Raw genomic sequence first — 57,671 nt, forward strand, 5'->3', positions numbered from 1 at the left:
ACGAGGGGGATCGAACCCCTGACCTCTTGACTGCCAGTCAAGCGCTCTCCCAGCTGAGCTACGCCCCCGTGGTGCGAGAGATACTATACGGGACGCGCGCGGCGAATGCAAGCGGAAATTTCAACTTTTTCTTATGCGCTGGGAAACGCCGTCGGAAAACGTCAAGAAGCAGATGACAATCCCGCTTGTCCTCACCTACTGCCGACGCCTGCGGTCATGTAGTTTGGAACTATAGAATGCGCTCTTATCGCGGTACATGAGCCTGTCCGCCTCGTCGAATTGCTCGAGGATGCTGCACGGTTTGCTTCTCCAGGAGCAACCGACGGCGATCTCGATGTCATCGTCGTGCATGAGCTCCAGCGATTGCTCGACCTGACTCCTGAATTCGTCTTCGTCGGATTCGGAGTCGATGACCACGAACTCGTCACCTCCGATGCGGAAGGTCGACCCTGAGAACGCCTCAGAGATATGGCGCGCGGTTCGGCAGATTAGATCGTCGCCCGCCGCATGGCCCTTCTGATCGTTCATGGCTTTGAGGCCGTTGATGTCGAAGTACGCGATGCCGAGTTGCTCGACGTCGGCATAGCTTTCGTCATCGAGCTCCTGGCTAAACTTAGTGCGGTTGTAGAGATGCGTCAACCCGTCCTCGTAGCTCATACGCGCAAGAGACTTCTCGACCATGATGCGCTCGGTGATATCGAAGACGATCTTTTGGATGATGTCGCCCCGCTCATCGGACGAGATAAACGTGTTGACGGAGTTTACGTATATGGAGTCGCCTCCCTGGCGCCTCACCTGGCAAACCGCGGACGCCTGGTCACCCGGGACACGGAGTCCCTCCATAAGGTCAGCGAGACGTTTTGCATCAGCCTCTACCATGAAGGGGCAATACCCCGCGCTCCAATCGATGTGCTGTACATCGTCAACAGAAATCCCCATGAGGTCGGCAGTGCCGCGATTGGAGAACAATAGCTCGTATGCTCCGTCGTGTTTGCGCGCGTATCGAATGATCGAACATGGGACCGTGTCATAGATGCTGTTGAGGACCATGGACTGGCTGTCGATCTCGCGCTGCTTCTCTTTGAGGCATTCTTGGAGGTAGTCGTAGGAATGCTTCGCCATGGCGGTCGGAAAGCCGACGTCGCCGGGGACCATCTCGACATACGGGTTCGAGAGGTGCAGGTGGTTGCATTTGAGCTCGCCGTCGATCTTGCGGAACACGGTCGTAATGCGCTGGTGAACGCGAAGGTAGATATTGGTCGATGGGTCGGTTGTCACCCAAAGTCGCCCTGAGCAGACGTAGATGCCATTAGCGACCTCGATGACGTCGTAATGCTCGTCGGTCAGGTTGCATTTAGGCACCTTCCCGGCGAATTGACGAAAGACGTTCAATACGTTCTCGAGGCCGGTGCAGTACTCCTCCTCCCCTGCTCCGACCCAGCTGAACGGATCGGCGAACGAGGCGGTCACGGCATCGACATCGTTCTCATCGTAATGCTTATGCAGCATGGCGCTCGTAAGGCGAGCCGCCGCTTCTTTGTCGCGCTGGATCTCAGATTCGCGGGATTCCATCGGGACCTTTCATTCACGTGTACACATACGTTTGTCGGTACCATCTACCATACCAAAGCGCACGCGCCTTTCGCAGCAAGTCGCTTGAGGGTGTCGAGAAATCCACGCGAAGATACGTTTTGTGACGGGGTCGTTGTTGCCCATGCCGACGCAGGGGAACGTCATGGGCAACAATGACGACCGGGCTAGACGACCATACGGCTGAGCGCGTCGATGACCTCATCGGTGAACTGGGTTGTGCCCACGGCGCCATCATATGAGCCGGTTAAGGCGCGGCGGACGTCCTGCGTGACCGAGGCCCCAGAGCTCAGCGTCACGCGCACGGCAGCACGGATACGCGCGGCAGCGGTGGTCTCGCCAAGGTGGTCGAGAAGCATGCACGCGGACAGAATCTCCGCCGTGGGGTTCGCCACGTCCTGCCCAGCGATATCGGGTGCGGAGCCGTGGGTCGCCTCGAAGATCGCGCATCCGTCGCCGATGTTGGCTCCCGGAGCCATGCCGAGGCCGCCGATCAGCCCTGCGGACAGGTCACTCACGATGTCGCCGTACAGATTAGGCAAGACGAGCACGTCGAAGTCTTCGGGATGCATGACGAGGCCCATGCACGCAGCATCCACGATCTTATCCTCGAAAGCGATGTCCGGGTACTCTGCGGCAACGTCGCGGGCGACGTGCAGATACAGGCCGTCGGTGCACTTCATGATATTCGCCTTGTGCACCGCTGTGACCTTCTTGCGGCCGTTCGCGCGAGCGTATTCGAACGCATAGCGCACGATTCGTTCCGAGGCTGCGCGGGAAATGGGTTTGATCGATATCGCCGTTTGGGGTCCGAGCTCCTTGCCGGTCTGCTTCTTCACGGTATCGGCGATGGCGCCCGCCCCCACGGAGTCGGCGTCGAACTCTATGCCCGCGTAGAGATCCTCGGAGTTCTCGCGGATGATGACGAGGTCCACGTTGTCGTAGCGCGATCCGTCTCCGGGCATGGAGGCGCAGGGGCGCACGCAGGCGTATAGGTTGAAAGCATGGCGAAGCGCGACGTTGACGCTGCGGAAGCCGCTTCCCACGGGCGTGGTGATCGGGCCTTTGAGGGCGACGCCGTAGGTGCGGATCGCGTCGATGACGTGGTCGGGCAGAGGGGCCCCGTATTGATCGATGACACCTGCACCGGCTTGGACTTCATGCCAGCTGATGTCAACACCGGCGGCGGCAACAACGCGCTGGGCGGCGCGCGTGATCTCTGGTCCGATACCGTCTCCTGGAATCAATACGACTTCGTGCGTCATGTCGACCTCCTCTGGCTCCAGTCTTTGTTGTTCATGCTGTTCTATGCGTGAGATAGCTATATGCATCTTATTTGAGCTGAACAAGGGGCTGCAAGCAACGTAACAGGTTGTTTGTTGTTTCTCTTGTGTTCGAGTGCGGAGTGCGGCCGTAATGTCTCATTGCGTTGAGGTGGTGGATCCGACGAAACGGTTGAATTCGGTATCTTGGGAGGTTGGATATGGACTAGGCGTTGGCACATCCACAAAACGTGGAGGCCTCTTCACATTTTCAAAATTGGGTCTTGCGCCGAATCTGATTTTGGGCCATTATATCTCTCGCACCACGGGGGCGTAGCTCAGCTGGGAGAGCGCTTGACTGGCAGTCAAGAGGTCAGGGGTTCGATTCCCCTCGTCTCCACCCTCGGATTTCTAAGAGCCTCTACTTCGGTAGGGGCTCTTTTCATTAGCGCCCTAGGGGGATCGAACCCCGTTCGGGTTGTTTGGGGACGGGTTCGTTTCAACCCATCAAAGAGATTGTGCTAAATCGCCACACGGGGTAGCAATGAGAAAGCGCCTTCAAATCGCATCTTTGGTTACAACAGCCCCCTACCCCGCCTCGTACGGGGTAACGCTGTTGCCCTTTACCAGAAACGCCTTCTTGGCATAGCGCATCATCGGCAGATCAACCAGGTTGTCGGTATAGTACTCGTCCGGGATGACGTCGTCGCCAAAGGCCTCTTTGAACGCCTTGACCTTGTTGTCGCCGAAGTTGAGGTGGATGAGCTCCAGCGTTTCGTAGTCAATCGTGGAGCATATGCAGCAGGAAATGCCGGTGCGCCTCATGAACTCATCCATCGTATAGTTGAACGAGGCCGTGATGATCACATCGTCAGGCCTGGGCGTGTACCAGGGCTTGATCTTGTGCATATGGCTGTCCCAAAACGCGTTCACGACGGTCGGGATGTCGTCAAACGATGTCAGGAACTGATGGATGTACTTGTTGATAGCCTTCTCGATATCCTCGCGGGAAGACTTCGACCGCTGGTAGCGAATCAGGTGATAGATCACAGGAAGGATGTAGCGGATGTTGCGGGGCGCAAACCTGAGCGAGAACAGGTAGAAATCAAGTGGGCTCTCGCCATCGTAGATGGTGTTGTCGAAATCGAGCACGCGCATGCGAAGCCTCGACCCCTCTCCTTGATATGCTGAGCCCCCGCCCCGTTATGATACGGCTCGGAGCGATGCGCGCCGCTGAGTGCGCATCGCTCCTGACACAGTGTTTACAATGCCCGCCGGTCCATCCTACCGATGGGCGCATCGCTTATCGACGCTCAGAGCGAACCGTCTCCGCGAGCTTGGCAACCACCTCGTCGATGGCGACGTCCTCGCGTTCGCCGGTGGCACGGCACTTCAGCTCGACGGTGCCGTTCTTGATGCCGCGCTTGCCCACGATGAGCTGATACGGGAAGCCCATGAGGTCGTTGTCGGCGAACTTGACGCCAGGTCGCTCAGCGCGGTCGTCGAACACGACCTCCACGCCTGCGGCGGCCAGCTCGTCGGCAAGGCGCGCGGCCTCGTCGAACGCCTCGCCCTTCTTGTCGAGCGCGATGACGCTGACCTCGAAGGGGGCGATGGAGGTCGGCCAGATGATGCCGTTCTCGTCGTTGTGCTGCTCGACGACGGCAGCGAGCGTGCGCGAGATGCCAACGCCGTAGCAGCCCATGAGGAACGGCTTCTCCTCGCCGTTCTCGTCGGCGAAGGTGGCCCCCATGGCCTCGGAGTACTTGGTGCCGAGCTGGAAGACCTGCGAGACCTCGATTCCGCGCGCACCGGCCAGCGGCTTGCCGCAATGGGGGCAGGGGTCGCCGGCGTGCACGGTGATGAGGTCCGCCCACTCGTCGACGGTGAAGTCGCGATCGGGGCAGGCGCCGGTGAAGTGGTAGTCGACCTCGTTGGCGCCGCAGGCCCACTTCTTGGACGTGCGGAGGTTCTCGTCGACCACCAGACGGATGCCCTCAGGCAGGTTGACCGGCCCGATGAAGCCCTTATGCAGGCCATGGGCCTCGAGCTCCTCGTCGGACATCATATGATAGGCGCCGAAGAGGTGCTCGGCCTTGCACTCGTTGAGCTCGTGATCGCCCGGGACGATGCACACGACGGGCGTCCCGTCCTCCGCGATGAGCGCGAGCGACTTGCGCGTGCCGTTCTCGGGGAAGCCGAAGAACGCGGCCACGGCCTCGATCGTGCCGAGGCCGGGCGTGTGGACCTTCTGGAGCGTACCGTCGCCGGGGCCCTCGGTGACCTCGACGGAGGTCGTTGCGGCCTCCTCGTCGGCGGCAAAGCCGCAGTCGTCGCAGTAGACGAGGGCTGCCTCGCCGGCGTCGGCAAGCGCCATGAACTCGACGGAGGTGTCGCCGCCGATCTGCCCGGAGTCTGCGACCACCGGCAGCGCTCGCAGGCCGCAGCGCTCGCAGATGTTCGCGTAGGCTTGCTTCATGTCGTCGTAGATCTCCTGCAGGGATTCCTGGGTGGCGGAGAACGAGTAGCCGTCCTTCATGATGAACTCGCGCCCGCGCATGAGGCCGAAGCGGGGCCTCATCTCATCGCGGAACTTGTCCTGGATCTGGTACAGGTTCACGGGAAGCTGCTTGTAGCTGCGCAGCTCGTTGGTGATGAGGTCGGTCACGGTCTCCTCGTGCGTGGGGCCGAGGGCGAACTCGCGGTCATGACGGTCGGTGACGCGCATGAGCTCGGGGCCGTAAGCGTTCCAACGGCCGGACTCGCGCCAGAGCTCGGCGTCGGTGAGGATCGGCATGAGGAGCTCCTGCGCGCCGGCCGCATCCATCTCGTCGCGCACGATGGCCTCGATCTTCTTGAGCGACCGCCATGCGAGCGGCAGATAGGAATAGAGGCCGGCTGCCTGCTTGCGGATCAAGCCGGCGCGCAGCAGCAGGCGATGGCTTGCGAGCTCGGCCTCGGCAGGATCCTCCTTGAGCGTGGGCGCATAGAGATTCGACATCTTCATGACGCGTTTGGTGGCAGACACGTTTAATCTCCTCACGATGGTCGTTATATACACACGGCATGCATCTTACCGCACGTGGCGGGCATGCGGCTATGCAATCGGGCACACTCCCCTTTTGCGCATATTACGGGCACTACAGTCGGTCGATCTCCGCCATGAGCTCGTCGACGATGCTCTCCTCGTCGATCTTGCGGATCACCTCGCCGTGGCGGAACAGCAAAGCGCTGCCCTTGCCGCAGGCGACGCCGACGTCCGCGTCGCCCGCCTCTCCCGGTCCGTTGACGACGCAGCCCATGACGGCGACGGAGATGGGCTTGGTCACGGTCTGCAGCCTGCGCTCCACCTCCTGGGCGATGGGAATCAGGTTCACCTGGGTGCGTCCGCAGGTGGGGCAGCTCACGAGCTCCGGTCCACGGCGACGGATGCCGAGGCATTCGAGGATTCCCCATGCCACCGGCGGCTCTTCGACGGGATCGGCTGTGAGGGATACGCGAAGGGTGTCGCCGATGCCCTCGGCAAGCAGGATGCCGAGCCCTACGGAGCTCTTGATGGTCCCTTGGCGAACCGTCCCCGCCTCGGTCACGCCGAGATGCAGCGGCACGTGGGGCAGCTCGCGTGAGAGGGCCCGATACGTCTCGATGGTCGTCGGAACGCTGTGCGCCTTGGCGGAGAGCACGATGTTCTCAAAACCGCGCTGCTCGAAATGCTCGACGAATCTCATGGAGGAGGCGACGAGCTTTTCCGGCTGGGTAAGGTCCTGGCGCTCGGCGATATCGCGCTCGAGCGAGCCGGCGTTCACGCCGATGCGGATGACGGTTCCAGCTTGACCCGCGGCGTCGATCACCGCGTCGACCTTTTCCCACGAACCGATGTTGCCGGGGTTGATGCGCAGCTTTGCGGCCCCGGCCTTGACGGCACCTATGGCCAGTCGGTAGTCGAAGTGGATATCGGCCACGATGGGCACGGGGCTTTCGGCGCAGACCTCGCGAAAGCTCTCGAGCGCATCTTCGCGCGGCACGGTCACGCGCACGATATCGCAGCCGGCGGCGGCAAGGGCGCGAACCTGATCGAGCGTTGCGGCGGCATCGGCGGTGTCGGTGCACGTCATGGATTGCACGACGACGGGAGCGCCCCCGCCGATCGGTACCGACCCGACCATGACCTGACGGGTGTTTTGGCGCGGTAGCTTGGTATCCATGGGTCTCCTTATCTCCTGCGTGCGGGCTAGGGCGAACGCGCGCCTCCCCTGTCGCTCATCACGAGAGCCTGCTAGAAGAAACGTGTGATGTCCTGTTGGAGCATGTAGACGAACAGGGCCATGAACAAGGCGACGCCCACATAGGACAGGATCGACCTGATGCGCAGCGGCACCTTGCGACGGGTGATGGCCTGCACGACCTCGATTACCAGTTTACCGCCATCGAGCGGGGGAATAGGCAGCAGGTTCATAAGGCCGACGGAAAGCGAGATCAGCGCGGCGAACGTCAGATAGATCGCCGGGCCGCTTGCGGCAGCCTGGGCGGACATGACCGAGATGCCCACGATTGACGTCGAGCCGCTGAGGACCTCCATGGTCTGCGTGGGCACGAGCAGGGAGATGACGCCGGAAACCGTCTGGTAGATGTAGTCCGCTGAGACGAAGAACGAGTCGACGGGATTGAGCGTGAAGTTCTCGTAGGGAACGTTGATGCCGATGAGGCCCTCTTCGTCGGGGGTGATCTCGACCGTGCGCTGGGAGCCGTCCCGCTCGACGTCCAAGGAGATGGTCGCGCCGGGATCGGTGTCTCCGGCGGCCTGAAGCGCGGTCACGAGCGCCGTCCACGAATCGGTCTGCTCTCCGTTGACCGAGATCACCACGTCGCCCGATTCGAGACCGGCCGCATCGGCGGGAGAGCCCTCCACGACCGATCCGATCCGGTTGACATCGACGGGAACGTCGAAGCCGATGATCGAGTACACGCTCATGAGCAGGAGAAACCCGAACACGACGTTGACGGCGATACCGGCTACGAGCATGAACGCGCGCTTGAGGAACCCGACGCCGGCATAGGTCCGCGACCGCTCGTGCTCAAAGAACGCGTCTTGTCCCATCGGGGGCTCCCACGCCTCGCCCTCCCCCGTCGCATGGGCGGCATCGAATGTCCGGCCGTCGTAGACGGTGTTCCCTGCGGCATCGCGCGGCAGGGCGGCGAAGGTGCCCGCCTCGTACTTATCGCGCTTGCGGTCGTCGTCGGCGAAGACGGGGGCAATGGACCCCCAACCCATGAGCTGGATGCAGGCCTCCTGAACGTCCTCCGCGTCGATTCCGAGCTCGAGGGCGAGCTCCTCCACGGTGACGGTTCCATGGCGGTGGATGGAGGCGAGCACGTCGGGGGTGCTCGGGATATCGAGGTCGTCCATGCCGCAAATGGCGGCGTATCCGCCAAGCAGGATGGGAGTGACGCCGATTTTGGTACCCGACCGCCTCAACGTGGTATGGAGGTTGAACCGGCAGGGCATGCCGAGAAAGAATTCGGTCACACGGATTCCGCAGGCGCGCGCAGCGAGGAAGTGACCGCCCTCATGGATGAAGATGAGGATGGAGATGGTGACCAGGCCCCAGAAGACCGTTGATACGACACTTATGAGCATATCCATATGAGACGCCTATCGACGCGTATGCCTTACGATCGCGCGGCACAAGCCTCCGCCGCACGGCGCCGTGCCCACCGATCGATGTCGGCAAGCTGCTCGAGCGATTGGACGGGCTGGACATCGTGGTCGTCCATGCAGGATTCCACGATGCGGTCGATATCGGTAAACGAGCACGTCCCGTCCAAAAACGCCGCAACGGCGACCTCGTTGGCCGCGTTGAGCACGCACGGCAGGGTGCCCCCCGTACGACCCGCGATCTCTGCGAGATGCAGGCACCGGAACGCACCCGTATCGGGCTCGCCGAAATCAAGGGAGCCGAGCGTGCGGAAATCGACGCGTGGCGCCGGCGTCGACCACCGATCGGGATAGGAGAACGCATACTGGATGGGGATGCGCATGTCCGAGGCGCCCAGGTGGGCGATAACCGATCCGTCTTCGTATTCCACCATGGAGTGGATCTTAGACTGGCGCTGGATGAGCACGCGGACAAAATCCATATCGACGCCGAATAGATGGCACGCTTCGATGCGCTCAAGGCCCTTGTTCATGAGGGTTGCCGAATCGATGGTGATCTTGGCCCCCATGTTCCAGGTGGGATGAGCGAGTGCGTCGGCGACGGTGACCTTCTCGAGCTGATCTCGGCTGTATCCGTAAAACGGGCCGCCGGAGCACGTCAACCAGATGGCATGGGCCTGATCCGCGCGCTCGCCGAGATAGCACTGGAAGATCGCGGAGTGCTCGGAGTCGACGGGTAGGAGCTGACCGGGTTGAGCCATCGGCATGAGCAGGTCGCCGCCGACGACCAGCGACTCCTTGTTGGCCAGGGCAAGCTGCTTTCCGGCCTGGAGAATGGCTGCGCTCGCCGCGAGGCCCGCGGCGCCGACGATCGAGACGAGCACGCAGTCGACGTCGTCGGATACGGCAAGGTCGACTGCGGCCTGCGCCCCGAAGGCGCATGCGCATCCGTCGGGAAGATCTTGCAGCGCAGGGTCGCCGTCGCGGCGCTCATCGGTCACAGCGACGCGTTTGACGTTGAATTCCCGTGCTGCGGCGACGAGTTCGGTCACCCGGCTATGGGCGGTGAGGGCGACGATCTGGAGCTTGTCGGCATGCTGGCGGCACACATCGAGCGCCTGCGTGCCTATGGATCCGGTGCAACCGAGGATTGCGATGCGCTTGCGGCCGTCTTCACCGCACGTTGCTGTAAAGCTCATAGGACGCCTCCGATGTGAAGCAGCAGGTACGCGGTGATGCATCCGAAGATCAGCGAGTCCGATCGGTCGAGCATGCCGCCGTGCCCGGGAATGAGGTTGCCGGAATCCTTGACGCCGACGCCCCGCTTGATACGGGATTCGATGAGATCGCCGAATACGCCGAGGACGGAAACGATGAGGGCGGTGACGATGGCGAACCACAGCTCGAGGTCGTACAAGCCGGTCGCCCATAGGATGAGCCAGATGATGACGGAACCGAACAGGCCGCCGACAAAGCCCTCCCAGCTCTTGTTGGGAGAGATCTTGGGAACCATCTTGTGCTTCCCGATACGGCTGCCCACGAGATAGGCGCATGAGTCGCTCACCCACAGCGAAGCGCAGACGCCGATCGAGAGCAAGGCGCCCTCGAAGCCCGGGAGCGCGTCGCGGGTGAGAACGATGGCGGACATCATGAACCCGGTATAGATGGGCCCGAACGCCGTCACGGCCACATCGGCGATGCGCGTGCGGGGCGAGTAGACGTACCAAAGGCCCATCGAGAGCACGAGGATGAAGATGAGGGCGGTGAGCCACAGCGGGTCGACGAGCGCGGACAGCGGGAACAGGAACGCGGCAGCAAGGCCTAAAAGCTCGTTGGGAACCTTACCGTCGAGCCGCATCATGCGGTAGAACTCGAAGCAGCACAGCCAGCTCATCGCGGCGACGAAGATGGCCGTCGGCATCGTGCCGAGCAGAAGGCAACCTATGAACAGGGCGGCATAGATGAGGCCGAAGCCCGTGCGGACCAGAAGGCCGTGCAGCCTGCCGCCCTTGGTCGTTTGAGAGACGGAGCCGCCCTTTGCGGACGGCTCGCGGTCGGTGTTGTCGTGGATCTGATCCAACGGTACTCCTCATGGGTCAGGACGCATCAGTTCGTCTTGGAGAGGCCTCCGAAACGCCTATCGCGTCCTTGGTACGCCAGGATCGCGCGAACGAGCTCCCAGCGGTCGAAATCGGGCCAATACGTATCGGTGATGTAGAACTCCGAGTAGGCGATCTGCCAAAGCAGGTAGTTGGAGACGCGCATCTCGCCAGACGTCCGGACCACCAGCTCGGGGTCGGGAAGGCCCGCGGTGTAGAGCTGGTTCGCCACGCAGGACTCATCGATGGCGTCGACGTCGAGATCGCCTTTTTGAACGAGCCGGGCGATGGAGCGCGCGGCGCGGGCGATCTCCGCCCGGCCACCGTAGTTCACCGCGAGCGCCAGCGTCATGCCGGTGTGGTCGCGGCATGCCTCAAGGCCGTACTCGAAGACCTTACGCGTCCGCTCGGGCAGCGCGGAGATGTCGCCCAGGAACATTACGCGGACGTTCTCGCGCTTGAGGAGCGGAAGCTCATCGATAAAGGTTTTGGCGAACAGGTGCATGAGCACGTTCACCTCGTGCTGGGGGCGGTTCCAGTTCTCGGTCGAGAACGCGTAGGCGCTCAGCACGTCGACACCCAGGCGCACGGCGGCGGTGATGACTTCGCGCAGGGAGACGATGCCCGCCTTGTGCCCCTCGGTGCGAGCGAGGCCGCGCGCGGTCGCCCAGCGGCCGTTGCCGTCCATGATGCAGGAGATATGGCGCGGGATGCGCGCCATATCCAGCTGGGCTATATCGAGATCCGCCGGAGCGTCGCTGAAGTACTCAGCGAACTTGGCTTCATCGTAGTGCACTTAGATCTCCATGACCTCTGCTTCTTTGGCCTTCAGCATCTCGTCGATCTTCTTGACGTAGTCATCGGTGTGCTTCTGGACCTTGGCCTGCTCGCGACGCACATCGTCTTCGGTGAGGTCCTCGTCGCGCTCAAGCTTGTTGTTGGCGTCGCGACGGATGTTGCGGATGGCGACCTTGGCCTGCTCGGCGAGCTCGCGGCACTCCTTGACCAGCTCGCGACGGCGCTCCTCGGTGGGAGCGGGGAACGGCAGGCGGACGATCATGCCGTCAGAGGAGGGCGTGATGCCCAGATCGGAGGCGGAGATGGCCTTGACGATGGCGTTGACGAGCGCCTTGTCCCAGGGCTCGACGACAAGCATGTGGGCCTCGGGCGTCTTGACGGCGGCGACCTGCGTGATCGGCGTAGCGACACCGTAATAGTCGACCGTGATGTCGGACAGGATGTTGGCGTTGGCGCGACCCGTGCGCACCTTGGCGAAGTTGTGCTTCAGGTTCTCGAGGGTCTTGTCCATGTTGTCGGTGATATCGGCCATGATTAATCCTCCTGAACGACGACGGTTCCAACAGGCTCGCCCTTGAGGGCGTTTTTGATATTATCCTCGCCCTCGATGTTGAGAACGATGATCGGCATGCGGTTGTCCTGGCACAGGGCGGCTGCGGTGGAGTCCATGACTTGCAGGCCGCGAACGAGCACCTCGTGGTAGGTAATCCGATCGAAGCGGACGGCGTCGGGGTTGGAGACGGGGTCCTTGTCGTAGACGCCGTCGACCTTGGTCGCCTTGAGCAGGCACTCGGCGCCGATCTCGCATGCACGCAGGGCGGCGGCGGTGTCGGTCGTGAAGTACGGGTTGCCCGAACCGGCGGCGAAGATGACGATGTCGCCCTTCTGGAGATGATTGATGGCGCGGCGGCGGATGTAGGGCTCGCACACCTCGTTCATCTGGATTGCGCTCATGACGCGGCACGGCGCGTCGAGGCGCTCGAACGCATCCTGCAGCGCAAGGGCGTTCATCACGGTCGCGAGCATGCCCATGTAGTCGGCCTGGGCGCGATCCATGCCGTTGGCGGAACCGGCGAGACCGCGGAAGATGTTGCCGCCGCCGACCACGATGCCGACCTGAACGCCGTCGTCGTGGAGCTGCTTGACCTGACGGGCAAGACGCTCGGTGACTTCGGGGTCGATGCCGTAGCGGCCCTCCCCCATCAGCGCTTCGCCGGAGAGCTTCAGCAGCACGCGTTTGTAGAGGTACTCAGACAAGATGTCCTCCTTCAATCGTCAGACTGCACCCATTCTAGCGAATAATGGGTGCCGCGCCCACAAAAAAGCAGGCCACAGGTCGAAACCCATAGCCTGCTTGGTCATCATGAAACGATGAACTAGTTAGCGGCTTCGCCGGAAACCAGACGGTCGAACGCGACGACGCGGACGTTGTCGCCGACCTCCTTGGAGACCTTCTCGGCGTACTGCTTGATGGACATGCTGGAATCCTTGATGAACTCCTGCTCGTTCAGGACGAAGCCCTTGAAGAACTTCTCGAGACGGCCCATGGCCATCTTCTCCTGAATGGCCTCGGGCTTGCCGGACTCGGCAGCCTGAGCCTTGTAGATGGAGACCTCGTGCTCGACGACCTCGGCGGGCACGTCCTCGCGAACGGCGCTGATCGGGGCCGTGGCGGCAACCTGCATGGCCACATCGTGGGCGAAGGACTTGAAGGCCTCGGTGGAAGCGGTCTCGGGCTTGTCGAAGGCGAACTCAACGAGAGCGCCGATCTTGCCGCCCATGTGGATGTAGCTGGCGACAGCGCCGTTGGCCGGCTTGCGGATGGCGAAGCGGGTGATCTTCATGTTCTCGCCGATGATGTGGATCATCTCGGTGAGGGCGTCCTGGACGGACTCACCGTTCATGTCGCACGCGAGCAGGGCGTCGACGTCGGCAGGCTCGGTGGTGCAGGCGACCTGGGCGACATTGGCGACGAAGCCGGTGAACTTGGGGTTGGAGGCGACGAAGTCGGTCTCGCAGGCGACCTCGGCGAGCGCACCCTCGGTGGCGTCGTCGGAGATGTATGCGGCGACAGCGCCCTCGTTGGTGTCGCGACCGGCCTTCTTGGCGGCAGCGGCAAGGCCATTCTTGCGCAGGATGTCAACGGCGGCATCCATATCGCCATCGGCCTCAACGAGAGCCTTCTTGCACTCCATCATCGGGGAGTCGGTCATCTCGCGGAGCTGCTTGACCATAGCGGCGGTGATCTGAGCCATGTCTGTTCCTTTCGAACTCAATGATGAACGAACGTTAGGCTATAGGGTTACTTACTCGGCAGCGGCCTCGGTCGCGGGCTCGGCAGCCTCAGCGGTGGCCTCGGGCTCGGCGGTGCCGGCCATCTCGGCCTCGGAGATCTGCTCCTTGCCGGTGCCAGCGAGGCAGGCGTCGGCGAAGAGCTCGCACATGAGGGAGACGGCGGAGATGGCGTCATCGTTGCAGGGGATGCCGTAATCGACCTCGTCCGGATCGGAGTTGGTGTCGATCAGGGCGACGACGGGGATGTGCAGGCGCTTGGCCTCCTTGATGGCGTTCTCCTCGCGCTTGGTGTCGATGACGAACAGAGCGGCGGGCAGGGACTTCATGTCACGGGCGCCACCCAGGTTGGTTTGGAGCTTGGTGAGCTCCTTACCGAGAACGGCCTGCTCCTTCTTGACGCGCAGGGCCATGGAACCGTCGGCGACCATGGCCTCGAGCTCCTCCATGCGGTTCATGCGGGAGCGGATGGTCACGAAGTTGGTGAGCATGCCGCCCAGCCAGCGCTGGTTGATGTAGGGCATGCCGGCGCGCTCGGCGGCGGACTTCACGGCCTCCTGGGCCTGCTTCTTGGTGCCGACGAACAGGACCTTGCCGCCGTGGGCGCAGGTGTTCTTCAGGAAGGTGTAGGCGCGGTCGGCCTCGACGATGGTCTGCTTGAGGTCGAGGATGTAGATGCCGTTGCGCTCGCCGAAGATGTAGGGGCGCATCTTGGGATTCCAGCGACGGGTCTGGTGACCGAAGTGGCAGCCGGCCTCGAGAAGGGTGCGGATATTGATCTTGGTAGCCATGGATAACCTCCTGTGGTTCGCCTCCGCGCAGGCATCCGACCTCGCTGGCCACCTGGGAAAATGCTACCGTGCCCCCAGGCACCACGGCTCAGCGAGTAGCCGCGCGTGTGTGATAGATACGTTGCCCAGTTGAGCAACCCGCAGAATAATAGCAGGGAACGGCTGCGGTGTGGAGGGGAAATTCTCCCCTGCCCCATTTTCCCACGCGACATGCACAACGGACGGTTTGACGGAGCGGGCGGCCTGCGGTCGTCTCCTTCATTTGAGTCAGCTTCGGGGGTGAGCCTGCTTGAGGGCGCCCTTGAGCCGTTCAGGGGTGAGGTGCGTGTACAGCTGCGTGGTCGACAGGCTCGCATGTCCGAGCAGCTCTTGGACGCTGCGTAGGTCCGCGCCGCCTTCCAGCAGGTCGGTCGCATAGGTGTGGCGCATGGCGTGCGGCGTGATGTCGGCGGGAAGGCCCGCGCGGCGCACGAGCGTCTCGAAGCGGTACCGCAGCGAGTCCGCGCTCATGGCCCGTCCGCGCGATGAGACGAACAGTGCGCGCTCCGTCTGCGGATCACCCGTCTTTGAGCGCTCGAGCAGTCGGGGGCGCGCATCGAGAAGGTAGCGGTCAAGCGCCTCCCATGCGCGGCGGTACAGCGGGACGATGCGCTCTTTCGAGCCCTTGCCGAACAGCCTGACCGTGGCGTCGCCTCTATTCAAGCTGTCGAGCGTGAGGCCCGCGAGCTCGGAGATGCGCGCGCCCGAGGCGTAGAGCACCTCGAGCATCGCCCTGTCGCGGATGCCTTCGGGCTTGGAGCCGTCGGGGATCGCGAGCAGCTCGTCTATCTGCTCGGAGGTCAGCGCATGCGGAAGGTTCTTGGGGATCTTCGGGGACGAGATGGCGGCTGCGGGGTCGGATTCGATCACGTCCTCGGCCGCGAGCCATGCGTAGAGGGAGCGGATGGAAGACAGGTGCGCGGCAATCGTCTTGGGGGCGTAGCGCGCCTCCCTCAGCTGCGCAAGGTAGCGTCTCAGGTCGCGAACGGAGACGCGCAGGCCGTCGAGGCGCGACCGCTCGACCCATGCCGCATACGCGTCGAGATGGGATGCGTACGCGCGCACGGTTTGCGGGGACATGCCCTCCACGCGCTCGATATGCGCGCAGAAGGCTTCGACGGCGCCGCGGATGTCCTGAATCCGCTCCATCTAGCGGACGGGCCCTCGGCCGAACAGATCGGGCCTGCTTGCGCAATAGGCGGAAAGGTCGTTTGCGGCCCGCTCGGCATAGGCGGCGTAGCGTTCTCGCTTGGACCTGCGGCGACCGTCCTCAAGCGGCGGTACAAGGCCGAAGTTGACGTGCATGGGCTGATAGCCCGACGTGGCCGGGTCCGTCGCATAGGCCACGAGCGCGCCGAACGCGCCGGTGACGGGAAGCGAGACCCCGTCGATCCCCTCGAGATCCGCATAGGTGTTGAGCGCGGCGAGCAGGCCCGATGCGATCGCCTCGGTGTAGCCTTCGGTTCCCGTGATCTGGCCCGCCAGACGCACGGAGGTGCCGGGGATGCGGAACGTCCGGTCGAGCACGTGGGGCGCATCCACGAAGGTGTTGCGGTGCATGACGCCGAAGCGGAAGAACTCCGCGCGCTCGAGTCCGGGGATCATGCGGAACACGCGCTTCTGCTCGCCGAACGTGAGGTTCGTCTGAAAGCCCACGAGGTTGTAGGCGGTGCCCCGCGCGTTCTCCGCGCGCAGCTGGACGGCCGCCCAAGGACGCCTTCCCGTGCGCGGATCGGTGAGGCCGACGGGCTTCATGGCTCCGAACCGGATGGCGTCCTTGCCCGTGCGCGCGACCTCCTCGGCGGGCTGGCACGCCTGGAACAGGTCCCCTCCCTCGAAATCCTTGAGCACGACGCGCTCGGCGTTGACGAGGGCGTCGATGAAGGCCTCGTATTCCTCTTTGTTCATGGGCGCGTTCAGGTAGTCGCCCACCTGGGCGTCATCGTAGCGGGACTGCCTGAACAGGATGTCCATGTCGAGGGTCGATGCGTCCACGATGGGCGCCGCCGCATCGAAAAACGAGAGGGAGTCCCCACCCACAAGGTCGATCACCTTGGAAGAGAGCGCCGGCGAGCAGAGCGGGCCGGCAGCGATGACCACCGCGCCCTCGGGAATGTCCGTGACCTCCTCGTGCACGACGGTGATCAGGGGGCGCGCGGCGACTTCCTGCTCGACCAGCCGGGAGAACTCGGTCCGGTCGACGGCGAGGGCGCCTCCTGCGGGAACGGCCGCGCGCTCGGCGCACGAGAGGAGAACGGAACCCATACGGCGCAGCTCGTCTTTGAGCAGGCCCGCAGCGGAGTCGAATCGGGTCGATTTGAACGAGTTGGAGCACACGAGCTCGGCGAGATGACCCGTATGGTGTGCGGGAGAGGAAACCTGCGGGCGCATTTCGTACAGGCGCACCGCTATGCCCCGATTGGCAAGCTGGCAGGCGCACTCGCTGCCCGCGAGACCGCCGCCCACTACCGTGACCATCTTGTTCTCCATTGCGCTCCCATCGATCGTTCATGATGGCGCCCGCTTGCGCGGGCGCGGGTTCTACCTATTGTGCATGATGGCACCTCGAGCGTGAAGTGCGCGTTTTGTGGGCGCGAATCTCCCATCGATGATGCGCTCGATCCTTCCTGTCATCTGAAGCCCGCTCAAGACGTTCAGGCAGCTGACGGCATCGATGCCGAGCATCGTCGCGATCTCGTCGATCCGCATGGGGTTTGACACCAAGGCATCCAGTATTCGACGCTCCGTCTCCGACATCCCTGGCTCTTCCGCGTGGTCGATACGCGAGAACCTCAGGGTTTCGAAGATCCGCGAGACGGCGACCTCGAGAGACTCCTCATCGACGATGATGGTCGCCCCGACGGAAATGAGGTAGTTGGATCCGCGCGATTCGGGCGACAGGATCGAACCGGGCACGGAAAGGATCTCTCTGCCGAGCTTGTTGGCCGCATCGGCTGTCGAGAAGGTGCCCGACGGCATGCCGGCCTCGGCGACGAAGACGGCGCGCGCTAGTGCGGCGATGATGGCGTTCCGCTTGGGGAACGCGTAGGGGCGCGGCTGCGTCCCCCATCGCTCGATCGAGACGACGGCGCCCCCGGTCTCGAGGGTCCGCTCGATCAGGCGGGCAGACGATGGCGGATAGGTGACGTCCGCCCCTGTTCCGAGGACGATGACGTGACGTCCTCTTTCAGCGAGGGCGGCCTTTCCCGCCGCCTGGTCGCATCCCCGCGCGCCGCCCGAGACGACCGTGATGCCGGATTGCGCCGCCACGGTTGCCGCCATCTCGGCGACGGCGATGCCGTAGGGCGTCGGCTTGCGTGACCCGATGACCGCGAGGCCCGGGCCCTCGAGGACGTCGAGGTTTCCCCGGACATAGAGCGTCTCGGGAGGCTGCGACAGGTCGAGCAGGCTTTTCGGATAGCGCGTATCCGATGGATGGAGCTCATAGCGCGTGTCAGCCAACTTCGTCACCGGTCCTTCCTCTGAACATCGATGCCTCGAGGACATGCGTCTGCCTGACGTCCTCGGACTCCTCGATGTCAGCGATCGTTCGGGCGATCTTGCTCAGGCGCACGATGCCTCGTCCCGTGAGATGGGCGGCACGCGCGATCTGGATGAGCGTCGTCTCTCCTCCGCCGTCCAGGCGGTAGGCGGCGACCGCGCCGTCAAGCGGCCGTTTGCTCCGTCCGAGGTCCTCCGGTTTCCCCTCACGGCCTTCGCGCCAGGTCCTGAACGCTCGTCCGCGCTCGACGATTTCGCGAAGGTCGGCAGACGACATGCCCTCTGCTCCCTTCACGACCAGTTCCGGATCCGGACGCATGACGTCGATGCATAGGTCGATACGGTCCGCCAGGGGGCCCGAGAGCTTCGAGCGGTATCGCTCGATGGCATGCGGCGTGCAGGCGCAGTCGATCTCACGGTCACCGAGGTATCCGCACGGGCACGGGTTGCTGGCCGCCAGCAGCTGGAACCGCGACGGGAAGGAGTATGCTCCCTCCGCGCGCACCAGCCGCACGACGCCCGCCTCTATCGGCTGGCGCAAGGTCTGCAGGACGCCCGTCGAGAACTCTGCGAGCTCGTCCAGGAACAGGACGCCTCCGTGGGCGAGGCTGATCTCCCCGGGGTGCACGGGTCTGCCGCCCCCGATGAGGCCCGCCGCAGAGATGCTGTGATGAGGGCTCCTGAACGGGCGGACTCCCCTCAGGAGGCCATCGACCGCCTCCCCCATGACGGAGTGGATGCAGAGCGCCTCCTGCTTCTCCCGCTCCTCGATGGGCGGAAGGATGCTTGTCATCCGTCGCGCGAGCATGGTCTTTCCTGCTCCCGGGCTGCCGACCATGAGCAGGCCGAGCTCGCCTGCGGCCGCTATCGCCATGCCGCGTTTCGCGACTTCCTGTCCCACGACATCGGAAAAATCGGGCTGCGCTCCGGGATGCTCGCTGCCTGGCATGCCATGCGGATACCTCTGGACGGCTTCGCGAACGCCGATCCGCAGCGAGCCGATGTGCGAAAGCGTGAAGTGGTCCACGGAATCGAGCGGAACGTGCTGCTCGTTGATCGCGGTCACGAGCGCCAAGCCGGACGCGCGGGCGAGCAGCTGATAGGCGACCTCCCCGCGCACCGAGCATACCGAGCCGTCAAGCGCGAGCTCTCCAACGAGCAGCGTGTCGTCCAGCCCGACTTCGGGAATCTGATGGGACGCCGCGAGAATCGCCACGGCGATGGGAAGATCGAAGCCGGACCCGCTCTTGCGCATATCTCCCGGCGCGAGATTCACCGTGATGCTTTTCCGGGGAATCTCGAAGCCCGCGGCTCGCAGCGCGCACCGTATGCGTCCGCGGGCCTCGAGAACGCCCGAGTCGGCCATGCCGACGAGCGAGATGCCCGGCATCCCTTCGGCCATGGAGACCTCGACGGTCACCGGGTACGCCTCGACGCCGCGTATGCAAGCCGCATGCACCGCGTAGACACCCGAGCCGCTCATCGCTGACAATCCCATTCAAATGCGGAGACCAGATGCTCGATCTCCGCGAGGAACCCGGGGCGAAGCGTGACCGCTATCACGTCGAAGCGCAGCGCGAAGACGGGGAAGTTTTCCATCTGGTAGCGTGCTGCGATGCGCTCGTAACGGCGCTGTTTGCGCTCGTCGACCGCGAGCTCGGGGTACAGGCAGTCGTCGTCGGTGTGGTTTCTCCTGGTTTTCACCTCGACGAGCACTACCTCCTCGCTATCCGGGTCGAACATGACGAGGTCCGCTTCGCCTTCCGGACAACGGTAGCCCTGGCACATCGCATCGTACCCCTGGGCCTCTAGATAGGAGCAGGCAAGGGCTTCTCCTAGATAGCCGAGCTCCTTCGCGGTGAACGTGTCGATCATCTCGGGATCTTCGGCGCACGCGTTGATGAACTCCTCGTGCGTCTTGAATCTGTTCTGGATCCGATGCTTTCGTTTGCCCATGGCTGCTCCTTTCTATCAAGAGGTGAAAGGAGTATGGAGATGGGGGCGCGCCCGCCGTCCTGTTGACGTTGACGAGCGAACCGGCGAAACCCTATCCGCATCGTACAGACGGCCAACGATCGAGGTCGCAGCGCGATTGAGGTCTCATATTCAGCTGTCGGGCTTCACGCAGCCTTCTAGAAGAGCCGCGCGGTCTCGAGAAAGTTTCCGCAGAAGCTGACGCGATGGATGGGGCTGAGTCCATGTTCCTTGATGGCGGCGATATGTTCGGGCGAGGCGTACCCTTTTGACTGGGCGAGATGGTAGCCGGGGTATTCGCCGTCGAGCTCGACCATCATCTCGTCACGGGTGACCTTTGCCACGATCGACGCCGCGGCGATGCAGGCGACGGTGGCGTCCCCGTGCACGACGTCGCGCTCGTTGGGTACGGCTCCGAGCGGGTTTCCGTCCATGAGGACGCAGTCGGGCGTGACGCCCGCATCTTCAACCGCCCCCGCCACCGCGCGCCGCAGGCAGCGCGCCATCCCGGACCCATCGATCTCCGCGGGCGGAATATGGCAGATGCCGATAGCCGTCGCTACCTCTGCGATACGGGCGGCAAGCAGCTCGCGCTTTGCCGGAGACAGCTGCTTTGAGTCGTTGAGGCCCCAGATGATCTGATCTGCCGGCAGGCAGACGGCGCACACGGTCAGCGGGCCTGCGACCGATCCTCGGCCCACCTCGTCAACGCCTACGACAACGCCGCTGCCCCCGAGTTCGCGCATGGAACGGTACATGTCGATGACACGCTGCTGCTCGGCAAGCGTCTTCTCGCGACGGCGGGCGGCGCGCTCACAGGCCTTCTTGACCTGGGTGCGGGGGTCGTCACGATAGCGATCGAGCAGCACGGGGATCTCGTCGATCGATGCGCTCGTGAGCTCAGCCGCAATCTTGGTTGCTGGAAGCGAGCTTGTCATATTTGCCATGGGATTCCCTTCTGTCGGCAATCCCATTGTAATAGCTTGCGAAAGGGAAATCCCTCCGACTCGACCATGACGGCGCCGCGGAATGGGTTGAAACGAACCCGTCCCCAAACAACCCATCTAACAAAAGAAGGCCATCCCGGAGGATGGCCTTGCGAGATGCTGGGTTGCAATAATCCCTAGCGCTTCTCGGGGATGCGAGCAGCCTTGCCGACCTTGTCGCGGAGGTAGTACAGCTTGGCACGACGGACGCGACCGTGACGGACGACCTCAAGCTTGGCGATCTTGGGGCTGTGCAGGGGGAAGGTACGCTCGACACCGATGCCGAAGGAGATCTTGCGGACGGTGAAGGTCTCACGGGAGGAGCCACCGCTCATGCGGATGACGTCGCCCTGGAAGACCTGGATACGCTCGCGGTCGCCTTCCTTGATGCGATAGTGAACCTTGACGTTGTCGCCAACGCGGACCTGCGGGATGTCCTCGCGGATGTCCTGACGCTCAATTGCGCGGATGTAATCCATCTTCTCGATCCTTACTCTTACCAGAGGTGCCGCTGAGTGACGACACATGGGTTGAACAAACGAAATTATTATACGCAAGCATGTGGTGAACGCAACACAAATTATGTGGGGCTTCGATGGTGACGAGACGCCCCGGCACGTCGGTTTGCCGCGGAAAGTCACAGACATCTCGCTTACGCTCGCACGAATGTAGGCCATACTGTACATGAATGACTTGATGAGCGCTCCGACTGGAGGAACCATGGCACAGCAGAAGACGCGGGTCCGCAGCATCCGCATCGGTTCGGTCGTCCTCTTGGGGATCGCTCTGGTTGCGGCGATCGTGTGGGGATCGGTGCTTGTCCGCACCCAGATGCTCGAGAACGCAAAAGAGCTCGCGACGCGCCTGGCGACCAGCTATGCGCAGCTGGCTCAGACGCGCCTGAGCTCGTTTGAGCAGTTCTTGAGCTACAGCGCGAGCCGAATGGACGAGTTGATCAGTGACGGCGCCGACGGCGCTCGGATGCAGCGATGGCTTGAAGGGTTCAACAGCGGCATGGCTTCCACGATGGATTCGGAGATGGCCGACCCCTACGCGGTCATCGACGGCACCATCATCGCCGCGAATCCATGGGAAGGCGACGAGGACTTTGATTACAGCCAGGCCTCTTGGTATCAAGGTGCCTTGAAAGCGCGTGGCGCGGTATATGCGACGGATGCCTATACGGATACGATCACGGGCAGAAGCATCATCACGCTCTCTATCGCCTTGAGCGGCTCGGGCAATGTTCTGGCGTTCGATATCCAGCTCGACGAGTTAGGGGCCGTTGCGGCGCAAAGGGCGGCTGACAGCAGCATGGGCTACGCCCTTTTCGACCGAAACGGCGAGCCCGTCGTGAGCAGCGGGTTGCTGAGCACGGAGTCCCCCGAATCGTCAGAATTCCTCAATCGGTTGAGAGAAGAGATCGATGCCGGCTTCCTCGACCAAAGCGACGCATCCATCGCGGGGCCGGACGGCACGAACCTGAGCGTCTTTTTCACGGAGCTCGATCCGGGCTGGCTCTCCGTGGTCACGATACCCACGATGTCGCTTCTCATGAACGGGATCACGCCGGGGTTCTTCGCCCTCATCGCGCTGTGCGCGCTGCTGCTCGGGGTCGTGATCTACACGGTGCTGCGCGAGCGCAAGAGCTCGCGAGCCATGCACGAGTCCGAGGACATCATCCGCATCCTCGGCAACACGTATTTCGGCATCTACCGCATCAACTACCTCGATCAGACCTATACGACCGTCAAGGCCTCGCCTGATACGGCGGCCGCCATGGGAAAGTCCGGAACCTACGCGCATTTCATGGATGAGATGCGCAAGGTGGTCCAGGAGGAGACCTTCGAGCGGTTCGCCGAGAGCTTCTCGTGCGAGAACATCCGTCGTCGCGAGCAGGAGGGCGTCACCGAGTTCGGGGGCCGCTACCTCAGGCGATTCGGCGACGAGTATCGCTGGGTGAGCGTCGCGAGCATCACGAACGCGGAGATCTCCAACGGCGAGGCCATCATCTGCTTCCGTGCTGTGGACAACGCCATGCGCGAGGAGATGCAGCGCCAGGAGCTCCTCGAAAGCGCGTTGGAGACGGCGCGTCAGGCGACGAGCAGGCAGCAGCGGTTCTTCAGCAACATCTCGCATGACATGCGCACCCCGCTCAACGCCATCGTGAACCTCACGCAGATGATTCGGAGAAACCCGGATGATCGCGAGCAGACGATGCGCTGCCTTGCACTGCTCGAGGAGGCCGGCAACCAGCTCGTGACGCTCGTGAACGACATCCTCGACATCTCCCACATCCAAAACGTCGAGCAGAGCGCGCTCGATCTGGCAACGGTCGACTTGGTTGAATGCGCTCGGACGTCGGTCGAGCTCGCTCGACCTCAAGCCGAGCAGGGCAATAAAGTCATAGAGCTCCATTCCGCCTGGCAGTCCCGTTGGGTGCGCGCCGACTCGAAGCGATTGGGGCAGGTGCTCAACAACCTCATATCGAATGCCGTGAAGTACAGCCTGGAAGGGGCCCGCGTCGATGTGACCCTGAGCGAGCCCGACGCGCGCGAGGACGATTCGCGCAAGGCGCGACTGTTCCAAATCGAGGTGGCGGACACTGGGATTGGTATGACCGAGGAGTTCTTGGGCCGCATCTTCGACCCGTTTGCGCGCGAGACCATGTTCGCGCCGCGTGGCGTGGTGGGCACCGGATTGGGCATGCCGATCGTCAAGAACCTCGTCCAGCAGATGGGCGGAGAGATCTCCGTCTCGAGCAAAGTCGGCGAGGGCAGCGTGTTCACCGTGACGATTCCGCTCGAGGTCGCATCATCTCCCGAGCAGAAGGCCTCCGATGAGTCGGCGGTGCGCGGCAAGGCGGCAGACGAGGGCGCCGTGTCGTTTGCGGGCAGGCGCGTGCTGGTCGCTGAGGACAACCTGACGAACCAGATGATCGCCGAGGCCCTGCTCGGCGCTCTCGAGATCGACGTTACCTGCGTCGACAACGGCAAGCTCGCTCTTGAAGCATTCCGTGATGCCGATTCCGGCGCATTCGACGCGATCCTCATGGACATGAAGATGCCCGTGATGGATGGAGTGGCCGCAACGCGATCGATCCGCGCACTCGAACGCCCCGATGCGAAATCGATCCCCATCATCGCGGTGACCGCGAACGCGTTCGCGGAGGATGCCGCCGAGGCGCGCGGCGCGGGGATGGACGGTTACGTGACGAAGCCGATCGATGCTGCCGCGCTCGCGCATGCACTCGAGGAGGTGTGGTCATAAACTATGAATCCGCTCTGCCTTTCGCTCTGTTGCGCGTTCGTGAAAGAACCGACCCATCCGAAATGCACCATTGAGGAACAGGCAGAGCGAGTAAAATGGTATATGCGCATATTTCCAGCGTGTTCCAGCTGCCAACATGCGCCGGATGAGTCCGGTTCTGATCTCGGAGGTGCATACTGTTGGCAGGGATAAACCCTCACATAAATCTCGAGAATCCCGAAATCCTGCGTTCATGGCTCGAGATGGCCTTGATGAGGACCGATAGCGAGCTGTGGGTCTACACGCCTTCCGATAAGCATCTAGACGTGTATGGGTTCAACGAGCAGGGAGAAAGCATCCATTCTGTTTTTGAAGATGCCCCTGCTTCGTGCATTGATGGTGGCCATGTCCACCCTGATTCCATCGAGGACCTGAACTCCCTTTTCCGGGCCATCGATCAAGGGCGTGAGCGTGAAATCGTATCCGTTCGCTTGAAGCAGCCGTCGACGGGGGATTTCGCGTGGTGTTCCCTCTCCTATCAGCTTCATGTATCTGAGGATGGCACTGTCGACTATGCGGTGGGCATGCGCTCGGCGCCCCGTTCGGCATTTGAGGATCGTTTTCCCGTAAAGGGAACGTTTCCCGAAGCGCTGTACCCTTACCTCATGCGTTTTGGTCAAGCGAACATCTCGCGTGGCAGAATGCGATTATTGTTGCGTCGCGACGAGCGTCGGGTGCACTTGCTTCGCGAGATTCCTTATGCCAACGCGATTGAAATGGGTGCCGCCACGCTCTTCTCTTCGAATGATCAGACATCGTATCGTGAGTTGTTGGATCCCTGCCGTCTTGTTGAGCGGTACCAGGCAGGAAGACGCTGGTCGGTCGCACGCTATCGCATGGTCGGCGCCGGCAGCACCATAATGAACGCGCGCATTGCCGTATGCGTCAGCATGCCAGAACAGGGCGATGACCTTATCGCGTCGATCTATGTGAACGCATGCGATTCGCGTTCGAACTGGGAGGCCAAATCCGAGATTTCCGCTGTTCGAGATCGGGAAACGCAGCTGTACTCGCAGGGCTATGCCAAGCTGCTCATCAATTCGTTGATGGGCGACGAGTCGCAAAATGATGTGTGTGCCATTTGCGCAATTGTGCTGGATGGAGCCAGCGGTATTTCAGAGAACCTGCGGGCGGATCTCATAACGGCAATCGGCGTCTTTATGAACACCGATTGCATCGCGTATTTGTACAACGAGACCACGATCGGTATCTTCTTTCCCAAGATTCCGTCCTCTTCGGCGGTCAAACGTCGACTGACAGGCGTGTTCAAGGCGGTGCGGGACAGCTTCCGTGATGCAGATGCCACCTCTTCAGAGGCGCTCGCGTCAGTACGGCTGATCGCATCGACGGTTTTCGGTTTCCTACGCACCTTCGATTTCAACGTCGCAACACTCAATGCATACGAAATGGCGTTGAAGCACACGGCTGAATCAGCTAGTGAAGATGGGGATGTCGTCGATGACCCGTTAGCACTGCGCGACCTGACCATGGTGCAGCAAACGGTGCGAGCGGACATGTCCGATATTCCCGATATCGACTCGCTGAGCCGCGAGGAGCTTGTCGCCTACGCGGAGACGCTGCGCGCCATGCAGGATGCCGAGGCTCCCTCGCAGGCAGTCTACGTTGCGCTGAGGGCCGCGGGGTTGTATTACCGGGCCCGCAGAGCCTATGTGCTCATGATGCCCAAGGATGACGAGACCATGACGGTGCTCTACGAGTGGACGGCGCCTTCAATCATGAGCATCCAAAGCCTGTTCTCTAAAACGCCTGCCTCGCGCTTTCCGTTCATTTTAGCGAATGTGGGTTCCGACAGACCCGTATTCGTATCGCACAGGCGCTCGGCCTCTCACCCTGATGGCTCCGAGAATCAAGATCCATGGAGGTTCTCCATCATCCCCATCTCCCATGCCGCAGCCTGCACGATGGCGCTGTGCATCGATGGCCCTTCAGACCATCTCAATTCCTGGTCGCTCGCTTCCTGTCTCGGCGGCCGCATCTTGCATGAATGGATCAGGTTGACGCGGGCGTCTCGATCGAAAGACCCGATGGTTCTTGCGCCTGATTTCTCCTTGCACGATGACCGCGATCTCGAGATGATGCTTGCTCGATCCAATCGCAACCTTTGGGGCTCCGCAGGCATGCTTGTCGTTACCCTCGCGGATTTACAGGATGTATCGAACGAAATTGGATTCAAGGGCGTATTCGATCTGTATATCAAAGTCCGCATGCTGCTCACCTCACTGTTTGGAGAGGAGCTTGTCTTCCATACAAGCGATATCGAGTTCGTCGCGCTCTCCCCCAACCAACCTTATAACAGCTTTATCCAACGATGCGGCCAAGCGCGGCTCGCCTTGCACAGCCTGCATCCGGACTGGTTCTCACTGGGAAGCTCGTGGTCGGATAACTCGTGCGACGTCTACGGAATCCTCTCGGAAGCGCGCGCTGTCGCAAAACGGGACAACTCCCACAAGGTGAGGATAGGACATCGAAACGATCATGGGGCGAACGATACCGAGCAGACGTCATTCCCCTTGCCCTTCACTTCGCCCCGTCCACTTCAAGGCGTATATACCATCTATCTGCAGCCAAAAATTGATATGCGCACCGGAGCCCTTGTTGGCGCAGAGGCGCTTGCCAGGTCTATCGGCAGCGACGGTGTGGTCAATGCCCCGGCGAGCGATATTCGTCGACTAGAGGAAGACGGAACGATAAGCGAGCTCGATTACTTCGTGTTTGATGCGATGCTTGCCACCATGAGCTCTTGGAAAAGCCGGGGCATTACCATTGTGCCCATCTCGAGCAACTTTTCGCGCAACACGCTGCTTGACTCCACGGCGTTGGCGTCGGTGCTTGCGATTCTAAGCAGGTATCCGGAGATACCCGTCGACAAGGTTGAAATGGAGATCACCGAGGCAGCGATCGACCTGGGCAACCATACGCTCTCTGAGGTTGTCGAGCGATACCGTTCTCTAGGTCTGCGCGTCGCTCTCGACGATTTCGGGTCGCATTACTCAAACGCATCGGTGCTCGCAAACGTGCATTTCGACACGATCAAGCTCGATCGCAGCCTCATCGGCGACCTGCCGGGCAACGAGGTGAGCCGCTTGCTCGTTCGAAACATCGCGGATATCTGCAAGAGCCAAAACATGTGCTGCATAGCGGAAGGCATCGAGTCGATTGACCAAGCGCGAGTGTTGGTCGAAGAGGGCTGCAACATCTGCCAGGGCTTCTACTACGATCGCCCGATGCCTGTCGAACTATTTGAGCGGAAGTATTTCGAAGTGTAAGGGTCGCTGTCCCGTACGTGCGGCGCCGTCATTGAAGTCCTGCTATGCAGTGGAGGCTCGGAAGGTGATTTTTCGGCAATTCTCGGGGCCGGAGCCTCCACTAGAGAGCGTGGGACATGGATCGGATGCGTCCATGCTCAACTGTGCCAAATGAATAGGCCCGGGATGCATATACTTCCCGGGCCTTTGCTGCTATGCGTGCGCTCGCGCTTCGCTACCGAGGCTGTCGATGATGGTGATGACCAGTCCCTTGATGGTGTTGTCCGTCGTGCGGTAGGGCGCGATGCGCAACGTGTAGTGACGGCCGTTCATCGCTGTGATCTCGCGGTCGATCGGTGTGAGGTTCTTGAGAACGGTTTCCGCGTCTCCCACGATGTCCTCATCGGGGAAGCTATGGGCGAAGATCTGTATGGGCCTGCCCACATCGTGATCCATCAACTGGAATTCACGACCAACGTACTCGGTGAACTTTCGAATGTTGAAGTTCTCGTCGATGAACAGGATGCCGATCATCGTCGAGGACAGGAAGTTCGAGAGGTCGTTCGTCGTCATGGTGAGCTCATCGACTTTTTGCTGGTACTCGGAATTGACCGTGTAGAGCTCCTCGTTGACCGACTGCAGCTCTTCATTCGAGCTCTGCAGCTCTTCGTTTGCGGTGAGCAGCTCCTCGTTTGCCGCCTGAAGCTCCTCATTGACCGTCTCGAGCTCACCGATGGTGGACTGCAGGTCGCTTTGCGATTCGCGCAGCTCGCTCTCAAGATCGGCGATGCGGCGCGCGGCTGTCGCCTCGATATCGTATTTCTCGATGATGCCCTCCTGATGCTGAGCGTCCGCTCGCTGCTCGATAAACAGCATGGCGACAAGATCGGCATCAAGGTTTCCGGGCATGGGGATAGGCTGCGCCACAAGGTCGATGACCTTCGGTCCGGAAGGGCAATCCACGCGGATCCCCTCGTAAGTGACCGATTCATGATCGGAGCGGCAGCGTGACAGAGCGGTGGAGGCGGCGAGGCTCAGGTCTCTGTTCACGATGGTGAACAGGTTGAAGGTGGCCTTTCCGGGCGCGATGCTCACAAAATCGAGGTAGTTTCCGAAGAAATGGATGACGTCGTTGTTCTCGTTGATGATGACCGATGCGGGCAAGAACCGCTCAAGGTAGTTCGTGTAGATGCTCTCCAGGCCATAATCGACCGAGCGCGCGGAGTCGGGAATGGTGTGGCGCGTGGGCACCGCCTGGACGGTTGGAATGTTGAACGACGTGGGCGCGGGGCTGTCGATCTTACCGGCGCCGTTGTGGATATAGATCTTCTCGGTGGAGCAAGCGGGCTGGAATACGTTCGGGTATTCGTTTGCCGTCTCGCTTTTGCCCAGGAAGAGGTACCCGCCGTTTTTAAGCGCCGTGTGGAAGATGGCAAACAGGCTGCGCTGCAACACGGGCTGGAAGTAGATCATGACGTTACGGCAGCAGATGAGGTCGAGCTTGCCAAACGGCGGGTCCGACAGCATGTTATGCGGCGCGAAGATGACCATTTGGCGAATGTCTTTGATGATGTGATAAGTTCTCTCGCGCTTCACAAAGAACCGCGCCAGGCGCTCGGGCGTCACATCCTCGATGATGCTCTCCCCGAAGACGCCCTTTCCCGCTTTCTCGATGGCCTTGACATCGATATCGGTGGCGAAGATCTTCACGTCGCGCTTGATCTGCAGCTCCTCCATCACCTCGCGGAACAGGATCGCAACCGAGTAGGCCTCCTCGCCCGTGGAGCAGCCTGCGCTCCACACGCGAATGGGCTCCCTCTCCCCTGCGTTCTTCACGATGCTCGTAATCACGCGGCTCTTGAGGACCTCGAAAAACGCAGGGTCGCGAAAGAAGCTCGTCACGCCGATAAGAATCTCTTTGGCAAGGGTGCTGACCTCTGCATTGTCGGTGTCGAGAACGTTGGCGTACTCGGCGAGCGACGCGGTGTGCGTGACCATGAGGCGCCGTTCGATCCTGCGCAGAATGGTCGAGCGCTTATAGTAGGTGAAGTCGATGCCGACATCCTTCTTGAGCGCCAGGTATATGCGTGACAGGCTTTCCTCGTCGCTGAAGGCGTCTTGGTCTTCGGGCATGAGCTCAATGTGGTACCGCGCGAAGTTCACGATCTCGTCTGCGATCTTGCGCGGGGGAAGCACCCAGTCCACCAGGCCCGTGCTGATTGCGCTGCGGGGCATTCCGTCGAACTTGGCGCTTTCCGGTTGCTGGACGATGGTGAGGCCACCGCTCTCCTTGATGGCACGGATACCGCTTGTTCCGTCGGTACCGGTGCCCGATTCAGCACCTGTCTCCCGACCACCGGAGCCTCATGGCCGACATCCTCGGCAAGCAGACCGATATGCCCGTGCTTCAGGTCGAACAGGATGTCGAGATCGAAGCCGACACCGTCTACCTCATTCCGCCAAAGAAGAACCTGAAGGTCGTCGGCAACCGTCTTCGGCTGTCCGATTACGACCATGCCGTGCTCAACCATCCCATCGACATCTTCTTCACCTCGCTTGCCGATGAGTACCGAGAGCGCTCTGTCGGTGTCGTCCAATCACCACAAAGCCGAGCCCGCTGTTCGATGGAAGCGCCTGGAACAGCTCCTGAAGCGCCTCGACGCCTCCCGCTGAGGCGCCGACCCCAACGACGAACGATGCAGGGGAGCGGTCGCTGCGCTGCCGGTTATCTGTACTCATGAGGTCCGACCTTTCCTATGCTGAATAAACAAGTGAAGAGTTTAAATAAATCCATGTTCAACCCATAGCTGTCGTACATGTTAAGTCGAACACATTGGACACCTTAATCCGAAGCTACCATCTCTATGATGATCGAATTTGTCGAAGGGTCGAATTCAAGAGGCGTACCACCATGTTCGTCTGTTCTTGAGTTCCCATATCCAATAATGCCAGAGGATCGACTAGCGGGAAGTGATGATGGGACGGCATCCGGACGCGGATCGACATGGGGATGCTTCCGAGCAGCAACTGAACCGTTTCGTGCTGTTGCTTGGGCTTTATGCTTTTGGGTGCCTGACTGCTGGACATCCTTTGAGGTGCGTCGAGGCGCGGACACACGTTGTTGGCCGGAGGTGGAATTCTTAATAGGATCTAAGGAGAGCAATCGGCCATCGATTACATTTAGACGCCATTCAATTTGCTTCATATGCTGCATTGAGCGTATATGCAACACGATAAGGGCTATGGCAAGGGCAACTAAAGTTGCAAGAAGCGTGACGATCAAAGTTTGCATGTATCAATCCTCCATCAACAATATAGTACGCAAACGCAAGCCTTTACGATGCGTTAAGTTTCGTGCGTTCCGCCTTTTCCCATACGTTCTTGTGCTTGCGGTACCCAATGAGTGCCAGCATGCGCACAACAGCGAGGATGAACCTCATAATGCTTACCTCGAAAAGTGAGAGCAGGATTGCGCGAAAATCGTCAGGAACGGTCAGGCGAAGATCTCTTGTCTGTACACGAGAGAAAAACGCTGTCAACGACATTACGGCACCAAAGCATGCATAGATCATAAAGAATACGATCATGAATGGCACGTTGATGAAGTTGAAGAGGAATGCGATAAGAACCGTCAGCAGGCCGAATAGATCGATGATGGGTGAGAGCAGCTCATATATGAGAAAGTAGGTGTAAGACAGCATTGCAACGGTTCCATACCTGAAGTTCGCAAATAGACGAGCATGCTTGATCATGCATTCAAACAGACCGGTATGCCAACGACGACGCTGGCGAATGAGGCCTCCAAATGTCTCGGGGGCTTGACTCCAACAAATAGCATCCGGAGCGTAACGAATTCGATAAGGAATTTCGTTGCCGCGACAGAATACATGCAAACGAGTCACAAGCTCCATGTCTTCGCCCACGGTAGTCGGATCATAACCTCCGATTGCTATAACGATGTCTTTCCTGAACAATCCAAAGGCTCCCGAGATGATGAGGTTGCCATTGAACTGATCGAGAAGAATGCGTGCCGAAAGAAATGATCGATCGTACTCCAAAACCTGCATTGCCGGGATGAGCTTACGCGGCAGTGAGTACGTCTGAATGCGACCATCTTTAAGGGCAATTCCATTTGCGGGTCGAATTAGACCTCCAACAGCGACAACGGAATCATCCTCGATAACGGGTGCAACTATTTCGCGAAGAGAGTCTCGCTGTAACGCGGAGTCCGCATCGATGCAAATGAAATAAGGATACCTCTGTTAGACCACCGTGGATACGGGCCGCCCCTACGCCGCCCTCGCCTCCCAGTACTCCCAGAACGGCCGGGCCTCCGCCTCCAGCGCGCGGCGGCCCGTCGCGTAGCGGCCGTTCGCGACGTGGGCGCGCAGCATCGCTTCGCGGGAGGCGTCGGAGCGCCTGGCCTGCTCCTCCCAGCAGAACCACCACAGGTAGCGCTGCAGGCGGCGGGTCGCCACGCCGCGGAAGCGCCACAGGAACCCGCGGAGCCGCTCGTGCAGGGCGTCGACCATGCCGGGCTCGTCCTCGCCGGCCTCCCTCGAGCCGTAGCGGTCGTGGGAGGCGGCGCCCGCCCCGGCGAGCGCGGGATCGCGGCGGCGGGCGAGTCGGTGGAGACCTCGGGGCCCTCCACGTCCGCCGCCGCGATCCCGGCCCTCGCCGCCCCGACGGACGGCCTGCCGCGCCCGGCCGCGACCGCGGTGCGGTCGCCGAGGTCGTTCACGACCGTGACGACGGCCACCTTGAGCGAGGATATCCCGCGGGCGCGCACGCCGTGGCCGTTGCGGCGGGGCTCGCGGGGCATGGCGTCGCGGGCCCTGTCGCGGCCGCCGGAGAGCGACTCGTTGAGGTACGGCTCGTCGGCCTGCGCCGACACGCCCTCGCCGTGCCGCATGGGCTGGAGCTGCGAGCGCATCGCCTCCAGGACCCGCATGCGCATGAACCAGCTGGTCTTGAGGCACGCCCCGCAGCGCGCCGCGGGCGACCTCGGGCTCTCGCCGGCGGCCATGCCCTCCACGTAGGACGACCGGGTCGCGGCGCCCAGCTTCGACAGGGCGAGCACCCCGCCCGTGGCCGCCGCGAGCGACCTCCCGCACCCGCCGCAGAGCCACCGCTGGGAGCCCGACGGCGTCCTCCCGCGCCTCGCGGCCCCCGCGCGGCCGCACCTGGGGCAGCGCACCGGCTCCCCGCCGCCCGCGCCGAGCTCGGCGAGCACGGCGGCCTTCAGGTCCGAGATCAGCCTCTCCATGCCGTCCGCGCCGAGCGCGACGGCCTGCTGCAGTATCATGTCGTACATGCGGGCTCCCTCCGTGATGGGTTTATGTTTGGCGACTTCCATCATAGAGGGGCCCGCGGACACTTTTACAGGGCCTCCGTATCCACGGTGGTCTAACAGAGGTTCGGCCAAAAGAATGGGGGCCGGAAAACCCGGCCCCCTCAGCAACGGGCTAAGCGCGCTTCAGCTTCGCTTGGGCTGCCGCAAGTCGTGCAACGGGGACGCGATACGGTGAACAGGACACGTAGTCGACGCCCGCCACATTGAAGAACTTCACGATGGATTTCGGGTCGCCGCCATGCTCGCCGCACACACCGAAATGCATGGTCGGATTCGCATCCCGGCCCTTCTCAACCGCCATGCGGACGAGCTCGAGAACCGCATCGTCGATCGTCTCGAAGGGGTTGCCCTTGAGGATCTTTCGGTGCAGGTAGATGGGGATGAACTTCGCCTCGGCATCGTCGCGGGAGAACCCGAACGCCGTCTGCGTGAGGTCGTTGGTGCCGAAGCAGAAGAAGTCGGCGTGGCGGGCGATATCGTCGGCAACCAGGCAGGCGCGCGGAAGCTCCAGCATGGTCCCGACCGGGATGTCGAGCTTGACGCCGCGATCCCGCTCGACCTCTGCGATCACCTGTTCGATGACCTCACGCGTCTGCACGTGCTCTTCGGTGATAGCGACCAGCGGGACCATGATCTCGGGCCGCGGATCATAGCCATCCTTGATGAGCTGAGCCGTGGCCGTCGTGATCGCGCGTACCTGCATGAGCGGCAGATCGGGATACACGACGGAAAGGCGAACGCCGCGAAGGCCCAGCATGGGGTTAGACTCCGACATGGCGTCGATTCGACGCAGACGGTCGCGAAGAGCGGCCAGCTCCGCCTCATCGGCTCCATCGGATTCGCGCTTGGCTATCGAGATCTCAAGCGCGCGCGGATCATCAAGGAACTCATGCAGGGGCGGGTCGATGAGTCGGATGACCATCGGGCGCCCGCTCATCGTCTTGAGCATCTGGACGAAGTCCTCCGTCTGCACGCGCAGCAGCTCCTGGAGCGCCTCGGCGCGCTCGGCATCATCATCGGAGAGGATGTAGGTCTGGATGATGTTCTTCCGATCTCCGAGGAACATGTGCTCGGTGCGGCACAGGCCGATGGCCTCGGCACCGAAATCGAGCGCGAGCTTGGCATCCGCGGGGTTGTCGGCGTTGACGCGAACGTGGCAGGGACGTCCACCATCCTCAGACAGGCGAATCTCGTCCGCCCACGCGAGAATCGTCTCGAGGTCTCCGGTCAGCTCCGCGGAGACCAAGGGAACGGCTCCGGCAACGACGATACCCGTCGCACCATCGATGGAGATGATATCGCCCTCATGCAGCACGATTTCCGTGCCGGAGACGCGAACCTCCTTCTTTGCGGCATCGATCTGGAACGCCTCGACACCGCAGACGCACGGCGTGCCCATGCCGCGCGCAATAACGGCGGCGTGGCTCGTCTTCCCACCATGGCTCGTGAGGATGCCCTCGGCCGCCACCATGCCTTTGAGGTCGTCGGGATTGGTCTCCCAGCGCACGAGCACGACGGGATGCCCCTCGGCAGCACGGGCGACGGCATCATCGGAAGAGAAGACGATCTCACCCACGGCGGCACCGGGGCTTGCGTTCAGGCCGCGCGCCAGGATGTCGAGCTCGACGCTCGCATCGAACTGCGGGTGCAACAGCTGATCGAGCTGTGCGGGATCGACGCGCCCGACCGCCTCCTCGCGCGTGATGAGCCCCTCGTCGACCATGTCGATGGCGATCTTGAGGGCTGCGGTCGCCGTGCGCTTGCCGACGCGGGTCTGGAGCATCCACAGGCGCCCCTGCTCGATGGTGAACTCGATGTCGCACATGTCGCGGTAATGGTTCTCCAGGACCGTGAAGACGCGCTCGAGCTCCGCACCCGCCTTCTCGAGGCCTTCAACCGTCTTCAGGTCGGAAATGGGCTCGGTGTTCCGGATGCCCGCTACGACATCCTCGCCCTGGGCGTTGACAAGGAAGTCTCCGTAGAACTCACGTGCCCCGTTGGCGGGGTTGCGCGTGAAGGCGACACCGGTCGCAGAGGTCGCGCCCTTGTTGCCAAACACCATGACCTGGACGTTGACGGCCGTGCCGAGGTCGTCGGGGATGCCGTTTTGCTTGCGGTAGAGGATGGCGCGCTCGTTCATCCAGCTGCCGAAGACGGCCTGGATCGCCAGGCGGAGCTGCAAAGCGGGATCTGCCGGGAAGACGATCTCGCCGTCGACGAGGAGCTCCGGATGGTCGGTCGCGTCCACATGCTCGGAGAAGATCTGCTTGAACTCGGCGACGAGCTCTTCGAGATCCTCGGCGGAAAGCTCGGCATCGCTTCGGACCCCTGCGATGAGCTTCTTCTGCGTGATGGCGTTCTCGAACAGCTCGGCATCGACGCCGAGCACGACATCGGAGAACATCTGGATGAAGCGGCGATAGGAGTCCCAGGCGAAGCGCGGGTTTTCGGTCTGCGCGATGAGGCCCTGGACGGATGCATCGTTGAGTCCGAGGTTGAGGACCGTGTCCATCATGCCGGGCATGGAGAACGGTGCGCCGGAACGGACGGAAACCAGCAAGGGGTCGGCCGGATCGCCCAGGCGCTTGCCCATGCGGCGCTCGAGGTCCGCCTCCGCCTCGGCGATCTCATCGAGAGCGCCCTCCGGCCACGTGTTGCCGGCAGTTGAATACTCCACGCAGGTCTGGCAGGTGATGGTGAATCCCGGAGGCACGGGGAGCCCGATGCGGGCCATTTCGGCCAGGTTGGCGCCCTTGCCGCCTAGGATGTAATTCATGCTTGAGGAGCCCTCGGTCACATCGCGTCCATGATCGTCCGTGCCAAAGCGATAGATCCGCTGCTGTGCGCTCACGATAATCCCCTTTCTCACGTACCCCCGTACGCACTATCGTGGTAACTGCCGGACGTCCATCCGCATCCGGTACCGGATATCCTAGCCGTTCGAGGGGCTGCGCAATACGGCACGACGCACGTTTAGCCAACTGCGTAACTGGTTTAGTACCAGTCGATAACGGTAAAAGGTTTAAGCATGGAGTCTTAGTATGTGTACCATGGTGATATCATGCAGCGATTGTTTCACAATGGTTTCCGTACCATCCCAGGCAATGCAAATCGGGGAAGTACCTGTTTCTTGCATGCATGTGCAAGAAACAGGTACTTCCCCGATTTGCATGCACGACGGTTAACGGTTGCGGCGTTTCGCTCGGGCTTCCTGGACCGTTTCCAGGTGCCCGATGATCTCGGCGGCGGATTCCTCGATCGCCTTGTTGTCCGTTCTGACGACAAAGCAGCCGAGGCGCTTCATGAGCGCTCGCGCCTCCTCGAGTTCATGCGCGATGGCCTCGGGGTCCGCATAAGACGAAGCGACGGCCCGGGTCATGTCGTCGCCGAGCCTGCTGTCACGGATGCTCGCGATGACATCGGTCGTCGACAGCAACCCGAACAGCCTCATGGGGTCGACGGCGTAGATCGAAGAGGGCGGTTCCATACCGTTCGCCAAGGGGATGTTCGCGACCTTGTAGCCCTGGAACGCAAGGTACATGGACAGCGGCGTCTTCGAGGTCCTGGAAACGCCGAGCAGCACGATGTCGGCATCGGAGAGGTCCTCGGCTCCGCGACCATCATCATGTTCGACGAAATACTCCATCGCCTCGATGCGATGGAAGTAGCGCTCGTCGGTCCGATGTATGGTGCCGGGGGTACCGGCGGGATCCATGCCGAGCAGATCGGAGATGGTGTTGAGCGCCGATCCCAGCAAGTCGACCGATGGCACCCCGAGATGCTGGAGGGTGAAAGCGAGGTTGTCTCGCAGGCTGGGATCGACGATCGTATAGAAGACGGCTATGGGCTCACCCGAAGCGATGCATGGCGCGATATAGCGTTCAACCTGGCAGATGTCAGAAACTTTGGGTAGACGGGCGATGCGTATCGATCCTTCGGGAAACTGGCCCGCGGCTGCAAGCACCATCTCGCAGGCGGTGTCTCCGAGCGAGTCGGAGATGACGTGGACGGTGACGGATCTCGTCGGCTCTGTTCCCATGGCGCTTCCTTTCCGAAAACCAGTGGACCACCAGTATCGCACGGCCGGAAAGAAAAACGCGGCGGACACCCGCGAAGGGTATCCGCCGCGCTGGGAGGATTCGTGCCGAGGCGCTTACTTCTTCTTGGCAAGCGCGCCCATGTCGGCGATGTCGGTGAAGACGGCCTCGAAGCGGTTCAGCAGGCGCAGGCGGTTCTCGCGGAGGGCCTGGTCGTCATCCATGACCATGACGTCATCGAAGAAGCGGTCGATGGGCTCACGCAGGGCGGCGAGCCCGGAGATGACCTCCTTGAAGTCCTTGTTGCCCAAGGCGATCCGCACGTACTCGAGCGCAGCGTCGGTGGCATGCATGAGAGTGCGCTCGGCATCGCCCATGATGGACTCGTCAACATCCATGCCGAGGTCCGAGTCGGCGAGGTGGCTTGCACGCGCGTACGCGGTAGCAAGGTTCTCGAACGTATCGGGATCGCTCTCGCGCGCGTTTTCAAGCTCATGGGCCAGGGCGAAGTAGTCGACGGGCGCCGACACGGATCCGGCGGAAACCGCGGCGACCGTATCGGGGGCGATCTTCTCGTCACGGGCCATCTGCTCCATGCGGCCCTTGATGAAGGCGCACACGGCGGCGCAGACGGCATTCTTGTCGAAGGCGAGGCCCTGTTCGGCGTAGGCGTCGAGCGCGGGGCCCACAAGCTCCTCGTAGCCGCAATGCAGGCGCTCGCGGAGGATGTTCAGGATACCGATGGCGCTGCGGCGCAGGGCGAAGGGGTCCTTCGAACCGGTCGGCGGCTCGTCGATAGCGAACATGCCCACGATGGTGTCGAGCTTGTCGGCCACGGCAACGATGCAGCCCGCGATGCCCTCGGGCAGGTCGTCGCCGGCGAAGCGGGGGCGGTAGTGGTCACGGATAGCGGAAGCGACCTCATCGCTCTCCCCTGCGGCCTTGGCGTAATAGCCTCCCATGACGCCCTGCTGGCTGGTGAACTCGACGACTGCGGAGCTGACGAGGTCGGCCTTGGCGAGATGGGCGGCGCGCTGGGCGTCGGATGCCGCATGTGCCCCGATGTGGGCCGCGTTGGCGATGGCGAGCGCAAGATCCTCCATGCGCTCCGATTTCTGCAGGACGCTGCCGAGCTTCTCCTGGAAGGCCACGTTCGCGAGGCGCGCGCGGAACTCCTCCATCGGAACCTTGAGGTCCTCGTCGTAGAAGAACTTCGCGTCGTACAGGCGGGCGCGAACCACGCGCTCGTTGCCGTCGACGATGCGCTCGGCGTTCTCGGGCCGGCCGTTGCCAACGACGACGAACTCGCGCGTCAGCTGGCCCTGCGCATCGTAGATGGGGAAATAGCGCTGGTTGGACAGCATGGACTCGCAGATGATCTCGTGCGGAACGTGCAGGAACTCCTCGTCGAAGGTGCCGACGAGCACGGTCGGCCACTCGCAGAGGTTCACGACCTCGTCGAACACCTTCTTGGGCATGTCGACGCGCGCTCCTCCGCGTTCGGACTCGATGGCCCGGACGCCCTCGAGGATGACCTCGCGGCGGCGCTCCTCGGACAGCACGCCGTTCTCCTCGAGCACACGCTCGTAGGACTCGGGGTTCAAGACGACGTGGTCGCCGGGGCCGAGCACGCGATGGCCGCGCGTCGTGTTGCCGCTCTCCACGTCGGCGTAGCTCACCGGGACGACCTCGTCGCCCAGCAGGGCGCAGATCCAGCGGATGGGGCGCACGAACGTCTCGTGGGTAGAACCCCAACGCTGGCTGCGGTAGTTCGGCCACTCGAGGTCGGAGATGATGGAGCGGCAGAGCTCGGAGAGCAGCGGCAGGGCCGGCGCGGCGGGAATGTCCTTCTCGGCGAAGACGTACTCACGGCCGTCGGTGTCGACGCGGCGCGCGAGCTCGGAGGCGGCCAGCCCGCACTTGCGGGCGAAGCCCTCGGCGGCCTTCGTAGGGTTGCCGTCCGCGTCGAAGGCGATGTTGGCGGCAGGGCCGCGCTTGACCTCGTGGATCGCCTCGGTCTCGGTCGCGACGGTGGTGAGGATGGCGAGACGGCGGGGTGAGGAGATGACGCGAATATCGCCATGAGCGAGGCCGGCTCCGTCGAGCCCCGCGGCAGCCAGCTTGGGAAGCTGCTTGACCGCGTTCATAAGCGGCGCCGAGGGCATCTCCTCGGTGCCGATCTCGAACAGGAAACTGCGGGTTTCAGCCATGTTAGGCGACCTCCCCTTCCGTAGTGTCGGCGCCGGCGACCTCGGCGAGGTACGCCTCGCAGCAGGCCTTGGCGACCGTGCGAACGCGCAGGATGTAGTTTGCGCGCTCGACGGCGGACAGCGCGCCGCGCGCATCGAGGATGTTGAACGCATGGCTGCACTTCATGACGCAGTCATAGGCCGGAAGCGGGAGCTTGGCCTCAAGGCAGCTGTGGCACTCGCGCTCGTAATCATCGAACTTCTCGCGCATCATCTCGACGTTGGCGACCTCGAAGTTGTATGCAGAGAACTCGCGCTCGTTCTCGAGGAACACGTCGCCGTAGGTCATGGGCGTGCCGTCGGGCAGATAGCTCCAGACCAGGTCGTAGACCGAGGTGACGTTTTGGACGTACATCGCCAGGCGCTCGAGACCGTAGGTGATCTCGACGGGAACGGGATCGACTTCGATACCGCCGACCTGCTGGAAGTACGTGAACTGCGTGACCTCCATGCCGTTCAGCCAGACTTCCCAGCCGAGGCCCCAGGCGCCGAGCGTCGGGCTCTCCCAGTCGTCCTCGACGAAGCGGACATCATGGTCCGCAGGATCGAGGCCGATGGCCTTCAGGGAGTCCAGATAGAGCTCCTGGGAGTTGGCGGGACTCGGCTTGATGAGGACCTGGAACTGATAGTAGTGCTGCATGCGGTTGGGGTTCTCGCCGTAGCGGCCGTCAGCGGGACGGCGGCAGGGCTGCGCATAGCAGGTGCGCCACGGCTTGGGACCGAGGCTGCGCAGCGTCGTTGCGGTGTGGAACGTGCCGGCACCGACCTCGGAATCGTAGGGCTGCATGATGACGCAGCCATGGCTTCCCCAGTACTGCTGGAGACGGAGGATAATCTCCTGGAAGGAGAGGGCGGAATTTTCCATCCTTACATTCCCCTCGACGATACTGTTCATACGGTCAAGATGATAGCTTATACGCCTGGCTGTAGATGGAAAAATAGGAGCTGGCACCTTATTCCCACGCGTTAGGGTTCTAAGGCGGAGCCGATCAACGGTACCGTCCTTCCTTCTATGGGGCCAGAGAGCCACCGGATGCCTGCGTCACCGAGGAAAGTGGCTGAAAATTTCTGTTTTGCTGTAAGCAGACTCAGCTAAAGTCGTTCGTTCTGGCCGTAATCCCCATATTGGCCGCTTATGGCGAGGGCGCCATGACTCAGAATGACTCATATGTGGCATCGGCAAAGGGTAGGATGGCCCCGACGACGGGTTTCAGGCCCGATCGCACGGCATCGCTACAGCAAAATAGAAATATCCAGCAACTTTTGCCCGAAGGAGGGATCTACGCGGGGCGGGTAATCCCATAGATTTACCGATGGCCGATGCACATCGGAGCATTAATCAACATTTTTCTACAGGGTGCCGATGCGGTTGAGCGGCCAATAGCGGAAGACGACGACGCCGATGACCTCGCTTTGCTCAACGGGACCGAAATACCGGGAATCGGCGGAGTTCTCGCGGTTGTCCCCCATCACCCAGACGCAGCCGTCGGGCACCGTATAGGGATAGGACAGCAGGACGCCTTCCGCCTGGCTTGCAAGCGGGTAGGACGAACCCTGCGTGTAGGGCTCATCGAGCTGCTGCCCATCGACGTACACGCGCCCCTCGATCAGATCGACGGTCTGGCCCGCCGTCGCGATGACGCGCTTGACGAGGATGTCGTGGTCCGAGCTCGCATCGGGGTTCGAGAACACGATGATCTCACCGGGCTGCGGCATCTGACCGAGCTCGGTGGTGACCTTTTGCGCAAAGACCTGGTCGCCGATCTCGATCGTATTCTCCATCGATCCCGTGGGGACCATATAGGGCTCGATGACGAACGTGCGGACGAGCATCCACGCTGCGAGCGCGATTGCGAAAACGACGACCCATTCGATGATGTCGCGGACTGTTGAGTTAGCGTGCGGTGTCACGAGCGCTCCCTACTCGGTAGATGTTGGTGCTTCCGCACTATGATAGCGTTCGATGCACTCCTGTGCGAAAGCGCGTTCCTTGTCGGTGAGGCCGGCCCCTTCGATGAGGTCGGGACGCCACCGACAGGTGCGCTCGATCGCGTTCGCGCGTCGCCATGCGTCGACCTTGGCGTGGTCTCCCGAGAGGAGCACGTCGGGAACGCCCTTGCCGCGGAAGTCGGCGGGCCTGGTGTACTGGGCGTACTCCAAAAGACCGCCCTCGACGCCGCCCGAGAACGATTCGTCGACGTTGGACATCTCGTCACCCAGCGCACCGGGAAGCAGGCGCACGACGGCGTCGGCGACGACCATGGCGGCGAGTTCGCCGCCGGTCAGCACGTAGTCGCCGATTGAAATCCGCTCGTCGGCATAGTCGTAGGCCCGTTCGTCCATCCCCTCGTAGCGGCCGCAGACGAGCAGGATGCGATCGTGTGCGGCCAGGCGCTCGGCAGTGCGCTGCGTGAACGGCTCGCCGCAGGGCGTGAAAAAGATCGTATGGGGATGAGGCCCCGTCGATGCGATGTCCTCGATGGCCTCAGCGAGGGGCTCGACCTTCATGAGCATGCCCTGTCCCCCGCCGTAGGGCTCGTCATCGACGGTGCGATGGCGGTCGTGCGTCCAATCGCGCAGGTTGTACGCCTCGAACTCGAAAATGCCCGCCCGGCGGGCGCGGCCCAGGATGGAGGTTGACATGACGGGCTCGAACATCTCGGGGAACACCGAGAGGGTCTCTATGCGCATGGGTCGTCCTTTGCCATGGGTGCGTCGGCGTCGATCAGGCCGTCCATAATGCGCACGGAGATCGAACCCGTATCGGGAAGGTCGACGATGACATCTTCGATGGCGGGGATGAGTACCTCGCCATAGCGACCGCCCTGAACGACCCACACGTCGTTCGCGGGCGTCTCCATGACCTCGCTCAGCGTACCGAGCTCTCCGTAGCGCTCATCGACAACGGGGCGTCCCACAAGGTCGTCAAACGCGCGGTCGAGCAGCCCGAGGTCCAAGTCGTCCTCACGGGCGAGCACGTAGCAGCCGGCAACCCCCTCCGCAGCGTCCAGGTCGTCGATGCCCGAGAACTTCGCGAGGCCGGATACCTCGTCGGCCTTCTCGATCGTGCAGAACCTGTCGCGCCTGAGCGCGGGCGGGGTAAGGGCGACGGTCATATGTTCATGTAAAAGGAAGGGAAGGCCCCGCAGAGCTTCTACGGAAACCTCCCCCTTGATGCCGTGCGGAGATACCACACGGGCGATGTTCCTATATGCGGTCGTCAAGGTTATCCCAGGACCTCCACCTCAACCGACGTGCCCAGTCGCGCTGCAAGAGCACGGGCGAGCGTGCGGATGGCCTTGATGGTGCGACCGTGACGGCCGATGACCTTGGCGACGTCATCGGTGGCTACGGAGACCTCGATGGTCGAGGATGCCTCACCGTCAATAACCTCAAGGCTGACAGCATCGGCGTCATCGACGATGTTGACAACAAGGTACTCGACCAGATCTGCGATGCGGTCGGAGATCATCTCTTCGCCCTTGAGATCTGTCATCTCATCGTCGATGCGCTCAGTGAGCTGATCGGACAATGTTACTCCTCGGTGGCCTCAGCCTCGGCGGCAGCAGCCTCAGCAGCACGCTTGGCCTCCTCGGCCTCCTTGGCAAGCTGCTTCTTGGACTTCTTGACCACGGTCTCGGTCTTGGGACCGGCCTCGGCGGCGCGAACGAGAGCGGCGACGGCGTCGGTGAGCTGAGCGCCCTTGGACTGCCAGTCAGCGATCTTCTCGAGGTCGAGGTTGATGGTCTTGGGGTTGGTCAGCGGGTTATAGCGGCCGACCTCCTCGATGAAACGGCCGTCGCGGGGCGAACGGGCGTCGGCGACGACAACACGGTAGTACGGACGCTTGTGAGAACCGTGACGAGCGAGGCGGATCTTAACAGCCAATGAAAACTCCTCCATCTTATGCAGCACGTGCTGCACCAACAAACAAACAGTATGGAATAATACGCCAACAGCCCGAGCAGGTGAAGCCCGTGAGAGCGACTTCTTCGGTATGGCCGCAGGCAAATTCATATTTTGACCACTCAAGCGGATATTGCAAGCCCTCCATGCAAAATCAAGATGAAACCGCTCGAAGTGAACTTTTGGGGACAGTCCCTTTTGATTCGCGATGGCGCACATGCGCCATCGCGAATCAAAAGGGACTGTCCCCAAAAGTTCACTCGCACGGTATACTGAATCCATGAAAGGCGAACAGACATACGATTCCGAAGCGTTCGCCTCCGCGCTGTTCGGCGCTTGGAGGGGACCGGCTATCGGGTTGCTCGACCTCGATGCGTTCTTTGCAAGCGTGGAGCAGCTCGATCATCCCGAATGGCGCGGAAAGCCGGTCATCGTGGGCGGCAGCCCCGAGGAGAGGGGCGTGGTCTCGACGGCCTCCTATGAGGCGCGGCCCTATGGCGTGCACTCCGCCATGCCCTCCGCCCAGGCCAAGCGGCTCTGCCCCCATGCGATCTGGACCAGGGGCCATTTCGATCGCTACCGTGAGATGAGCTCGAAGGTCATGGCGATCCTGTCCGACGAGACGCCGTTTGTGGACCAAGTATCCATCGACGAGGCGTTTTTCGACATATCCCCGGGAAGATACTCAGCTGAAAGCCCCGTGGAGATCTGCCGGCGCATCTCGCGACGCGTCAGCGAGCTCGGCGTGACGTGCTCGATCGGGCTCGGCTGCAACAAGACGGTGGCGAAGATCGCAAGCGAGCGCGACAAGCCGCGGGGCCTGACCGTCATCGTCCCCGGCACCGAAGAGGGATTTTTAGCCCCCTTGCCCGTCCGGGCCATGAGCGGCATCGGCAAGTCAGCGGAAGCGTCGCTTGCGCGCATCGGCATCCATACCCTCGGTCAGCTCGCTCGCGCCGACGTCCGCATCCTACGTCAGGTATTCGGCGTCAACGCGGAGATGATGCAGCTTCGCGCAGCCGGTAAAGAGCACAGCTCCGTTACCCCGATCGATGCGCCCGACGAGGTGAAATCGGTCAGCAACGAGCGGACCTTCGGCGAGGACCTGACCGATCGCGCCGACGTGAACGCCGCGATCGCCCTGCTCGGGGAGTCGGTCGGAAGGCGTCTTCGCAAGCGCGGGCTCGCGGGGCGCACCGTGACGCTCAAGCTCAAGTTCTCATACGGCAAGGGCAGGACCATCCAGCGCAAGCTCCCCCATCCCACCGATGACGAGAACGTGTTCGTCCCCGTCGCTATAGAGCTGCTTGATTCCATCTGGACGCCCGGTATGCATATCCGCCTGGCCGGCTTGGGCCTCAGCGACTTCGATTTGTCGGGAGGCGTCCAGACGGACCTGTTCTGCCCGGTAGACGAGCGCGGCGTCCAGACCAGCGATCGACGCGAGCTGTCCGTGACCATGGAGAAGGTGCGGGAGAAGTTCGGACGGGATGCCGTCGGCTTCGGTCGCGCCGCCCGCTTCCATGACGCCGTCGTGCGCAGAGACAAGTAGCACAGGGACCTTCCGGACGATGCGCATCTATGAAGGGCTGCGTCAACCCAGAAAAAAGGCCGGCTCGTGGCCGGCCATGAATCAGTCCTCGTAGCGGGTGATGGGCGCATCGCCCCAAAGCTTCTCCAAGCGATAGTACTCGCGCGCCTCGGGCGTGAAGACGTGCACGAGAACCGAGCCGTAATCCATGAGGATCCACGTGCCCTCCTCACGGCCCTCGATGGAGAACGGGTGCTCGCTGAACGCCTTGGCAACCTTCTCCTCAACCTCATCGACGATGGCGTCCACGAGACGGTTGTTCGAGCCGGTGGCGATCACGAAGTAGTCGCACACATCGGAAAGCTCGGTGAGGTCGAGGACGCAGACGTCCTCGCCCTTCTTATCGGAAGCCGCCTGGGCGGCGACGGCGGCAACCTCCGCCGCCTCGATACCGGAGGAAGAGGCGGAAGCGGCCGTGCGGTCGGAGGACAGGCCGAAGCCCTCGAGCATGGCGTCGGCGTCGGCCGCAGACGCGGCCTCGGGCGTATCGATGATCTCGGTGTCAGACATACCGTGCCTTTCTAGCGCGCCAATTCAAGCGCATAGTGGTTGTAGATGGTGATAGCCGTCGGATACAGATATCTCCTCGTATCAATAACATACACGAGACCGCCGGCAAAGCACTCAAAGAACAGATGCGCAAGATCGAGTTTTCCGACCTGGGCGCGAAGCCTCTCCGCGTACGCGCCCTTGCGCATGGGCTCGATGGCGTCTGCCACGAACACGACCATGTCGAGGTCGGTCATGTCCTCGGCGCCGACGGTGTGCCGTGCAATCGCCTGGAACACGCAGGGAGGCAGCTCCCCGAACAGCTGGGGCAGCTCGATCGCGGCGACGGGGCCGTGCAGGAGGGCGACGCTGTTGGCGGGAGAGCCGGCGACCTCGATGCCGTACTGAGCGGCGCGCGCGAGCAGTTCGGCCTCGTCGAGCACCTTGTCCCAATCGTGCACAAGGCCCGCCGCCTCGGCGAGAAACGGATCCACACCGTAGGTCTCGGCAAGGGACGCCGCCGTGCGCGCGACGCCGAGCGAATGGTTCCGGCGCTTGCGGTGGTCGGCCATGCGAACGTCAAGCATCTCGCGCATGCGGGCAAGATACGCCTGGCGGTCTTCGATCTCGTAGAACTCTGATGAGGACAAGGCCCCTCCTCTTTTCCTTACATCTTCGCCACGCCGTCGACGCGCTCGACGACATGCCTATTGTACAGGCCGTTTTTCCGGATATACCCGATGACGGACTCGCTCGTCAGATATCGCACGCTCTTTCCGCGGCTGACGCGCTCGCGGATGTTCGACGAGCTGATGGCGAGTGCCGGGATCTCGATGTAGCGGACATCGAACGGCACGCCCGAGGCGGATATGCGGGAGCGCGCCGTATCGATATCGTACCCGGGGCGCGTCGCCGCGATGAACGTCGCGAGCTCGGCCATCTCGGATGCATCGTGCCAGGTGACGAGGTCGGCCACGGCATCGGCGCCCGTGATAAAGAACAGCTTCACGTTGGCCGGGTAGTGCTCGCGCAGCGCACGAAGCGTATCGATCGTGTAGGTGACGCCCTCCCGGTCGATCTCGAAGCGACTCGCATCGAACGCCGTGTTCGCCGCGGTCGCCAGCACGGTCATGGCGTAGCGGTCCTCGGCATCGGTCACGTCGAGGTCCTGCTTGAACGCCGGCTTGCCTGCGGGCATGAAGAGCACGAGATCGAGCGCGAGCGCCTCGCGCGCCTGCTCGGCGGTGACCAGGTGCCCGTAATGGATGGGGTCGAAGGTGCCGCCCATGATGCCGAGACGGTACTCCCGCTCGGGGTCGGCACCCATCTCGGGCAGCCGCGGCAAAGCGCTTTGAACCATGTCGCTACTCCCCTGCCAGCTCGTCGTCCTCGTACTCCTCGTAGACGTTCTCGTCCGCCCCCTCGTAGGCAAAGGAGTACCCCGAGATGCGCACCTCGTCTCCGGCTTCGCAGCCCGCGTCCTCGAGCGCCTTGTCGACGCCGATGCGCGAGAGGCGATGCTGAAGGTAGATGACGGCCTCCTCGTTCTCCCAGTCGGTCTGGACGCAGAGGCGCTCGACGCCCGTGCCCATGACGCGCCAGATTCCAGGCCCCTCGCCGACCACCTGGAACTGGCGGTCGCGCTGATGGCGCCTGCGCTCCCACAGCTCGCTGAAATCCTCGGTGGGCTCGTCGGTCTCGGCGAGCTCGCGGCGCAGCTCGGCCACGCGTTCGCCGACGGCGAGCATAAGGGTCTGCAAACCGGCTCCGGTCAGCGCCGACACCGCGAAGAACTCATGGCCGTCCTCCAGCACCGCCTCCTTGAGGCGCGCGACGCGCTCGGTCATGCCGCTCATGTCGCACTTGTTGGCGACGACGATCTGCGGGCGCTCGGCGAGCGCGGAGGCGTATGCGGCCAGCTCGCTGTTGATGATGCGGTAGTCCTCGACGGGGTCGCGGTCCTCAAAGCCGCCGGCGATGTCGATGACGTGCATGATGAGCGCCGTGCGCTCGATATGGCGCAGGAACTGGTGCCCCAGGCCGCGGCCCTCCGCGGCGCCCTCGATCAGGCCGGGGACGTCGGCGACGACATACGAGTAGTCGCCAGCGCGGACGACGCCGAGATTGGGCACGAGCGTGGTAAACGGATAGTCGGCGATCTTGGGGCGGGCGGCGCTCATGCGCGCGATGAGCGACGACTTGCCGACGCTCGGCATGCCGACGAGCGCCGCGTCGGCCATGAGCTTCATCTCGAGCTCAATCCAGTGCTCCTCGGCGGGCTCGCCCTTCTCCGCGAACGCGGGGGCGCGCCGGGTCGGCGTCACGAAATGGGTGTTACCTCGTCCCCCGGTGCCGCCGGGAGCGACGATGACGCGCTCGCCGTCATGCGTGAGGTCCGCGATGTCGAACATGACCTCCTGCGTGTCGGGATCGAGCTCGCGGACGACGGTGCCCATGGGAACCTTGAGGATCAGGTCCTCACCGTTTTTGCCGTCACGCCTAGAACCCTGGCCGTGCGTGCCGCGCTCGGCACGGAAATGGTGCTTGAAGCGGTAGTCGATCAGCGAGGAGAGCTGCGCGTCCGCCTGGATGACGACGTTGCCGCCGCGACCGCCGTCGCCGCCGTCAGGACCCCCTTTGGGCACATAGGCCTCACGGCGAAACGACATGCAGCCGGCACCGCCGTCGCCGCCTTTGACGTTGATGCGGCAGATATCTGTGAACTGGGACATCGCGGCCCCCTTTCGGGTCGATCTATCGATGCGTAGGTGCGCCGCGCGCCCGCGCGGCAGAAGCTGACACCATGATAAAAGAAGACCCTTGGAACTCAGTCCAAGGGCCTCCCTGAGATGCGTGATAATGAAGGGCAGCGGTTACGCGGTGACCTCGGTCGGACGGACGCTGACGCGGTGCTTGACGCCACGCGTGTACTCGACGGTGCCGTCGACGAGAGCGAACAGGGTGTCATCCTTGCCGCGACCGACGTTGGCGCCCGGGTGGATGTGGGTGCCGCGCTGACGGACGAGGATGGTGCCGGACGTCACGACCTGGCCGGCATAACGCTTGCAGCCAAGACGCTGGCCGCGGGAGTCACGACCATTACGGGACGAACCAAGGCCCTTTTTGTGTGCCATGTTGAACTACCTTCTTTCTACAGTTCGCGACTGCGCTACTCAGCCGTGGCCTCGGTCTCGGCAGCCTTCTTGGCGCGCGAGGTGGCCTGGACCTTCGTGATCTTGATACGGGTCAGCTGCTGGCGATGGCCCTGGGTGCGACGATAGCGCTTACGCTTGTGGAACTTGAAGACATGCACCTTCTCGCCCTTGAACTGCTCGACGATCTCAGCAGTGACCTTAGCCTTCGCAAGCTTGGCAGGATCCGTGATGATCTTCTTGCCATCGTTCAGGAAGAGCACGGGGAGCTCGATCTTGGTGCCGACCTCGCCCTCGATCTTCTCGACGTTCAGAACATCATCGGTGGCGACCTTATACTGCTTGCCGCCGGTTGAAACGATTGCGTACATTGTTTTGCCCTTCATGCATCAGTTAGTGCAACAGCCGAATATCCTAACAGGTGGTGTATTGCGCGTCAACAGAGCACGTCAAGATATGCCCTGCTAATTCACAAGGACGGCACAGACGAGACGGTCAGAGGAGCAGCGGGTGTCTCGTCGGTACGTATCGGACTCAAGAGGGATCCGTCAGAATCTTCAACGTACTGGGCAGTCCGGCATATAGCATAGCGCGAAATCGCCGCCAAATCCTGGATTCCCGTCGAAACGATAGGACCTTCACGTTTAACCTGAGGTGTAAGGCTTCTATCGAGCGCCGCGAGCAGGATCTCGGGCCGCAAGGACCCCTCGTTGCTGATACGCGTGTCGAGGAGAAGCTCGATGCCCCCTCCCTCGAGGTCGACGCAGGTGAATCCGACGAGCGTCCCTGCAAGATCGAGCACCTTGCGCTTCTTGCCGCGGGCATAGCGGATCTCGCCGAGCCCGACGATGCCGTCGAGAAGCGCACGGACCTCGTCGGCGTCGAATGAGAACCCGTCGGCGCGCGTCAGCTCGATACGGTACATGGCGCGCGTGATCTCCGCGGTCAGCGCGGGGGCGCGGACGTCGAGGTAGCATGCGCGCTGCGCGGCCAGGTCCGCAGGGGCCGACGCCGTCAGACGGGCGAGCGCTTCTCCGGCCGGCACGTACTCCGTCAGGAACAGGTCGAAGTACTCCGCCTCGGACGAGGTGCCCACCGGCAGCGCCGAGGTGACCCCCAGGCGCATATGGGGGGAGAAGCCCTGTGTGACCGCATAGGGCAGCTGGGCGCGCCGGACGATGCGCTCGAGGGTGTGGAGTACCTCGAGATGGCCGAGATAGGCCAGGCGCCCGCGTTTGACATATTCGGTGCGAAGCCTGAACAAGCTCGCGGCGTTGGGATCGCTCATGCGCGCTCACCTGCCAAGATGTTATCTGCGTGCAGGGTCGGGCAGACGCCGCAGCCCGTGCAGGACGTGCGCGAGCAGTCTGCCGTGGTCGTGCCCTCGAGGGCCTTGCGATACTCGCGGAGTAGGTACCCGCGCGAGACGCCGGGGCTCACATGCTCCCACGGCAGCCGGGCGTCCAGATCGAACGGCTCGGTCGCCACCTCGCGCAGGTCGATGCCCGCATCCGCAGCAGCTTCCTCCCAGCGGGAGAGGTCGAACTGCTCGGTCCAGGCGTCGAAGCGCGCACCGCGCCTCCAGGCGCCCAAGATCACCGGCGCGATATCGCGACCGCCGCGCGAGAGGACCGCCTCGAGCAGCGAAGTGTCGGCGTCATGGTAGTGCACGCGCACGGCGCGGTTGCGCACGCTGCGCAGAAGCAGCTGCTGGCGGCGCTTCACCTCGTCGTCGGGGGTCTGCGCGCACCACTGGAACGGCGTGGCGGCCTTGGGGATGAAGACCGAGCAGGAGATGGACACCGAAACGCCACCGCGCTGAGCGGGCGGAACGACTTCGCGGGCGATCTCATAGGTGCGGTCCGCGAGGTTCGCGATGGCCACGATATCCTCATCGGTCTCGCCGGGAAGCCCCATCATGAAGTAGAGCTTCACGCGGCGCCAGCCGGCCTCGAAGGCTGCGCGCGTCGCGCGCTCGAGGTCGTCCTCGGTGACGTTCTTGTTGATGACGTCGCGCAGGCGCTGGCTTCCCGCCTCGGGCGCGAACGTCAGGCCGCCCTTCTTCTCCCCCGCCACCTGCAGCGCCATATCGATGCCGAAGGAGTCGAGGCGCTGGGAGGGTATGGAGATGCGGATGCCCGTGTCGGCAAGCCGGCGGTTCAGGCGGGAGAGGACCTCGGGGCAGCACGAATGGTCGGTGGTGGACAGCGAGGTCAGCGACACCTCATCGTACCCGGTTTTCTCCAGGCCGCGCATCACCGCGGAGACGATCTGGTCGGGCGTGCGCTCGCGCACCGGGCGGTAGGTCATCCCCGCCTGGCAGAAACGGCAGCCGCGCGCGCAGCCGCGCAGGACCTCGATGGACAGGCGGTCGTGGACGAGCTGGGCGAAGGGGACCACGGATTGGGGAACCGGGTCGGTGGCGCCGAAATCGGCGACGACGCGCTTGTGGACGACCTCGGGAACATCCTCCCCTGCACGCGGGACGGTATAGCCGTGCGGCGTGCAGGCCTCGTCGTGCCGCACCTCGTAGAGGCTGGGGACGTACGTGCCGGGAATCTTGGCGAGCTCGCGCAGGATCTCGAGGCGCGTGGCGCCCGCGTCGCGCAGGCGCTCGTGGGCGCGGCACACCTCGACGATGTGCTCCTCGCCCTCCCCGATCAGGAACGCATCGATGAAGGGGGCGAGCGGCTCGGGGTTGTAGACGGAAGGGCCGCCGGAGATCACCAGCGGGTCGTCCTCGCCGCGGTCGGCGGCGTGCAGCGGGATGCCCGCAAGATCGAGCGTCTCGAGCATGTTCGTGCAGGCCATCTCATGGGGAAGGTGCAGGCCCACGACATCGAACGACGACAGCGGCGCCGCGCCCTCGAGGGACAGCAGCGGCACGTCGGCCTCGCGCATGGTGTCCGCCATGTCGATCCAGGGAACGTATCCGCGCTCGCAGGAGATGCCCTCCTGCTCGTTCAGGACGGCGTACAGGATCGCGATGCCCTGGTTGGGCAGGCCGACCTCGTAGACGTCGGGATACACGAGGCAGACGCGGTAGTCCGCCTCGGCAGACGAGCGCGTACCCCACTCGTGATCGATATAGCGGCTCGGCTTCTCCACGCGCGCGAGCAGGGGCTCGAGCTCAGGGAAGCGGTTCTCGTAGGGTGTTCTCACGCGACCTCCGGATTCCAGTCGGTATCGATGTCGGATGCATCCGCACCCGTTCCAGCGACCCCCGAAACGACGCTGCGCGCGCCGCTGACGATCTTGCCCATGAGGTCGTTGACGGGCGTGTAGTCGACATCGTGCTCGTAGACCGCCATGAGCGCACGGCCGATGGCGACGGTGCCTCCCGCGGCGACAAGGCCCTTGACGACAAACCCCATGCGCGGCACCTGCTTGGTCGCCGCGCGCGCGGCGGCGCGCAGGATGAGCCCGGAACCGAGGACGCCCGCGACCTCGTAGGCGCGCTCGATGCGCAGCGGCTTGCCGAACACGGAGGCGAGGTCCAGCAGCATGCCGATCTGGGCGAGCGTCATGACCGGATAGTCGGCGCCGGGAATGAAGACGAGCGCGCCGGTGGCGAGGTTCGTCAGGGCGCAGGAGGTGATGATGCGGTTGGACGCGGCGACGCGCATGAAGGCGAAATTGGAGGCGAACGCCGTCATCTTCTCGGTGCGGTCGAGGATCCAGCGCGCAAGCGTCTCGAGCAGATGCGTCTTGTTCGTGGACGCGATCATGCCGAGCATGGGCGTGTCGGCCTGGATGAAAGGCGCCTCGACGCTGGACTCGCACACCACGACGGTCGGCGCGCCGGCGACCACGATCGCCTGGACCGCAGCCTGCAGATCGGCCGAACCGCACGTCAGCACGATGGAGATGTCCGTGTCGGACTTGACGGACGTGGAGCCGGCGGAAAGCCTGGAGACGCGCACGATGGCGGACGTCGTCTGGGGAACGAAGGCCTCGCGGACCGTATCGATCAGAAACGGCGTCGCCGTGTCGTCGACGAAGACCGATACGCGCACCGGCTCATCGGAATCACGCAGGGTCGACACCCCCATCTTGAGCGCCTCTCCGATCCGATTGATGGGAAGGTGCATGCTTAAACCTCCTTATTGGTCTAGGCGGCCTTTGAGCGGGTACGCCAAATGGACTGGACGATGCCGACGTTGGCCATCTGCATGAGCATGGAGCTCGAGCCAAAGCTGATGAACGGCAGCGGGATGCCGGTGATGGGCATCAGGCCGATGCACATGCCGATGTTCTCGAGGATCTGGAACAGCCAGATGCCAACGATGCCGACGGCGGCCAGCTTCAAGAATAGCGAATCGGTGCGATAGGCGACGCGGATAGTGGAGAAGATGAGGACCGCGAACAGGGCGAGCAGGATGAGCGCGCCCGCGAAGCCGAACTCCTCGGAGAGCAGCGCGAACACGAAGTCGGTGTGCGCTTCGGGCAAGAAGCCCTCGCCCGCCTGCGAGGCCGCGCCGATGCCCTTGCCGAAAAAGCCGCCGGAGCCGACCGCGATGAGGGACTGCATGAGGTTGTAGCCGGCGCCGGAAGTGTCGGCGGAGGGGTCGATGAAGACGAGCAGGCGGTTCATCTGGTACTGCTTCAGCAACATGTCACGGCCGAAGATGCTGTCGACCACGGAGTCCGCGGCAAGGAGCAGCGCGACCAGGCCGATGAGGATCGCTATGGTCGACAGGACCCATTCCTTCTTGGGACCGCTCATCATGATGACGACGGCACCCGAGAAGAACACCACGAGTCCGCTGCCGAGGTCGCCGGCAAGCAGGATGCAGCCGAAGGGCACCGCGAGCATGCCGCAGAGCTTGACGTACTCGCGCACCGAGTCGATCTGCCCGTTGTACTGCGCGCCGAGCGCCGAGATGATGAACACCGTGAGGATCTTCGCAAGCTCGACGGGCTGGAACGTGAGGCCGATGAACGGGATCTGGATCCATCCGGTCATGCCCATGGCGTTATAGGACAGGCCGGGGATATAGGGAGAGAAGATGATCGCGATGTCGAGGACGAGCAGCGCGGTCGAAAGGTTCGCAAACCCCCGGAAATCGAACTTCCAGCATATGATGCCGAGGATGGCTCCCAAGCCGATACCGAGCAGATGACGCGAGAAGGACGCGTCGGCGATGGTGAGCGAGGCGGTCCAGATGACGACCGCTCCGTAGGCGATCAGGGCGATCGCGGAAAGCAGCACGGGGATGTTGATGGAGCGCTGAAACGAGCCGCGGGTCGCCGTCAGCGACTTGTTCACGCGCTTCAGCGATTCAGTTGAGGTGGCAGCCTGAGCCATAGTCCCTCCTTACTCGTTAGCGTGAGCCGTCGCCGGCGGTGGCGGCCGCCGTATCGGGCTGGTCGTATATGGCGCCGAGCACGTCACGCACGCCGTACAGCGAGGAGTTGGAGCCGAAGCCGCCCTGCTCGACGAGGCAGGCGACGACGTATTTCGGGTTGTCGGCGGGCGCATAGGCGACAAACCAGCCGTAGTCGTCCTCGCCTGTCTTCTGGCCGGTGCCCGACTTTCCCGCGACCGTCACACTCAGGTTCGTGAAGTGGGAGGCCTGGGACGCGGACTCCTCGTAGATGACGCCGACAAGGCCGTCTTGCACGAGGTCGAGATCGGACTGCTGGCGGAACTCGCCCGTCAGGCGCTCCCTGGGCTCGTAGGTCACCGCGTCTCCCGAGCCGTCGCGGCTGACGGCGGACAGGAACACATGCGGCACGAACTCCTTGCCTCCGTTGGCGATGCCCGCGTAGGCACAGGCGATCTGCAGGGGCGTCACGAGGATGTCGCCCTGGCCGATGACGATGTTGCACATGTCTCCAGGGTTCCAGGTGCGGTCGGCATCCTCCCAGTTGGAGAAGTAGTCGTACTTCCACTGCGCATCGGGGACGCGCCCGGAGCTCTCGCCGGGCAGGTCGACGCCCGTCGACTCTCCGAAGCCCCAGCGGCGGAACACCTCCTGCAAGCCCTCGGAGTTGTTCTCGGAATAGTAGAAGCCCTTGCCGATCTCGTAGAACACCGTGTCGCACGACATGACGATGCCGTTGCGCAGGTTAATGGTGCCGTGGCCCGAGTGGTCCCAGCACCAGCGGCCGTTGCCCTCGCCCATGCCGGTCCACCAGCCCACGCAGTCGGTCGTCTGCGTCGAGGTGAAGATGTCGTACTCCAGCGCGGCGAGCGAGGAGAAGGGCTTGATGGTCGATGCGGACATGTACTCGCCGGCGATGGCGCGATTGATCATGGGGTGGCCGCCGTCGTCGCTGTTGAGCGCGCTCCAGTCGTCGTTGGACACGCCGCCGATGAAGACGGACGGGTCGAACTTGGGCGCGCTCGCCATGCCGAGGATCTCGCCGTTCGTGCAGTCGAGGCACACGCAGGCGCCGCGGGTACCGTTCTCGTTCCCGAACTGCTTGGCCATCTCCATGGCGTGCTGGAGGCCGTCCTCGCACGCCTGCTGGATCTTGAGGTCGAGGGTGAGCTTGATGTCGCTGCCGGGCTCGGGGGGCACGGCGCCGGTGGAGCCGGTCACGTTGCCCGAGGCGTCGACCTGGACGGTCTGCTCACCTCGGATGCCCTGCAGAAGACTCTCGTACTGGATCTCGACGCCCGCTTGGCCGACGATATCGCCCGATTCGTAGGTGATGGTCCCGGGGGACTCCTCGCCGGCCTCCTGCGCCTCCTGCTGCGCGGACAGCTGCTCTTGCGTGATCGTTCCCGTGTAGCCGAGCACGTGCGCGGCGAGCTCGCCGTGGGGGTACAGGCGCTCGGTACGCTCGACGACCTCGACGCCGGCGAAATCCGCCGGATGCTCCTGGATGTAGGCGACCGTGGAGCGGCGCACGTCGGAGGCGATTGTGTGCAGGCTCTGCGCCCCCTGGTTGTAATCCTGGATGTTGCGGCGCACCGCGATGTAGGGCATGCCGAGGACGTTGGCGAGGTGACGGACCAAGACGGTGTCGTCGGCAAGGTCGCGGTAGGCGGCGACCGTCAGGCTCGCGCGGTTCGTGACCAGCGGCTCGCCGTTGCGGTCGAGGATACGCCCGCGCGGGGCGGGCGTGGTGACGGTTCGGGTCTGGTTCTGGACGGCGAGCTCCTCGTAGTAATCCGAGGAGACCATCTGCATGCTCCACAGCTTAGCGATGATGGCGGTGAAGATCGCGCCCGCTCCGGCGGCGAGCATGGTGAAACGGCCCTTGAACGCCGTTCCCTGGGTGTTGCCCTCCCCTTCCGTGGCGCGCGGCCGCGTGCCGTGCTGGGTGTCATAGGTGAATTTGCCGCCGGCGCTCCTCAGATACAGCAGCGATGCGATGATCACGACGAAGAGGATGATTCCGGCGATGATGACAACGATCTGCGCATCCATCGCGAGGTCTCCTTACTTCAGTACCTTGTAGCGCGTATTGCGGCCGGGACGCGTGCGGGCCGAGAACCCGCGCTGGGAGGACCCGGATCCGCTCGCCATGAGAAAGAGCACGGCGACGAGGGCGTCGAGCACGGTCGAGGCGATCCCGTGCCCGAAGAGCGCCCAGATCAAATCGGTCTGCACGCCCATGAGAAACAGGCAGAGCCCGTAGAGAAGGTTGACGGCCATGATCGCGATGACGGCGAAGCGCACCGATTCGCGCGTGAAGCCGCCGAGGGCGCCATGCGCCGCGGAGGATACGCCGAAGCTCGTGACCGTCAGCAGCAAGGACATGAGGCCCACGGGAGCCGACGAGGTCAGGTCGAAAAACAGACCGGAGAAGAACCCGATGAACACGGCGCTGTGCGGCTCGAAGGTGAGCGAGAGCACGATGGCGAGCGCCAGCATGAAGTTAACGGTGCCGCCCGCAATGCTGATCTGAGGGGCGAGGGCGATCTGCAGAAGGACGGCCACGACGGCGAGGGCGCGATAGCGCGAGGGCGAATAGGAAGATTCTCTCAGTTGCATCGTCGCGCCTCCCTACTCTTCAGTCGATTCGTCCGTAGTATCTGAGCTATCTTGCCCGTCCGTGGAGCCATCTTCCCCTGTCTGGTCGGACTCCTGAGAATCACCATCGCTCGTGTTCGTCTGGACGCTGTCGATGTCGTTGGCGGCGGCGATGTCCTCGTCGGTGGCGCGCTGGTCGTCGGACAGCGCGGTGATGACGAGCACCTCCTCGTTGTTCTCAGTCGATGCGCTCGTGCGCACGACGATGTCGTAGTACACGTCGTTGTCGCGCCGCTCGACCGAGGAGACGGTGCCCAAAGGCAGGCCCTTGGGGAAGACGCCGCCGAGTCCGGAGGTGATGACGATGTCGCCCACCTGGACGTCGTAGTCGGTCGAGACGTATTCGAGCCGCAGGCTGCCGTCGGCCTGGCCGCGGAGCATCCCCTGGGCCCGAGAGCTCTGGACCATGGCGGACACGCCGGACGTCTCGTCGTTGATGAGCAGGACCGTGGAGGAAGACAGCGCGACCTCGGTGATCTGGCCGATGACCCCGTAGGCGTTGCAGACGGGCATGCCGATCTCAAAGCCGTCGAGAGAGCCCTTGTCGATGGTGACGGTCTGCGACCACGCGTCGGAAGAGCCGCCGATGATGCGCGCCGCGGTAGACTGCAGGTTGTAGGTCGACTGCAGGCCGAGCAGGCCCTCGAGCCGCTCGGCGGTCTCCTTGGCCTCCGCAAGCTGGGCGACCTGCCCGGTCAGCTCGGCGTTCTGCTGCTTGAGGTCGCTCAAGGTCTCCTGCGACGCCGTGAGGTTGGAGAAGATGTTGCCGAGGGCGTTGAACGGGGAGGCGACGACTGAGCCGACGTAGCGCACGGGGCTCGTGGCGGTGACGACGCCGGAGCGGACGGCGTGGATGGGCCCCGCCTCTCCCTCACGGATGTAGAACGTGAGCAGCAGGACCGACAGCACGCAAAAAACAATCAACGGGGCGAGTCCCGTTGATTGCTTCTTCGTATTCAGATGGGATGATGGGTACTTCTGAGTACGGGGCAAACGAAGTCAACCTTCCGACGTTAAGCGTTGCTCTGAACAAATCCGCCATCGAACGCGTTGGCCTCAAGCACGCGCGCGCAACCGTTCACGACGTTGTCGAGGGCGGTCGGGCTCACGTTGACGGCGACGCCGGTCTCATCGCGCAGGCGCACGTCGAGACCGCGCAGCAGCGCACCGCCGCCGGTCAGCAAGATGCCGTAGTACATGAGGTCGCTTGCCAGGTCGGGCGGCGTGGCGTCGAGCGCCTCCTTGACCGCCTTGGTCATCTCGTCGAGCGGCTTGTTGAGGGCGCGGCGGATCTCCTCGCTCTCGATGCGCACCGTCTTGGGAAGACCGGAGATGACGTCGCG

Annotated in this window: 52 protein-coding genes, 1 tRNA gene and 3 pseudogenes (1 of these 56 running past the window's edge); 6 read left to right on the forward strand and 50 right to left on the reverse strand. The window is 62.8% G+C overall.

Annotation, left to right across the window (positions count from 1 at the left end):
* Positions 1-195: 195 nt before the first annotated feature.
* The gene (locus QVN30_RS06585) at positions 196-1,572 is read right to left on the reverse strand and encodes a diguanylate cyclase (protein WP_289835841.1); all 1,377 of its coding nucleotides are present in this window, start codon (positions 1,570-1,572) and stop codon (positions 196-198) included.
* A 185-nt stretch (positions 1,573-1,757) separates the two neighbouring features.
* Positions 1,758-2,855: an isocitrate/isopropylmalate dehydrogenase family protein gene (locus tag QVN30_RS06590; protein ID WP_289835842.1), complete on the reverse strand. Its 1,098-nt coding sequence runs from the start codon at positions 2,853-2,855 to the stop codon at positions 1,758-1,760.
* Between the two features lie 324 nt (positions 2,856-3,179).
* Here QVN30_RS06590 and QVN30_RS06595 point away from each other — a divergent pair.
* Positions 3,180-3,252: transfer RNA gene (locus tag QVN30_RS06595), tRNA-Ala, on the forward strand.
* Positions 3,253-3,440: 188 nt separating this feature from the next.
* Here QVN30_RS06595 and QVN30_RS06600 read toward each other — a convergent pair.
* From QVN30_RS06600 to rplS, 18 genes are all read right to left on the reverse strand, one after another.
* Complete coding sequence (locus QVN30_RS06600; RefSeq protein ID WP_066832099.1) at positions 3,441-4,010, reverse strand: haloacid dehalogenase-like hydrolase; 570 nt, start codon at positions 4,008-4,010, stop codon at positions 3,441-3,443.
* Positions 4,011-4,155: 145 nt separating this feature from the next.
* Positions 4,156-5,859 (reverse strand): proline--tRNA ligase, encoded by a 1,704-nt coding sequence (locus tag QVN30_RS06605; RefSeq protein ID WP_289835941.1) that lies wholly within the window; start codon positions 5,857-5,859, stop codon positions 4,156-4,158.
* Between the two features lie 133 nt (positions 5,860-5,992).
* Positions 5,993-7,057, reverse strand: a complete 1,065-nt coding sequence (ispG, locus tag QVN30_RS06610; RefSeq protein WP_289835843.1) for a flavodoxin-dependent (E)-4-hydroxy-3-methylbut-2-enyl-diphosphate synthase — start codon at positions 7,055-7,057, stop codon at positions 5,993-5,995.
* Positions 7,058-7,128: 71 nt separating this feature from the next.
* A complete protein-coding gene (locus QVN30_RS06615; RefSeq protein WP_289835844.1) occupies positions 7,129-8,496 on the reverse strand; it encodes a M50 family metallopeptidase in 1,368 nt (455 codons plus the stop codon).
* 26 nt (positions 8,497-8,522) lie between these two features.
* Positions 8,523-9,707 (reverse strand): 1-deoxy-D-xylulose-5-phosphate reductoisomerase, encoded by a 1,185-nt coding sequence (dxr, locus tag QVN30_RS06620; protein ID WP_289835845.1) that lies wholly within the window; start codon positions 9,705-9,707, stop codon positions 8,523-8,525.
* A complete protein-coding gene (locus QVN30_RS06625; RefSeq protein WP_079989193.1) occupies positions 9,704-10,495 on the reverse strand; it encodes a phosphatidate cytidylyltransferase in 792 nt (263 codons plus the stop codon). Before QVN30_RS06625 ends, dxr begins: the two co-directional genes overlap by 4 nt.
* 119 nt (positions 10,496-10,614) lie before the next feature.
* Positions 10,615-11,403 carry an undecaprenyl pyrophosphate synthase gene (uppS, locus tag QVN30_RS06630; RefSeq protein ID WP_289835846.1) on the reverse strand — a complete coding sequence of 263 codons (789 nt, stop codon included), beginning with the start codon at positions 11,401-11,403 and terminating at the stop codon, positions 10,615-10,617.
* Positions 11,404-11,937: a ribosome recycling factor gene (gene frr / locus QVN30_RS06635; RefSeq protein ID WP_066832108.1), complete on the reverse strand. Its 534-nt coding sequence runs from the start codon at positions 11,935-11,937 to the stop codon at positions 11,404-11,406.
* A gap of 2 nt (positions 11,938-11,939) precedes the next feature.
* Positions 11,940-12,662, reverse strand: coding sequence for a UMP kinase (gene pyrH, locus QVN30_RS06640; RefSeq protein ID WP_087199114.1), 723 nt, complete (start codon positions 12,660-12,662; stop codon positions 11,940-11,942).
* Positions 12,663-12,781: 119 nt separating this feature from the next.
* Positions 12,782-13,660, reverse strand: a complete 879-nt coding sequence (gene tsf / locus QVN30_RS06645; RefSeq protein WP_066832112.1) for a translation elongation factor Ts — start codon at positions 13,658-13,660, stop codon at positions 12,782-12,784.
* 51 nt (positions 13,661-13,711) lie between these two features.
* On the reverse strand, positions 13,712-14,488 hold the full coding sequence (rpsB, locus tag QVN30_RS06650; protein WP_204564217.1) for a 30S ribosomal protein S2: 777 nt from the start codon (positions 14,486-14,488) through the stop codon (positions 13,712-13,714).
* A 267-nt stretch (positions 14,489-14,755) separates the two neighbouring features.
* The gene (locus tag QVN30_RS06655; protein ID WP_066832116.1) at positions 14,756-15,676 is read right to left on the reverse strand and encodes a tyrosine recombinase XerC; all 921 of its coding nucleotides are present in this window, start codon (positions 15,674-15,676) and stop codon (positions 14,756-14,758) included.
* Complete coding sequence (trmFO, locus tag QVN30_RS06660; protein ID WP_289835847.1) at positions 15,677-17,017, reverse strand: methylenetetrahydrofolate--tRNA-(uracil(54)-C(5))-methyltransferase (FADH(2)-oxidizing) TrmFO; 1,341 nt, start codon at positions 17,015-17,017, stop codon at positions 15,677-15,679. It abuts the gene before it with no gap.
* A gap of 51 nt (positions 17,018-17,068) precedes the next feature.
* Positions 17,069-17,998, reverse strand: a complete 930-nt coding sequence (locus tag QVN30_RS06665; RefSeq protein ID WP_289835848.1) for a DNA-processing protein DprA — start codon at positions 17,996-17,998, stop codon at positions 17,069-17,071.
* Positions 17,982-19,526 (reverse strand): YifB family Mg chelatase-like AAA ATPase, encoded by a 1,545-nt coding sequence (locus QVN30_RS06670; protein ID WP_289835849.1) that lies wholly within the window; start codon positions 19,524-19,526, stop codon positions 17,982-17,984. Before QVN30_RS06670 ends, QVN30_RS06665 begins: the two co-directional genes overlap by 17 nt.
* Positions 19,508-19,984: a YraN family protein gene (locus QVN30_RS06675; RefSeq protein ID WP_289835850.1), complete on the reverse strand. Its 477-nt coding sequence runs from the start codon at positions 19,982-19,984 to the stop codon at positions 19,508-19,510. The genes QVN30_RS06670 and QVN30_RS06675 overlap by 19 nt, the downstream gene beginning before the upstream one ends.
* Before the next feature lie 176 nt (positions 19,985-20,160).
* Complete coding sequence (rnhB, locus tag QVN30_RS06680; RefSeq protein WP_289835851.1) at positions 20,161-20,949, reverse strand: ribonuclease HII; 789 nt, start codon at positions 20,947-20,949, stop codon at positions 20,161-20,163.
* A 176-nt stretch (positions 20,950-21,125) separates the two neighbouring features.
* The gene (rplS, locus tag QVN30_RS06685) at positions 21,126-21,467 is read right to left on the reverse strand and encodes a 50S ribosomal protein L19 (protein ID WP_066832135.1); all 342 of its coding nucleotides are present in this window, start codon (positions 21,465-21,467) and stop codon (positions 21,126-21,128) included.
* A 241-nt stretch (positions 21,468-21,708) separates the two neighbouring features.
* Here rplS and QVN30_RS06690 point away from each other — a divergent pair, with 241 nt between their 5' ends.
* Positions 21,709-24,258, forward strand: a complete 2,550-nt coding sequence (locus QVN30_RS06690) for a hybrid sensor histidine kinase/response regulator (RefSeq protein ID WP_289835852.1) — start codon at positions 21,709-21,711, stop codon at positions 24,256-24,258.
* A gap of 179 nt (positions 24,259-24,437) precedes the next feature.
* Positions 24,438-27,584 (forward strand): EAL domain-containing protein, encoded by a 3,147-nt coding sequence (locus tag QVN30_RS06695; RefSeq protein ID WP_289835853.1) that lies wholly within the window; start codon positions 24,438-24,440, stop codon positions 27,582-27,584.
* A gap of 192 nt (positions 27,585-27,776) precedes the next feature.
* Here the strand turns inward: QVN30_RS06695 and QVN30_RS06700 are convergent, their stop codons facing one another.
* Together QVN30_RS06700 and QVN30_RS06705 are read right to left on the reverse strand one after the other, a co-directional pair.
* A complete protein-coding gene (locus QVN30_RS06700; protein WP_289835942.1) occupies positions 27,777-29,696 on the reverse strand; it encodes a CheR family methyltransferase in 1,920 nt (639 codons plus the stop codon).
* 42 nt (positions 29,697-29,738) lie between these two features.
* Positions 29,739-29,885: pseudogene (locus QVN30_RS06705) on the reverse strand (chemotaxis protein CheB); the annotation flags it as partial.
* Here QVN30_RS06705 and QVN30_RS11450 point away from each other — a divergent pair.
* A pseudogene (locus QVN30_RS11450) lies at positions 29,873-30,145 on the forward strand (chemotaxis protein CheB); the annotation flags it as partial. The pseudogenes QVN30_RS06705 and QVN30_RS11450 overlap by 13 nt on opposite strands.
* Here the strand turns inward: QVN30_RS11450 and QVN30_RS11455 are convergent.
* The 4 genes from QVN30_RS11455 to QVN30_RS06725 form a co-directional block, all read right to left on the reverse strand.
* Complete coding sequence (locus QVN30_RS11455) at positions 30,111-30,302, reverse strand: chemotaxis protein CheB (protein ID WP_353738979.1); 192 nt, start codon at positions 30,300-30,302, stop codon at positions 30,111-30,113. The pseudogene QVN30_RS11450 and the gene QVN30_RS11455 sit on opposite strands and share 35 nt — an antisense overlap.
* A gap of 103 nt (positions 30,303-30,405) precedes the next feature.
* On the reverse strand, positions 30,406-30,855 hold the full coding sequence (locus tag QVN30_RS06715; RefSeq protein WP_289835855.1) for a hypothetical protein: 450 nt from the start codon (positions 30,853-30,855) through the stop codon (positions 30,406-30,408).
* 43 nt (positions 30,856-30,898) lie between these two features.
* The gene (locus tag QVN30_RS06720; protein WP_353738980.1) at positions 30,899-31,807 is read right to left on the reverse strand and encodes a glycosyltransferase family 2 protein; all 909 of its coding nucleotides are present in this window, start codon (positions 31,805-31,807) and stop codon (positions 30,899-30,901) included.
* A gap of 45 nt (positions 31,808-31,852) precedes the next feature.
* Positions 31,853-32,095 (reverse strand): hypothetical protein, encoded by a 243-nt coding sequence (locus QVN30_RS06725; protein ID WP_289835856.1) that lies wholly within the window; start codon positions 32,093-32,095, stop codon positions 31,853-31,855.
* 42 nt (positions 32,096-32,137) lie between these two features.
* Between QVN30_RS06725 and QVN30_RS06730 the strand changes: the two genes are divergently transcribed.
* Positions 32,138-32,602 carry a hypothetical protein gene (locus tag QVN30_RS06730; protein ID WP_289835857.1) on the forward strand — a complete coding sequence of 155 codons (465 nt, stop codon included), beginning with the start codon at positions 32,138-32,140 and terminating at the stop codon, positions 32,600-32,602.
* 74 nt (positions 32,603-32,676) lie between these two features.
* Here the strand turns inward: QVN30_RS06730 and QVN30_RS11490 are convergent.
* The 10 genes and pseudogenes from QVN30_RS11490 to rpsP form a co-directional block, all read right to left on the reverse strand.
* Positions 32,677-32,922, reverse strand: a pseudogene (locus QVN30_RS11490) (hypothetical protein); the annotation flags it as partial.
* Positions 32,923-33,028: 106 nt separating this feature from the next.
* Entirely contained in the window at positions 33,029-35,767 is a 2,739-nt protein-coding gene (ppdK, locus tag QVN30_RS06735; protein WP_289835858.1) for a pyruvate, phosphate dikinase, read from the reverse strand.
* Between the two features lie 330 nt (positions 35,768-36,097).
* Positions 36,098-36,955 (reverse strand): pyruvate, water dikinase regulatory protein, encoded by an 858-nt coding sequence (locus QVN30_RS06740; RefSeq protein ID WP_289835859.1) that lies wholly within the window; start codon positions 36,953-36,955, stop codon positions 36,098-36,100.
* A gap of 114 nt (positions 36,956-37,069) precedes the next feature.
* Positions 37,070-39,163: a glycine--tRNA ligase subunit beta gene (gene glyS / locus QVN30_RS06745; RefSeq protein WP_289835860.1), complete on the reverse strand. Its 2,094-nt coding sequence runs from the start codon at positions 39,161-39,163 to the stop codon at positions 37,070-37,072.
* Between the two features lies 1 nt (position 39,164).
* Positions 39,165-40,067 carry a glycine--tRNA ligase subunit alpha gene (locus QVN30_RS06750; protein ID WP_066832182.1) on the reverse strand — a complete coding sequence of 301 codons (903 nt, stop codon included), beginning with the start codon at positions 40,065-40,067 and terminating at the stop codon, positions 39,165-39,167.
* Positions 40,068-40,552: 485 nt separating this feature from the next.
* Entirely contained in the window at positions 40,553-41,113 is a 561-nt protein-coding gene (lepB, locus tag QVN30_RS06755; RefSeq protein WP_289835861.1) for a signal peptidase I, read from the reverse strand.
* A 9-nt stretch (positions 41,114-41,122) separates the two neighbouring features.
* On the reverse strand, positions 41,123-41,893 hold the full coding sequence (trmD, locus tag QVN30_RS06760) for a tRNA (guanosine(37)-N1)-methyltransferase TrmD (RefSeq protein ID WP_273358354.1): 771 nt from the start codon (positions 41,891-41,893) through the stop codon (positions 41,123-41,125).
* A complete protein-coding gene (gene rimM, locus QVN30_RS06765; RefSeq protein WP_289835862.1) occupies positions 41,884-42,396 on the reverse strand; it encodes a ribosome maturation factor RimM in 513 nt (170 codons plus the stop codon). Before rimM ends, trmD begins: the two co-directional genes overlap by 10 nt.
* A 32-nt stretch (positions 42,397-42,428) precedes the next feature.
* The gene (locus QVN30_RS06770; RefSeq protein ID WP_289835943.1) at positions 42,429-42,698 is read right to left on the reverse strand and encodes a KH domain-containing protein; all 270 of its coding nucleotides are present in this window, start codon (positions 42,696-42,698) and stop codon (positions 42,429-42,431) included.
* Between the two features lie 38 nt (positions 42,699-42,736).
* A complete protein-coding gene (gene rpsP / locus QVN30_RS06775; protein WP_066832190.1) occupies positions 42,737-43,090 on the reverse strand; it encodes a 30S ribosomal protein S16 in 354 nt (117 codons plus the stop codon).
* 298 nt (positions 43,091-43,388) lie between these two features.
* Here rpsP and dinB point away from each other — a divergent pair, with 298 nt between their 5' ends.
* Positions 43,389-44,660: a DNA polymerase IV gene (dinB, locus tag QVN30_RS06780; protein ID WP_289835863.1), complete on the forward strand. Its 1,272-nt coding sequence runs from the start codon at positions 43,389-43,391 to the stop codon at positions 44,658-44,660.
* 81 nt (positions 44,661-44,741) lie between these two features.
* Here the strand turns inward: dinB and rsfS are convergent, their stop codons facing one another.
* The 14 genes from rsfS to QVN30_RS06850 form a co-directional block, all read right to left on the reverse strand.
* Positions 44,742-45,149 (reverse strand): ribosome silencing factor, encoded by a 408-nt coding sequence (rsfS, locus tag QVN30_RS06785; RefSeq protein ID WP_187119131.1) that lies wholly within the window; start codon positions 45,147-45,149, stop codon positions 44,742-44,744.
* A gap of 71 nt (positions 45,150-45,220) precedes the next feature.
* Entirely contained in the window at positions 45,221-45,838 is a 618-nt protein-coding gene (gene yqeK, locus QVN30_RS06790) for a bis(5'-nucleosyl)-tetraphosphatase (symmetrical) YqeK (RefSeq protein ID WP_343217532.1), read from the reverse strand.
* 17 nt (positions 45,839-45,855) lie between these two features.
* The gene (nadD, locus tag QVN30_RS06795) at positions 45,856-46,548 is read right to left on the reverse strand and encodes a nicotinate-nucleotide adenylyltransferase (protein ID WP_066832201.1); all 693 of its coding nucleotides are present in this window, start codon (positions 46,546-46,548) and stop codon (positions 45,856-45,858) included.
* A gap of 4 nt (positions 46,549-46,552) precedes the next feature.
* Entirely contained in the window at positions 46,553-47,920 is a 1,368-nt protein-coding gene (gene obgE / locus QVN30_RS06800; protein ID WP_289835864.1) for a GTPase ObgE, read from the reverse strand.
* Between the two features lie 141 nt (positions 47,921-48,061).
* Entirely contained in the window at positions 48,062-48,322 is a 261-nt protein-coding gene (gene rpmA, locus QVN30_RS06805) for a 50S ribosomal protein L27 (RefSeq protein ID WP_066832207.1), read from the reverse strand.
* Between the two features lie 35 nt (positions 48,323-48,357).
* Complete coding sequence (gene rplU / locus QVN30_RS06810; protein WP_289835865.1) at positions 48,358-48,711, reverse strand: 50S ribosomal protein L21; 354 nt, start codon at positions 48,709-48,711, stop codon at positions 48,358-48,360.
* Between the two features lie 98 nt (positions 48,712-48,809).
* The gene (locus QVN30_RS06815; RefSeq protein WP_289835866.1) at positions 48,810-49,628 is read right to left on the reverse strand and encodes a TIGR03936 family radical SAM-associated protein; all 819 of its coding nucleotides are present in this window, start codon (positions 49,626-49,628) and stop codon (positions 48,810-48,812) included.
* Positions 49,625-51,502 (reverse strand): TIGR03960 family B12-binding radical SAM protein, encoded by a 1,878-nt coding sequence (locus tag QVN30_RS06820; protein ID WP_289835867.1) that lies wholly within the window; start codon positions 51,500-51,502, stop codon positions 49,625-49,627. The genes QVN30_RS06815 and QVN30_RS06820 overlap by 4 nt, the downstream gene beginning before the upstream one ends.
* Positions 51,499-52,431 (reverse strand): hypothetical protein, encoded by a 933-nt coding sequence (locus QVN30_RS06825; protein WP_289835868.1) that lies wholly within the window; start codon positions 52,429-52,431, stop codon positions 51,499-51,501. The genes QVN30_RS06820 and QVN30_RS06825 overlap by 4 nt, the downstream gene beginning before the upstream one ends.
* A gap of 20 nt (positions 52,432-52,451) precedes the next feature.
* The gene (locus QVN30_RS06830; RefSeq protein WP_289835869.1) at positions 52,452-53,648 is read right to left on the reverse strand and encodes an FtsW/RodA/SpoVE family cell cycle protein; all 1,197 of its coding nucleotides are present in this window, start codon (positions 53,646-53,648) and stop codon (positions 52,452-52,454) included.
* 16 nt (positions 53,649-53,664) lie between these two features.
* A complete protein-coding gene (gene mrdA / locus QVN30_RS06835) occupies positions 53,665-55,722 on the reverse strand; it encodes a penicillin-binding protein 2 (RefSeq protein ID WP_289835870.1) in 2,058 nt (685 codons plus the stop codon).
* A gap of 12 nt (positions 55,723-55,734) precedes the next feature.
* On the reverse strand, positions 55,735-56,289 hold the full coding sequence (locus QVN30_RS06840; protein ID WP_204564190.1) for a rod shape-determining protein MreD: 555 nt from the start codon (positions 56,287-56,289) through the stop codon (positions 55,735-55,737).
* 12 nt (positions 56,290-56,301) lie between these two features.
* The gene (mreC, locus tag QVN30_RS06845) at positions 56,302-57,252 is read right to left on the reverse strand and encodes a rod shape-determining protein MreC (protein ID WP_289835871.1); all 951 of its coding nucleotides are present in this window, start codon (positions 57,250-57,252) and stop codon (positions 56,302-56,304) included.
* A gap of 89 nt (positions 57,253-57,341) precedes the next feature.
* A protein-coding gene (locus QVN30_RS06850) for a rod shape-determining protein (protein WP_066832225.1) crosses the window boundary here: on the reverse strand, positions 57,342-57,671 show its 3' portion. 702 nt of this gene lie beyond the right edge of the window; only the last 330 of its 1,032 coding nucleotides appear in the window; its start codon lies off the right edge, out of view; it ends in the stop codon at positions 57,342-57,344.

The organism is Collinsella ihumii (assembly GCF_030385545.1).
Taxonomy (GTDB): domain Bacteria; phylum Actinomycetota; class Coriobacteriia; order Coriobacteriales; family Coriobacteriaceae; genus Collinsella; species Collinsella ihumii.

Coding starts and splice junctions, on each gene's coding strand:
- QVN30_RS06600 (WP_066832099.1), bottom strand. CDS start 4,010: ATGCGCGTGCTCGATTTCGACAACACCATCTACGATGGCGAGAGCCCA.
- nadD (WP_066832201.1), bottom strand. CDS start 46,548: ATGGTTCAAAGCGCTTTGCCGCGGCTGCCCGAGATGGGTGCCGACCCC.
- QVN30_RS06615 (WP_289835844.1), bottom strand. CDS start 8,496: ATGGATATGCTCATAAGTGTCGTATCAACGGTCTTCTGGGGCCTGGTC.
- QVN30_RS06740 (WP_289835859.1), bottom strand. CDS start 36,955: ATGGGAACAGAGCCGACGAGATCCGTCACCGTCCACGTCATCTCCGAC.
- rsfS (WP_187119131.1), bottom strand. CDS start 45,149: ATGCTCGAGGGCTTCGGCCTGTCCTCCGACCGCACGGCCGCTTCCGCC.
- mrdA (WP_289835870.1), bottom strand. CDS start 55,722: ATGGATGCGCAGATCGTTGTCATCATCGCCGGAATCATCCTCTTCGTC.
- QVN30_RS06830 (WP_289835869.1), bottom strand. CDS start 53,648: ATGGCTCAGGCTGCCACCTCAACTGAATCGCTGAAGCGCGTGAACAAG.
- QVN30_RS06585 (WP_289835841.1), bottom strand. CDS start 1,572: ATGGAATCCCGCGAATCTGAGATCCAGCGCGACAAAGAAGCGGCGGCT.
- QVN30_RS06825 (WP_289835868.1), bottom strand. CDS start 52,431: ATGCACCTTCCCATCAATCGGATCGGAGAGGCGCTCAAGATGGGGGTG.
- dinB (WP_289835863.1), top strand. CDS start 43,389: ATGAAAGGCGAACAGACATACGATTCCGAAGCGTTCGCCTCCGCGCTG.
- QVN30_RS06605 (WP_289835941.1), bottom strand. CDS start 5,859: ATGAAGATGTCGAATCTCTATGCGCCCACGCTCAAGGAGGATCCTGCC.
- frr (WP_066832108.1), bottom strand. CDS start 11,937: ATGGCCGATATCACCGACAACATGGACAAGACCCTCGAGAACCTGAAG.
- rplU (WP_289835865.1), bottom strand. CDS start 48,711: ATGTACGCAATCGTTTCAACCGGCGGCAAGCAGTATAAGGTCGCCACC.
- rplS (WP_066832135.1), bottom strand. CDS start 21,467: ATGGATTACATCCGCGCAATTGAGCGTCAGGACATCCGCGAGGACATC.
- QVN30_RS06715 (WP_289835855.1), bottom strand. CDS start 30,855: ATGCAAACTTTGATCGTCACGCTTCTTGCAACTTTAGTTGCCCTTGCC.
- QVN30_RS06690 (WP_289835852.1), top strand. CDS start 21,709: ATGGCACAGCAGAAGACGCGGGTCCGCAGCATCCGCATCGGTTCGGTC.
- QVN30_RS06725 (WP_289835856.1), bottom strand. CDS start 32,095: ATGGTCGACGCCCTGCACGAGCGGCTCCGCGGGTTCCTGTGGCGCTTC.
- QVN30_RS06590 (WP_289835842.1), bottom strand. CDS start 2,855: ATGACGCACGAAGTCGTATTGATTCCAGGAGACGGTATCGGACCAGAG.
- trmD (WP_273358354.1), bottom strand. CDS start 41,893: ATGCGCATAGAGACCCTCTCGGTGTTCCCCGAGATGTTCGAGCCCGTC.
- QVN30_RS06700 (WP_289835942.1), bottom strand. CDS start 29,696: ATGCCCGAAGACCAAGACGCCTTCAGCGACGAGGAAAGCCTGTCACGC.
- QVN30_RS06770 (WP_289835943.1), bottom strand. CDS start 42,698: ATGACAGATCTCAAGGGCGAAGAGATGATCTCCGACCGCATCGCAGAT.
- QVN30_RS11455 (WP_353738979.1), bottom strand. CDS start 30,302: ATGAGTACAGATAACCGGCAGCGCAGCGACCGCTCCCCTGCATCGTTC.
- QVN30_RS06655 (WP_066832116.1), bottom strand. CDS start 15,676: ATGGAGCGGATTCAGGACATCCGCGGCGCCGTCGAAGCCTTCTGCGCG.
- rnhB (WP_289835851.1), bottom strand. CDS start 20,949: ATGGCAAATATGACAAGCTCGCTTCCAGCAACCAAGATTGCGGCTGAG.
- QVN30_RS06670 (WP_289835849.1), bottom strand. CDS start 19,526: ATGGGATTGTCAGCGATGAGCGGCTCGGGTGTCTACGCGGTGCATGCG.
- QVN30_RS06750 (WP_066832182.1), bottom strand. CDS start 40,067: ATGGAAAATTCCGCCCTCTCCTTCCAGGAGATTATCCTCCGTCTCCAG.
- tsf (WP_066832112.1), bottom strand. CDS start 13,660: ATGGCTCAGATCACCGCCGCTATGGTCAAGCAGCTCCGCGAGATGACC.
- rpsB (WP_204564217.1), bottom strand. CDS start 14,488: ATGGCTACCAAGATCAATATCCGCACCCTTCTCGAGGCCGGCTGCCAC.
- ispG (WP_289835843.1), bottom strand. CDS start 7,057: ATGGATACCAAGCTACCGCGCCAAAACACCCGTCAGGTCATGGTCGGG.
- QVN30_RS06815 (WP_289835866.1), bottom strand. CDS start 49,628: ATGAGCGATCCCAACGCCGCGAGCTTGTTCAGGCTTCGCACCGAATAT.
- glyS (WP_289835860.1), bottom strand. CDS start 39,163: ATGGCTGAAACCCGCAGTTTCCTGTTCGAGATCGGCACCGAGGAGATG.
- obgE (WP_289835864.1), bottom strand. CDS start 47,920: ATGTCCCAGTTCACAGATATCTGCCGCATCAACGTCAAAGGCGGCGAC.
- dxr (WP_289835845.1), bottom strand. CDS start 9,707: ATGAGCTTTACAGCAACGTGCGGTGAAGACGGCCGCAAGCGCATCGCA.
- QVN30_RS06840 (WP_204564190.1), bottom strand. CDS start 56,289: ATGCAACTGAGAGAATCTTCCTATTCGCCCTCGCGCTATCGCGCCCTC.
- trmFO (WP_289835847.1), bottom strand. CDS start 17,017: ATGGAGAACAAGATGGTCACGGTAGTGGGCGGCGGTCTCGCGGGCAGC.
- QVN30_RS06675 (WP_289835850.1), bottom strand. CDS start 19,984: ATGGGCAAACGAAAGCATCGGATCCAGAACAGATTCAAGACGCACGAG.
- rpmA (WP_066832207.1), bottom strand. CDS start 48,322: ATGGCACACAAAAAGGGCCTTGGTTCGTCCCGTAATGGTCGTGACTCC.